53 protein-coding genes and 2 pseudogenes (2 of these 55 cut by a window edge) are annotated in these 57355 nt (G+C 54.4%); 29 read left to right on the forward strand and 26 right to left on the reverse strand.

All coding sequences use genetic code 11. The features are described from left to right. Positions 1-505 carry the final stretch of an MFS transporter gene (locus FCN45_RS19850; RefSeq protein ID WP_137386961.1) on the forward strand. The gene continues 713 nt to the left of window position 1, outside the view, so 505 of the gene's 1218 nt are visible here — the last part of the coding sequence; its start codon lies off the left edge, out of view; it ends in the stop codon at positions 503-505. A gap of 11 nt (positions 506-516) precedes the next feature. On the opposite strand, the gene FCN45_RS19855 is transcribed toward FCN45_RS19850, so the two are convergent. Further along, positions 517-2457, reverse strand: a complete 1941-nt coding sequence (locus FCN45_RS19855; RefSeq protein ID WP_110866973.1) for a methyl-accepting chemotaxis protein — start codon at positions 2455-2457, stop codon at positions 517-519. Between the two features lie 270 nt (positions 2458-2727). Between FCN45_RS19855 and FCN45_RS19860 the strand changes: the two genes are divergently transcribed. After that, positions 2728-3837: a Fic family protein gene (locus FCN45_RS19860; protein WP_137386962.1), complete on the forward strand. Its 1110-nt coding sequence runs from the start codon at positions 2728-2730 to the stop codon at positions 3835-3837. 42 nt (positions 3838-3879) lie between these two features. Here the strand turns inward: FCN45_RS19860 and FCN45_RS19865 are convergent, their stop codons facing one another. The 3 genes from FCN45_RS19865 to FCN45_RS19875 all read right to left on the reverse strand — a co-directional run bounded on the left by FCN45_RS19865 (position 3880) and on the right by FCN45_RS19875 (position 5652). Beyond that, positions 3880-4227, reverse strand: a complete 348-nt coding sequence (locus tag FCN45_RS19865) for a YebG family protein (protein WP_137386963.1) — start codon at positions 4225-4227, stop codon at positions 3880-3882. A gap of 73 nt (positions 4228-4300) precedes the next feature. After that, the gene (locus tag FCN45_RS19870) at positions 4301-5095 is read right to left on the reverse strand and encodes an SIR2 family protein (RefSeq protein ID WP_137386964.1); all 795 of its coding nucleotides are present in this window, start codon (positions 5093-5095) and stop codon (positions 4301-4303) included. Then, the gene (locus FCN45_RS19875) at positions 5092-5652 is read right to left on the reverse strand and encodes a non-canonical purine NTP pyrophosphatase (RefSeq protein ID WP_101761408.1); all 561 of its coding nucleotides are present in this window, start codon (positions 5650-5652) and stop codon (positions 5092-5094) included. Before FCN45_RS19875 ends, FCN45_RS19870 begins: the two co-directional genes overlap by 4 nt. A gap of 228 nt (positions 5653-5880) precedes the next feature. Here FCN45_RS19875 and FCN45_RS19880 point away from each other — a divergent pair, with 228 nt between their 5' ends. After that, on the forward strand, positions 5881-7230 hold the full coding sequence (locus FCN45_RS19880; RefSeq protein ID WP_246862580.1) for a bifunctional diguanylate cyclase/phosphodiesterase: 1350 nt from the start codon (positions 5881-5883) through the stop codon (positions 7228-7230). Positions 7231-7318: 88 nt separating this feature from the next. Here the strand turns inward: FCN45_RS19880 and FCN45_RS19885 are convergent, their stop codons facing one another. The 8 genes from FCN45_RS19885 to FCN45_RS19920 form a co-directional block, all read right to left on the reverse strand. Continuing rightward, entirely contained in the window at positions 7319-8224 is a 906-nt protein-coding gene (locus FCN45_RS19885; RefSeq protein ID WP_137386966.1) for an ABC transporter substrate-binding protein, read from the reverse strand. Then, on the reverse strand, positions 8224-9018 hold the full coding sequence (locus tag FCN45_RS19890) for an amino acid ABC transporter ATP-binding protein (RefSeq protein ID WP_110868468.1): 795 nt from the start codon (positions 9016-9018) through the stop codon (positions 8224-8226). The genes FCN45_RS19885 and FCN45_RS19890 overlap by 1 nt, the downstream gene beginning before the upstream one ends. Further along, positions 9002-9928, reverse strand: a complete 927-nt coding sequence (locus FCN45_RS19895; RefSeq protein WP_110868467.1) for an amino acid ABC transporter permease — start codon at positions 9926-9928, stop codon at positions 9002-9004. The genes FCN45_RS19890 and FCN45_RS19895 overlap by 17 nt, the downstream gene beginning before the upstream one ends. A 9-nt stretch (positions 9929-9937) precedes the next feature. Beyond that, complete coding sequence (locus tag FCN45_RS19900; RefSeq protein ID WP_137386967.1) at positions 9938-10450, reverse strand: GNAT family N-acetyltransferase; 513 nt, start codon at positions 10448-10450, stop codon at positions 9938-9940. A gap of 9 nt (positions 10451-10459) precedes the next feature. Further along, a complete protein-coding gene (locus tag FCN45_RS19905; RefSeq protein ID WP_137386968.1) occupies positions 10460-11392 on the reverse strand; it encodes an ABC transporter substrate-binding protein in 933 nt (310 codons plus the stop codon). Between the two features lie 18 nt (positions 11393-11410). Next, a complete protein-coding gene (locus tag FCN45_RS19910) occupies positions 11411-12724 on the reverse strand; it encodes an LLM class flavin-dependent oxidoreductase (RefSeq protein WP_137386969.1) in 1314 nt (437 codons plus the stop codon). Between the two features lie 83 nt (positions 12725-12807). Continuing rightward, a complete protein-coding gene (locus tag FCN45_RS19915) occupies positions 12808-13965 on the reverse strand; it encodes an amidohydrolase (protein WP_137386970.1) in 1158 nt (385 codons plus the stop codon). Positions 13966-13987: 22 nt separating this feature from the next. After that, positions 13988-14983: an MsnO8 family LLM class oxidoreductase gene (locus FCN45_RS19920; protein WP_137386971.1), complete on the reverse strand. Its 996-nt coding sequence runs from the start codon at positions 14981-14983 to the stop codon at positions 13988-13990. Between the two features lie 367 nt (positions 14984-15350). On the opposite strand from FCN45_RS19920, the gene FCN45_RS19925 reads away from it, so the two are divergent. The 14 genes and pseudogenes from FCN45_RS19925 to FCN45_RS19990 all read left to right on the forward strand — a co-directional run. Further along, complete coding sequence (locus FCN45_RS19925) at positions 15351-16328, forward strand: TRAP transporter substrate-binding protein (RefSeq protein ID WP_137386972.1); 978 nt, start codon at positions 15351-15353, stop codon at positions 16326-16328. Positions 16329-16376: 48 nt separating this feature from the next. Next, positions 16377-16883: a TRAP transporter small permease gene (locus FCN45_RS19930; RefSeq protein ID WP_137386973.1), complete on the forward strand. Its 507-nt coding sequence runs from the start codon at positions 16377-16379 to the stop codon at positions 16881-16883. Positions 16884-16895: 12 nt separating this feature from the next. Further along, a complete protein-coding gene (locus tag FCN45_RS19935) occupies positions 16896-18182 on the forward strand; it encodes a TRAP transporter large permease (protein WP_101761395.1) in 1287 nt (428 codons plus the stop codon). A 474-nt stretch (positions 18183-18656) separates the two neighbouring features. Next, on the forward strand, positions 18657-18836 hold the full coding sequence (locus tag FCN45_RS23645; protein WP_168197484.1) for a hypothetical protein: 180 nt from the start codon (positions 18657-18659) through the stop codon (positions 18834-18836). A gap of 13 nt (positions 18837-18849) precedes the next feature. Then, positions 18850-20472: a TIGR04028 family ABC transporter substrate-binding protein gene (locus FCN45_RS19945; protein ID WP_137386974.1), complete on the forward strand. Its 1623-nt coding sequence runs from the start codon at positions 18850-18852 to the stop codon at positions 20470-20472. 12 nt (positions 20473-20484) lie between these two features. Further along, entirely contained in the window at positions 20485-21429 is a 945-nt protein-coding gene (locus FCN45_RS19950) for an ABC transporter permease (protein WP_210421293.1), read from the forward strand. Next, positions 21426-22283 (forward strand): ABC transporter permease, encoded by an 858-nt coding sequence (locus FCN45_RS19955; RefSeq protein ID WP_137386976.1) that lies wholly within the window; start codon positions 21426-21428, stop codon positions 22281-22283. Before FCN45_RS19950 ends, FCN45_RS19955 begins: the two co-directional genes overlap by 4 nt. Then, complete coding sequence (locus tag FCN45_RS19960) at positions 22280-23890, forward strand: ABC transporter ATP-binding protein (RefSeq protein ID WP_137386977.1); 1611 nt, start codon at positions 22280-22282, stop codon at positions 23888-23890. The genes FCN45_RS19955 and FCN45_RS19960 overlap by 4 nt, the downstream gene beginning before the upstream one ends. Continuing rightward, positions 23887-24888 carry a putative FMN-dependent luciferase-like monooxygenase gene (locus FCN45_RS19965; RefSeq protein WP_137386978.1) on the forward strand — a complete coding sequence of 334 codons (1002 nt, stop codon included), beginning with the start codon at positions 23887-23889 and terminating at the stop codon, positions 24886-24888. Before FCN45_RS19960 ends, FCN45_RS19965 begins: the two co-directional genes overlap by 4 nt. 12 nt (positions 24889-24900) lie before the next feature. Beyond that, positions 24901-25998 (forward strand): alkylhydroperoxidase domain protein, encoded by a 1098-nt coding sequence (locus tag FCN45_RS19970; protein ID WP_137386979.1) that lies wholly within the window; start codon positions 24901-24903, stop codon positions 25996-25998. Positions 25999-26000: 2 nt separating this feature from the next. Beyond that, complete coding sequence (locus tag FCN45_RS19975) at positions 26001-27152, forward strand: amidohydrolase (protein ID WP_137386980.1); 1152 nt, start codon at positions 26001-26003, stop codon at positions 27150-27152. 23 nt (positions 27153-27175) lie between these two features. Next, the gene (locus FCN45_RS19980; RefSeq protein WP_137386981.1) at positions 27176-28024 is read left to right on the forward strand and encodes a VOC family protein; all 849 of its coding nucleotides are present in this window, start codon (positions 27176-27178) and stop codon (positions 28022-28024) included. Between the two features lie 152 nt (positions 28025-28176). Further along, positions 28177-28716 carry a GNAT family N-acetyltransferase gene (locus FCN45_RS19985; protein ID WP_137386982.1) on the forward strand — a complete coding sequence of 180 codons (540 nt, stop codon included), beginning with the start codon at positions 28177-28179 and terminating at the stop codon, positions 28714-28716. 70 nt (positions 28717-28786) lie between these two features. Next, positions 28787-29144 (forward strand): annotated as a pseudogene (locus FCN45_RS19990) (IS30 family transposase); the annotation flags it as partial. A gap of 176 nt (positions 29145-29320) precedes the next feature. On the opposite strand, the gene FCN45_RS19995 reads toward FCN45_RS19990, so the two are convergent. Continuing rightward, complete coding sequence (locus tag FCN45_RS19995) at positions 29321-29743, reverse strand: hypothetical protein (RefSeq protein ID WP_210421291.1); 423 nt, start codon at positions 29741-29743, stop codon at positions 29321-29323. A 541-nt stretch (positions 29744-30284) separates the two neighbouring features. After that, the gene (locus FCN45_RS20000; RefSeq protein WP_137386984.1) at positions 30285-31307 is read right to left on the reverse strand and encodes an AraC family transcriptional regulator; all 1023 of its coding nucleotides are present in this window, start codon (positions 31305-31307) and stop codon (positions 30285-30287) included. A gap of 65 nt (positions 31308-31372) precedes the next feature. Between FCN45_RS20000 and FCN45_RS20005 the strand changes: the two genes are divergently transcribed. Continuing rightward, complete coding sequence (locus tag FCN45_RS20005) at positions 31373-32575, forward strand: MFS transporter (RefSeq protein WP_137386985.1); 1203 nt, start codon at positions 31373-31375, stop codon at positions 32573-32575. 186 nt (positions 32576-32761) lie between these two features. On the opposite strand, the gene FCN45_RS20010 is transcribed toward FCN45_RS20005, so the two are convergent. After that, positions 32762-33286, reverse strand: a complete 525-nt coding sequence (locus FCN45_RS20010; RefSeq protein WP_110868449.1) for a phenolic acid decarboxylase — start codon at positions 33284-33286, stop codon at positions 32762-32764. 629 nt (positions 33287-33915) lie between these two features. On the opposite strand from FCN45_RS20010, the gene FCN45_RS23650 reads away from it, so the two are divergent. Beyond that, positions 33916-34092 (forward strand): hypothetical protein, encoded by a 177-nt coding sequence (locus FCN45_RS23650; RefSeq protein ID WP_168197485.1) that lies wholly within the window; start codon positions 33916-33918, stop codon positions 34090-34092. Between the two features lie 144 nt (positions 34093-34236). Here the strand turns inward: FCN45_RS23650 and FCN45_RS20015 are convergent, their stop codons facing one another. Beyond that, entirely contained in the window at positions 34237-34839 is a 603-nt protein-coding gene (locus FCN45_RS20015; RefSeq protein ID WP_137386986.1) for a LysE family translocator, read from the reverse strand. A gap of 299 nt (positions 34840-35138) precedes the next feature. Here FCN45_RS20015 and FCN45_RS20020 point away from each other — a divergent pair, with 299 nt between their 5' ends. Together FCN45_RS20020 and FCN45_RS20025 are read left to right on the forward strand one after the other, a co-directional pair. Then, a complete protein-coding gene (locus FCN45_RS20020) occupies positions 35139-35615 on the forward strand; it encodes an N-acetyltransferase (protein ID WP_137386987.1) in 477 nt (158 codons plus the stop codon). A 271-nt stretch (positions 35616-35886) separates the two neighbouring features. Next, positions 35887-36570: a hypothetical protein gene (locus FCN45_RS20025; RefSeq protein WP_137386988.1), complete on the forward strand. Its 684-nt coding sequence runs from the start codon at positions 35887-35889 to the stop codon at positions 36568-36570. A 262-nt stretch (positions 36571-36832) separates the two neighbouring features. On the opposite strand, the gene FCN45_RS20030 is transcribed toward FCN45_RS20025, so the two are convergent. From FCN45_RS20030 to FCN45_RS23775, 4 genes and pseudogenes are all read right to left on the reverse strand, one after another. Further along, positions 36833-37669, reverse strand: a complete 837-nt coding sequence (locus tag FCN45_RS20030; protein ID WP_137386989.1) for a hypothetical protein — start codon at positions 37667-37669, stop codon at positions 36833-36835. A gap of 4 nt (positions 37670-37673) precedes the next feature. Beyond that, complete coding sequence (locus FCN45_RS20035; RefSeq protein WP_137386990.1) at positions 37674-39248, reverse strand: hypothetical protein; 1575 nt, start codon at positions 39246-39248, stop codon at positions 37674-37676. 15 nt (positions 39249-39263) lie between these two features. Further along, positions 39264-40736 (reverse strand): OmpA family protein, encoded by a 1473-nt coding sequence (locus tag FCN45_RS20040; protein ID WP_137386991.1) that lies wholly within the window; start codon positions 40734-40736, stop codon positions 39264-39266. A 225-nt stretch (positions 40737-40961) separates the two neighbouring features. Further along, a pseudogene (locus FCN45_RS23775) lies at positions 40962-41183 on the reverse strand (SRPBCC domain-containing protein); the annotation flags it as partial. A gap of 45 nt (positions 41184-41228) precedes the next feature. Between FCN45_RS23775 and FCN45_RS20050 the strand changes: the two are divergent. Continuing rightward, positions 41229-41438: a hypothetical protein gene (locus FCN45_RS20050; RefSeq protein WP_371419611.1), complete on the forward strand. Its 210-nt coding sequence runs from the start codon at positions 41229-41231 to the stop codon at positions 41436-41438. 73 nt (positions 41439-41511) lie between these two features. Beyond that, complete coding sequence (eptA, locus tag FCN45_RS20055) at positions 41512-43155, forward strand: phosphoethanolamine transferase EptA (protein WP_137386992.1); 1644 nt, start codon at positions 41512-41514, stop codon at positions 43153-43155. A gap of 33 nt (positions 43156-43188) precedes the next feature. Here eptA and FCN45_RS20060 read toward each other — a convergent pair whose 3' ends face one another. Next, complete coding sequence (locus FCN45_RS20060) at positions 43189-43965, reverse strand: ABC transporter ATP-binding protein (RefSeq protein WP_137386993.1); 777 nt, start codon at positions 43963-43965, stop codon at positions 43189-43191. A gap of 194 nt (positions 43966-44159) precedes the next feature. On the opposite strand from FCN45_RS20060, the gene FCN45_RS20065 reads away from it, so the two are divergent. The 3 genes from FCN45_RS20065 to FCN45_RS20075 all read left to right on the forward strand — a co-directional run bounded on the left by FCN45_RS20065 (position 44160) and on the right by FCN45_RS20075 (position 47370). Then, the gene (locus FCN45_RS20065) at positions 44160-45233 is read left to right on the forward strand and encodes an ABC transporter substrate-binding protein (protein ID WP_137386994.1); all 1074 of its coding nucleotides are present in this window, start codon (positions 44160-44162) and stop codon (positions 45231-45233) included. Between the two features lie 10 nt (positions 45234-45243). Then, on the forward strand, positions 45244-46251 hold the full coding sequence (locus tag FCN45_RS20070) for an ABC transporter permease (RefSeq protein WP_137386995.1): 1008 nt from the start codon (positions 45244-45246) through the stop codon (positions 46249-46251). 111 nt (positions 46252-46362) lie between these two features. Continuing rightward, positions 46363-47370: a PLP-dependent cysteine synthase family protein gene (locus FCN45_RS20075; RefSeq protein ID WP_137386996.1), complete on the forward strand. Its 1008-nt coding sequence runs from the start codon at positions 46363-46365 to the stop codon at positions 47368-47370. A 107-nt stretch (positions 47371-47477) separates the two neighbouring features. Here the strand turns inward: FCN45_RS20075 and FCN45_RS20080 are convergent, their stop codons facing one another. Next, on the reverse strand, positions 47478-48536 hold the full coding sequence (locus FCN45_RS20080; RefSeq protein WP_137386997.1) for an ABC transporter substrate-binding protein: 1059 nt from the start codon (positions 48534-48536) through the stop codon (positions 47478-47480). Between the two features lie 200 nt (positions 48537-48736). Here FCN45_RS20080 and FCN45_RS20085 point away from each other — a divergent pair, with 200 nt between their 5' ends. Next, on the forward strand, positions 48737-49885 hold the full coding sequence (locus tag FCN45_RS20085) for an acyl-CoA dehydrogenase family protein (RefSeq protein WP_137386998.1): 1149 nt from the start codon (positions 48737-48739) through the stop codon (positions 49883-49885). Positions 49886-50005: 120 nt separating this feature from the next. Here the strand turns inward: FCN45_RS20085 and fhuE are convergent, their stop codons facing one another. Beyond that, complete coding sequence (gene fhuE, locus FCN45_RS20090) at positions 50006-52201, reverse strand: ferric-rhodotorulic acid/ferric-coprogen receptor FhuE (RefSeq protein ID WP_137386999.1); 2196 nt, start codon at positions 52199-52201, stop codon at positions 50006-50008. Between the two features lie 527 nt (positions 52202-52728). On the opposite strand from fhuE, the gene FCN45_RS20095 reads away from it, so the two are divergent. Then, positions 52729-53130 (forward strand): H-NS family nucleoid-associated regulatory protein, encoded by a 402-nt coding sequence (locus tag FCN45_RS20095; protein WP_101761355.1) that lies wholly within the window; start codon positions 52729-52731, stop codon positions 53128-53130. A gap of 208 nt (positions 53131-53338) precedes the next feature. On the opposite strand, the gene FCN45_RS20105 is transcribed toward FCN45_RS20095, so the two are convergent. Genes FCN45_RS20105 through FCN45_RS20115 form a run of 3 tightly spaced genes read right to left on the reverse strand, consistent with a single transcriptional unit; the run spans position 53339 to position 56962 of the window. After that, entirely contained in the window at positions 53339-54538 is a 1200-nt protein-coding gene (locus FCN45_RS20105) for an aminotransferase class I/II-fold pyridoxal phosphate-dependent enzyme (RefSeq protein WP_137387000.1), read from the reverse strand. A gap of 18 nt (positions 54539-54556) precedes the next feature. Next, the gene (locus FCN45_RS20110; protein WP_137387001.1) at positions 54557-55858 is read right to left on the reverse strand and encodes an LLM class flavin-dependent oxidoreductase; all 1302 of its coding nucleotides are present in this window, start codon (positions 55856-55858) and stop codon (positions 54557-54559) included. A gap of 33 nt (positions 55859-55891) precedes the next feature. Then, complete coding sequence (locus FCN45_RS20115) at positions 55892-56962, reverse strand: iron-containing alcohol dehydrogenase family protein (RefSeq protein WP_137387002.1); 1071 nt, start codon at positions 56960-56962, stop codon at positions 55892-55894. 334 nt (positions 56963-57296) lie between these two features. Between FCN45_RS20115 and FCN45_RS20120 the strand changes: the two genes are divergently transcribed. Continuing rightward, on the forward strand, positions 57297-57355 hold the 5' portion of the coding sequence (locus FCN45_RS20120) for a GNAT family N-acetyltransferase (RefSeq protein WP_101761773.1). Its footprint extends 487 nt past the window's final position; the window shows 59 of its 546 coding nt (coding positions 1-59); it begins with the start codon at positions 57297-57299; its stop codon lies beyond the right edge, outside the window.

A 57355-nucleotide genomic window follows, 5' to 3' on the forward strand; every position in this document is an offset into this window, starting at 1 on the left:
GGCGGCAGCGCACAATGCTGCCATCAGCCCCGGACTTTATGCTGCCGCCACGGTGGTTATTTCACAATGTGTGATGATTCCCATGGCGTTGTATGCTGCACGTCACGCACCGCGTTTTGGCTATCCCGTGCTGATCACGGCGGCGCTGCTGGTGCTGCCATTACGTGCGTTGATTGCCTCCGCTTTTGACGGCGCTTATTTTATGATTCCGGTACAGATTCTGGATGGCGTAGCGGCGGGTCTGCTGGGCGTGGCGGTGCCGGGTTATATCGTGAAGGTGCTTGAGGGCAGCGGACATACTAATGCGGGTCAGGGTTTTATCATGCTCATGCAGGGCGTCGGCGCGGCAATGAGTCCCGCGTTGGCGGGAAACATTGCCGCAGCCTATTCCTATCGCAGTGCGTTTGCCGTGCTAGGCGCAATTGCCCTGGCGGCGCTGATCACCTGGTGGATAGGCAGCCGTTATTCAGAGAAAAACGGCGTGCCACGCTCAGCGCGTTTTTAGCTGAGGCTCGATTAACTCAGCTGGAAACGCCCAACGGTGTTCGCCAGCTGCGAGGCCTGATCTTCCAGCGAACTGGCGGCGGCAGACATCTCCTGCACCAGCGCGGCGTTCTGCTGCGTGGTGCTGTCCATCTCGTTCACCGCGATGGTCACCTGACTAATGCCGCGCGCCTGCTCATCGGAAGCGATCACAATTTCACCGATAATGGTGCGCACCGAATTAACCGCCTGCGTCATCTCCTGCATGGTCTTGCCCGCATCCTGCACCAGCTGCACGCCGCTGCCGACGCGCTGCGTGGATTCTTCAATCAGCGCGCCGATATCTTTCACCGCATTGGCGCTGCGTTGGGCTAGATTACGGACTTCCGACGCCACCACGGCAAAGCCGCGTCCTTGTTCTCCGGCACGCGCCGCTTCTACTGCGGCGTTCAGCGCCAGAATATTGGTCTGGAAGGCGATGCTATTGATGATGGCGGTGATGTCGCCAATTTTCTTCGCGCTGTCGTCAATTTGCGCCATGGTTTGCACCACTTCGCCCACCAGCGTTTCACCACGACTGGCAATGTGCGTGGCGTTGTCGGTGAGCGTTGTCGCCTGATGCGCGTTGGTGGCGTTGTGTTTCACCGTAGCAGTGATCTGCTCCATGCTGGCGGCCGTTTGCTCCAGCGCGGCAGCTTGCTGCTCGGTACGCGAGGCGAGATTGAGGTTGCCGCTGGCGATTTCACCCGCGCCCTGACGCACCGACGAACTGGCATCCTGAATCTGTCCCACGATATCGCGCAGCTGATTTTGCATGGTATGCAGCGCATAGAACAAGCTGCTGTTATCGCGACCTTTCAACGTGATGACGTTATCGAGCTTGCCATCGGCGACGGCCAGCGCGATGGTCGCGGCTTCCAGCGGTTCGCCACCAATCGGCTTCAGCACTTTGCGGCTGAAAAGCATGCCAAGCAGCGTACACACCACCAGAATGCTGATGATCATCAGGATCACCGCGTTAATCAGTTGACGATGCGCCGCCGCCATCACCTGGCTGACCGGCGCAACCACGCCGAGATACCATTTCTGATCGCTGTTACCAATCACCACCGGCTGCCAGGTTACCAGCGCATCTTCACCCAGCAACGCATCATGATGCTCCATCACGCTGCTGCTGAAGTTGTGGGTATCACCTTTCCACGGCTTGCTGGTCTGGCTTTTATCCGGATAAGAGACCACATTACCCGCGCTGGAGAGCAACATCGCATAGCCGCTGCCATCCCACGGTTTGATTTTATTGACCTTCTCCTGCAGCGACGCCAGCGAAATATCGGACGTCACCACGCCCCACAGTTTGCCCTGGCTCACAATCGGCGCCGCTACCGAGGTCAGCAGCGTTGGCACGCCGTTGTAGGCGTAGCTGTAAGGTTCAATCAGCATATCTTTCTGACTTTTTTGCGGCAGCAGATAGTAATCGCCCTGACCCGGCGTGAAGATCGAGGTCAGCGGATGCAGGTTAAAATTGCCGGTTTGATCGCGATCGACGAAGAAGGCGTAGCGACCTTTCGGTGCCGCATTGGCTTGGGTGGCGAACTCCGCGTCACGTCCGTCGAAGGCATTCTCTTCGAAGATCACTGAGATCGACAGGTAATCGGGATTATCGCGCAGCGCCGATTCCATCAGCTTATCAGCAACTTTACGGTCCTGAATGCCCGCCGCTGGCAATGCGATCAAGCTGTGGCCGAGGTTATGCGCCACATCGCGCGCGTAGCTAAGTTCATGCTGAATTTGCAGCGCCTGGCTTTGTGCAATCTGCTGCAGATAGCTTTCGGCCAGTGACTTTTGTTCGTTACTGGATTGCCAGCTCAGCACGCCGATGGTTACGGCAAAGCCGAGTGTGATGGTTAAGGCGCCCGTCAGCAGCATCTGCGTGCGGGTGCTCATTGTTTTCTTGGGTGATGCGTGTTTGGCCATTATGGCGCTCCTGGAGTTGACACTTTTCGGTATTCAGAACCACTCCCTGTGCGCGTACATCCCTTTGAACACTCTATCGGCGCGCGGCGTTAGAACTTGATGGCAAGGTACCAAACTCCGGTGGATTGCCATTGATGGTCACCGACATTAGCTCAGCGCCAGATGCCTGCAAGCTCCGCTGGTCAATGAGCCGATTACAGACTATTATTCAGCTCACCATATGAGCCGAATATCCATTCTATTCAGCTCATGCGATTCAGGAGTGACTTTATGATGTGGATTTGGCAGCAGCACGATTGGCCGCAGTTTCGCTGGCAGGATGAGAAATTACTGCCGCGCCTGCGCCAGCTGCAGCAGCAGCGCGGCGTCTTGCTGGGCCGCGCCAGCGTGCAAGATAACAGCGATCAACAAACGCTGGATACGCTGCTCAGCAATATCCTCTCTTCCTCAGCAATTGAAGATGAGCGCGTCAACGCGCAGTCGGTACGATCGTCCCTTGCCCGCCGTTTAGGTGTTTCGCTCGATCAGCCTTACCCGGTTTCCGAACGTTCCGAAGGTTTGGCAACCATGATGATGGATGCCATCACGCAACGCGATCAGGAACTCACGTTGGCGCGTTTATGTCAGTGGCATCGCTGGTTATTCCCCGCAAGCGAATGGACCATCAAGCGACTCAATGTCGGCACGCTGCGCGGTGATGAACCGATGCAGGTCGTTTCGGGGCGTATCGATCGGCCAACAGTACATTTCGAAGCGCCGCCGCGCGCCGGGCTGGAGGCACAGCTTGAAGAATTTATCGCGTGGTTTAATCACAGCCGCGCGGATCCGCTGCTCGACCCGCTGTTGCGCGCCGCGCTGTGCCATCTGTGGTTCGTTACGCTGCACCCGTTTGATGACGGTAATGGACGCATCACCCGCGCCCTGACCGATTTGGCGCTGGCGCAGGCGGATAGCCAGAGCATCCGCTTGTATGCCATGTCCGCATCGATTCTGGCGCAACGTGCCGATTATTACCGCATCCTGCAGCAGACGCAGCGCGGTGCGCTGGACGTCACAGATTGGCTGCTGTGGTTTTGTAATGTGCTGAATGACAGCCTTGAGCGCGCGCTGGAAACCGTCACGCGCACGCAAAACAAAGCGCGCTTCTGGTTAATGCACAATGCTGCTGAGCTAAGTGCGGAGCAAACCCGCGTGCTGAATCGCTTACTGGATGGCGGTGAACAGGGATTTAACGCAGGTATCAGCGCAGGCCAGTATCAGAAGGTGGCGAAAGTGAGTAAAGCCACGGCGACGCGACATCTGACAGAACTGCTGGCGAAAGGTTGTCTGGAGAAATTACCCGGCGGCGGGCGCAGCACGCGCTACCAGATTAAACATTGATGAGTAACCAGGTGCGCATCAATGCGCACCTGACAAAACGGCTTACGCCGCTTTAACCGCGCGGACTTTCTTTTCCGGCGCTACCGCTTCCGCTTCGCTCTTGGTTTCCGCTTCGGCTTCAGGCGCTTGCGCAACCTCTTCTGCCTTTACAATATCCGGCAGCTTGCTGGTGCGCAGGATATGCTGCACCGCGTCTTTCTGTTCAGCCAACAGCAAACCCAATGCTTCGGCCTGCGCTTCACCCAACTCTGGCTGATGTTGCTGTAGCCAATCGGTAAAGGCGTCTGCCATATCGAGCATTTTGTCCCAGGCATCCGCGTCTTTTTTATTGGCAAACGTCATCTTTTCTTCACCCTTTCTGACTACAACATATTTGGTTTCGACTGCCATGATGCACCTCGATTAACTGTATTTATATACAGTATATTCTGATCAAACTTTTCCAGGCAATCACTTTCTGCTGTTAAGTCAGTAATTCTTCCAGGAACAGCGCCAACGCTTTGCGCGGATCGTCCTCTTCCGAAACGATCATCTCAATGCCCCACTGCCCTAATACCTCTTTTGCCACCGGGTTATTGCGGTTGGTGAACAGGTACGATTTAGGACGCGCGGTGGCCAAGCCGGTTCGGCCCCACATTTTTGTCAGGCGGTAGAATAACAGACGAATATTGAAATCGCTGATGCTGTAGCCCACAAACAATACCGAGTTGCCCATGACGTCGTGCGTGAGTTTGATATCCAGCGGCGAATCAAAATAGAGGCGTTCAAAGTAGCTGCTTTCATCCAGCACAATTGACGTATCGTCGTCGAAATCACCATGCAGTTTGATGATGTGGCGCTTATCTTCAGTCAACGACACCAAATCTGCCGCGTTCGCTACTTTACTGTAAGGCACGTTGTGCGCCTCATGCGCCATTTCAAGCCAGCGATCGTAATTGGTGGTGTAGATGCGTGAGAAATTGCCTTGGGTGATCATGGTATGGATTTCAGAACTGCGCACATCAATATCCGGGCGATGCCATTCGCGATCCATCCAGCTGCGCAGCGGTCCCAGCGAGCCTTTACGCTGCTTGTAATACTCCGCCAGCGACAGATGCGTGCCGTAGGTATTGAAGATTTTTGGGTCGTAGCCCAGCTCTTTAGCCAGATGCGCAATCAGCTCATGCCATTCCGGCAGGCCAAGATTACGTGAAATGCCTGCACCGGCGAACAGGATCAGTTTACCGGCGTCATAGGCGCGTTTTAGCTCGGGTTTCATGCCAATCCCCGCGATGTTTTCAAAAAGGTTGCGAAGCGATCCAGCGCCAGGCGACGCATCGAAATCTCATTTTTCAGCTCGCCCATTTCGGCGAAAGTTTGCGTGTGTCCTTCCGGGATAAACACGCAGTCCCATTGAAATTCGCGTGGACCAGCAGGCTCGGTGGCGATGGTGCCGCGCAGTTCGCCTTCGAACTGATACATTTTTTGCCCATCGCAATAGCCAAGCACGGTTTTTGCCGTGACGCAGGCGCTATCTAAACCGTTCACCAGTTTGGTGAAGCGCTCGGCATTCAGGCGGCTCCAGAAGATGCGCGTCAATCCGGCCGGTAAGCCGTTCAGGCCATCCAGATAGAGCCCGGTGTGTTCGACAAACAGCGGACGACCAATAATAGAGAACGCTTTGGTGAGCTTGTCGCGCACCAGTTCAACCTCATTTTCAGTCTGAATCTCTTCAATACGGCGTGCGATGGGCAGCACTTCGACACCGACCGGCTCAAGGATGGTACGCACCTCGGCCAGCTTTAGTTCATTGGCAGACAGGAATCGTATTTTCATTGCAATCAGTATGTTGAAGGTGAGTTTAAGCTCTGTAAAAGCCTTTCCGTTGGTCGTTGATTCTAGCGCGCCTACCGGGCACTGGGTAGGAACAATCTCTGATAGGAGAAAACAAAATTATGACTTTATCGATGCAAGAATCTAGAATAATTATGCGATTCAATTTAATAAATATGACAGTAAAAATGAGAACCTCAGATGATTTCTTATTTTAGCTCCAGATATTCCATGCTAAAAGATTTACCCTTCATTTTGCAGGGTGATAACCCAGAAAAAAAATTGCGCTTAACTCTGCTCATTGCTGGATTTTCCAGCATCCTGGCGGGTTTTTATATGGTAGCGACGAATTTCATTAAGGGAGAAAATGGTGTTTCCGCCTTATATTGCCTGAGCACCGCGATGGGATTTTATATTGTCATTGCGGCATTCCGTGACAAGCTGAACAAACATCTCTACATCATCGTGCATGCTTTGTTACTGATCATAATGCTGTTGTTTCTGCTGGATAATGACCACAGAGTAGAAAAACACTCAGAGTACAATTATCTGGTGGCGTTAACCGTCGGCTCAGCATTGGTATTACGCCAGCAAACACCTTACTTAAGTAAAATATTCCCGTTAATCTGCCTGGTGGTTTATCTGTTTTTTATCTCGACCGGATTAACCTGGCAACATAGCGCGTTTCAGCTCAATATTCCGCATGAATCCGGCTTTTATATCGTCAACTGTGCAGTGCCAATGATCGCGCTGTTGTTGACGGCATTCACGCTGCGCGGCAACTACTCCGAAACCGATTTGATCAAACGTGAACTTTCACAAGCCATCGAAAAGAATCAGCTGGAGCTCTATTACCAGCCACAAGTCGACAGCAATAAAAAGCTGATTGGATTTGAAGCCCTGCTGCGCTGGAAGCATCCTGTTAAAGGCTTTATTTCACCCGAAGTGTTTATTCCAGTGGCCGAAAAAAGTGGCTTGATTATCGACATTGGCAAGTGGGTGATGGAACACACCTTACAGCAAATCGCCGAATGGGATCGCGGTCAGCACCTTAGTGATTTGGTTTTTTCTGTTAACATCAGTCCGCTGCAGTTAATACACCGCGATTTCACCCAGGATACCTTGTTATCGCTGTCACATTATAAAATCCGCCCCGAACGCCTCAAGTTTGAAATTACTGAAACCACCTTTATCTACGACCAGAAGCGTATTGGCGACGTAATCAACCATTTTAGCCAATTAGGTGTTAAATGGGCGATTGATGACTTTGGCGTCGGCTATTCATCGCTTAAATCGATCAGTGATTTTGCCATTGATGATATTAAGATTGATAAATCATTAATCATGCAGATTTTTAAAAATGAGTCATCGGCGATTGTGGTGCAGAAAACCATCGAGTTATCGCGTGAAATGGGTCTGAATGTGCTGGCTGAAGGCATCGAGAGTGAGGAGTACTTCACCTACCTTCGCGATAAAGGCTGCCATCTGTTTCAGGGCTACCATTTCGCCCGCCCGCTGCCGCCCGCAGATGCGCAGGTATGGATCAAAAAAGCCAAAATAGAACCCCCGCATATATCGTAGCGGCGCGATTTATCGCGCAGTAAATTGCGCCGCTACACTGCCTAGGGTCTGGAATTCATGGGGGCGAAATAATGACGACTGGAAAAAATCACTGATAAACAATCCCCGGCGGATTTACCTGCGAGGTTTCCACCGCCTCTTCCTGTTCGCCCCAGCGTGCCAATACTTGTTTGTACTCGCCGCTGGCAATTGCGCCATTGATCGCCTGCTGGAGTGCCACATCCAATCCATTACCTTTTTTAGTGGTCACAGCCACCCAAGCGCGGAACGGGCCGTGACCGACGATTTTGGTCTGCCCGCGCGAAGCGACTTTCCATGCTGCCAATGATTGAGGGCCAAACGTTGCATCCGCACGTCCCGAAAGCAGCGCCAGCGTGGCCGCCGCATCATCGTTGAGATAGATCGGCTGCACCGGCGCTAAGCCCTGCGCGCGGTTCTTCTCATCCCAGCTGAGTAAAATCCGCTCCTGATTGGTGCCCGAACCCACAATGATGCGCTTACCCGCCACATCTTCGCGGCCCTTAATCGCGGTTATCGCGCTGTTGGTTTTCACCGCAAAGGCGTGGTTATCCGCGCGATAAGTGGCGAAATCGAACTTCTTTTTGCGCTCTTCGGTGACGGCAATATTGAACATCGCCACGTCATACCGTCCAGCGGTAATACCCAGCGGCCAATCTTCCCAGGCGGCTGGCACCAGCTTCAGCTTTAAACCCAAACTGTCCGCCAGCAGACGCGCAATATCCGGATCGCTGCCGATTAGCGTTTTATTATCCGACGCCCATAAACCGATCGGCGGCGAGTTCATCGCCGTGGTGGCGACGGTCAAATAACCCGGATTCACAAAGTGAAAACCCGCCGGAATCTTCGCGATAGCCTGGGGATTCGCGGCTATATTGATCGGCGTTTCGTTGTTTTTGGCATCCAGCGTGTCTGCTGCGATGGCTGGCGCGCCTGACATCACTGTCAGCAACGCCGCAATAATCACTCGTTCCATTAAAGTACCCGCGCCAGAAAACGTTTGGTGCGCTCGTGGCGCGGCTGATTCAGCACCTGATTACTGCTGCCCTGCTCAACAATGCGTCCATCGACCATAAACACCACGTTGTCCGCCACTTCACGCGCAAAACCGACTTCGTGCGTGACAATCACCAGCGTGGTGCCGGAACGCGCCAGCTTTTTGATCACATCCAGCACTTCACCCACCAACTCGGGATCGAGCGCTGACGTCGGTTCATCAAACAGCATCACGCGCGGATTGAGCATCAAGGCACGCGCAATCGCGATACGCTGCTGCTGGCCGCCCGACAAATGGCGCGGCCAGGCATCGGCTTTGTGACGCAGGCCAACCACATCCAGCAGCTCACCGGCACGATCAATCGCTTCACGGCGAGACAGTTGACGATGCGCAATCGGCGCTTCAATCAGATTCTCCAGCACCGTCAGATGCGGGAACAGATTGAAGTTCTGAAACACGTAGCCAACGTTGATGCGCTGACGCAGAATTGCCTGCTCTTTCAGCTCATACAGCTTGTCGCCGCGACGCTGATAACCGATGTAATCGCCATCGATCTGGATATAGCCTTCATCAACGCGCTCCAGATGGTTAATGGTGCGCAGCAGCGTCGATTTGCCCGAGCCGGATGGCCCAAGAATCACCGTCACCGATCCCGGTTCCAGCTCCAGTGACACATCATCCAGCGCTTTCAGTTTGCCGAACGACTTGCTCACGCCGGTAATGCTAATGGCGCCAGCGGTATGCAGATTGCGGTAATCAATGGCTTCGGACATGGGAAAGCTCCTCGGTTGCAGGTTTGGCGCTGCGGTTACGCCATTGACGCCAGCGCGACGGCTGCGGTTCACGGGTGACACTGCGCGCCAGCCAGCGCTCAACGCTGTGCTGCAGCAGTGACAGAACGGTGGTGATGATCAGATACCAGGCCGCGCCGACCATCAGCAGCGGAATCACCTGCTGTGTGCGGTTGTAGATCATCTGAATGGTGTAGAACAGTTCTGGCATCGCCAGCACGTAAACCATTGAGGTGCCTTTGGCGAGGCTAATGATTTCATTAAAAGTGGTAGGAATAATCGCGCGCAGCGCCTGGGGCAGAATGATGCGGAAGGTACGGCGCGTGGAGGATAATCCCAGCGCCGAAGCCGCTTCAAACTGGCCGTGATCGACACCCAAAAAGCCGCCGCGAATGATCTCAGCACTATAGGCGCTCTGCACCAGCGTCAAACCAATCACCGCCGCCGGGAACTGGCCGAGCACGTTGATGGTCTGGAAATGGCCCCACGACAGCGCGGTAAACGGAATGCCGAGCGACAACGTGTCGTACAGATAGGAGAAGTTGTAGAGGATGATCAGCACCACGATCAGCGGCAGCGAGCGGAACAGCCAGATATAGCCAAACGCCAGCGTACTCAGCAGCCATGATGACGAGAGGCGCGCCAGCGCCAGCAAACCGCCAAAAATCAGGCTGAGTATGGTGCCAAACAGCGTCAGCAGCAGCGTTTGCCCCAAACCGCTGAGGATCACCGGATCAAAAAACCATTTGGCGAACACGCCCCATTCCCAGCGCGGATTGAACGCAACCGAATCAATCACGCTGGCCAGAATAAACAGCGCGACAATCGCGCCGACGGTACGTGCCGGATATCGCGCCGGCACCACGGTTAAACGTTGTGGTTCATTACGCATTACAACTCCTTAGCTGGCCTGCGCCACGCTATGTACATCAATCACTTTCAGGAAGCGCAAGCGTCCATCGTGTGGCGGCTGGCTGTAGACTTCCATATCCTCCAGCAGCTCAAACTGCGGCTGATAACCGTGGCCGATATACAACTTCAACGCTTCTGGCTGGCGGAAACCGGTGGTGAGAAACACGCGCTGATAGCCCGCACGCAGCGCACGGCGCTCCAGTTCCTGCAGGATCAGCAGCGCCAATCCCTGACGACGCAGATCGCTGCGCGTCCAGATGCGTTTAAACTCAGCGGTCACCTCGTCGTAGGGTTTATATGCGCCCATCGCGATGATCTCGCCGTCACGCTCCAGCACAATAAACAGCCCGCGCGGCGGTAAATACCATTCGGTCAGCTCCACCTCTTTTTGGCTGGTGAAGAACGCGCCGTAGCGCGCGGTATATTCACCAAACAGTCCGGTCAAAATCGGTTGCAGCTCAGGCGCTTCCGGTGATACTTCGCGGAACAGTTGCTCGCTCATGCGGCCTCCTTAATCGCCCAATCCGGCCGGATTGATCTCTGAACTGTCGATACGCTCCACGCCTTCACCCCAGCGCTTCAGCACCTTGTCGTAATCGCCGTTCTTGATCACGCCATTCAGCGCGGTGTTGATGGGCTGCACTAAACCGCCATCTTTCTTCACCGTCACCGCGATGTGCGCCGCTTTCGGCCAGCCGCCATCGACGCTGCCAACCAAACGCGTCTGCTTAGTCAGCGCCGCTTTCCAGGCGCCAATCACGTTCGGACCAAAGTAGGCATCGGCGCGGCCTGACTGCAGCGCCAGCGTTTGGGCCGCATCGTCTTTGGTATACACCGGCGTAAACGGCTTCAATCCTTTAGCCTGATTCTCTTTATCCCAGGCCAGCAGGATCGATTCCTGATTGGTGCCAGAGCCGACGATAATACGCAGTCCGGCAATATCTTCGGCTTTGGTCAGCGACGTAATTGGACTGCTGGATTTGACGTAAAAACCGAGTGAATCTTTGCGATAGGTAGCGAAATCGAAGCGCTCTTTGCGCTCTTTGGTGACGGTTACGTTACTGATCGCCGCATCGTATTTGCCCGATGCCACGCCCAGCGGCCAGTCTTCCCATGACGTTGGCACCACGTTGAGTTTCAGACCCAGGCTGTCGGCGACTAAGCGGGCGATATCCACTTCGCTGCCGAGCAGGGTTTTGTTGTCATCACTGAATACAGTTAATGGCGGCGAATTCAGCGCGGCGACCGCCACGGTGAACGAACCCGGCACGGCGAAGCGATGTCCAGCCGGGATCTGCGCCACTGCGGCGTCATTTTTCGCGGTATTGATCGGCGTTTTGTTGGCTTCAACACTGATGTTCTGACCGTTAACCGCCACACCTTCGGCGAATACGGCGCTGCTCATGCCCAGCAACAACAGCGCAATAAGGGATTTTTTCTGCATAGCGTCTATTCTCAAGTTTTATTTTTGTGTGTATTGGTTAACCGGATCTTTCAGACCAAAGCTGGCGCGCAGCGTGGTTCCGGGGTATTCGCTGCGGGTTAAACCGCGCGCTTGCAGAATCGGTACCACGCGATCGACAAAGCGTTCGAATGTATCTGGTGTGCCGCCCTGAATGATGAAGCCATCGGTCGCTTCGCTCTCAAACCACAGCTGCAAACCGTCGGCTACCTGCTCTGGCGTGCCGTGGAACAGCGGACGCGGCGTCGCGGCTTCCAGCGCCGCCTGGCGCAGCGTGTGGCCATGCTCGCGCGCCTTGCGTTTGATTTCGTCGGTGGTGCTGCGGAAGCTGTTTTGCCCGATATCGCCGAGTTCCGGGAACGGCTCATCCAGCGAATATTGTGAGAAGTCGTGATGATCGAAGAAGCGACCGAGATAGTTGAGCGCATCTTTGATGGAAACCAGCGCGGCGGTGGTTTGATATTGCTGCTCCACATCTTCCGCACTGTCGCCAACAATCACGCCAACGCCCTGGAAAATGTGCAGATCGCCCGGTTCGCGGCCGTTCGCCACCAGCTGTTTTTTCACATCGCGGTAGAACGCCTGCGCCTCTTCGCGCGTCGGCTGATGGGTAAAGATGGCGTCGGCGTGTTTAGCGGCCAGCTTGCGGCCATCTTCCGATGCGCCCGCCTGGAACACCACCGGACGTCCTTGCGGCGTGCGTTCGATATTCAGCGGCCCTTGCACCTGGAAGAAATCACCGTGGTGATTCAGCGTGTGCAGCTTCTCAGGATCAAAGAACTGGCCGCTCTCTTTATTACGCACGAAAGCGTCGCCTTCCCACGAATCCCACAGCCCTTTCACCACTTGCAGATACTCATCAGCGATGCGGTAGCGCAGCGCGTGTTCCGGATGCTGCTGGCGCGAGAAGTTCTTCGCCGAACCTTCCAGCGGCGAGGTCACCACGTTCCAGCCCGCACGACCGCCGCTCAGATGATCGAGGCTGGCAAACTGCCGCGCCACGGTGAACGGCTCACTGTATGAGGTGGAAACCGTGCCGACCAAACCAAGATGTTCGGTGACGCCCGCCAGCGCCGACAGCAAGGTCAGCGGCTCGAAGCGATTGAGGAAGTGGGGAATCGATTTTTCGTTAATAAACAGGCCATCGGCAACAAACAGGAAATCCAGCTTGCCCGCTTCCGCCTTGCGCGCAATGTGTTTGGCGTAATCAAAATTGATGCTGGCATCGGCCAGCGCCGCCGGATGACGCCACGCGGACATATTGCCGGACGCGCCATGCAGAATGGTGCCCAATCGCAGTTGTCTTGCAGTCATAATGTTCTCTCTTTTGCCAAGGCGCAGCCTGACGGCGACATGCCTGTCGCCGTGCAGAACCGGAATTAAAAGGGTGAATCGCGTTAGTTCAGAATGGCGTCACGACATCGCGCGTTGAGGTGCTGCAACGCTTGCTGAGCCAGTTGCGTAAAATAGTGAGCAGCGGGGGCAATCAGCGCTTCATCAGGATTGAAGCCGCCATGATGCAGACCAAATTCGCTCGCGCTGCCAATGCTGACAAACGCGCCGGGGATCTGCTGTAAGTAGTAAGCGAAATCTTCGCCGCCGAGATGTAACTCAGCGGTCTGCACATGGTAGCCCGCCTGCTGCGCCACGTTGCTGGCAAACTGCGCCCAGCGCGCATCGTTCTCCAGCACCGGCGGCCCCGGATGCCAGCTAAAGGTGGCGCTGGCTCCGTTGGCGGCGGCGATATTCTCCACCAGCGTGCGGGCGCGCTGCTCCAGCTCCGCGCGCACCTGTTTGTCATGGGTGCGCACCGTGCCGCCAAATTCGGCCTCGCCGGGCAGTACGTTCCAGGTTTTGCCAGCGTCGATACGCGTCACGCTGAGCACTAAGCTGTCCAGCGTATTGAAGCTGCGGCTGGTGAGCGATTGCAGCGCCTGAATAATCTGGCTGGCGACCACAATGCTGTCCACGCCCTCTTCCGGATGCGCGGCATGCGCGCCTTTGCCGGAAACGCGCACGATAAATTTATCCGCATTGGCGTAAAACGCGCCGCCGCGTGTGGCGAAGGTGCCGGTCGGCAAACCGGGTTCATTGTGCATGCCGAAAATCGCCTGCACACCGTCCAGCACGCCCGCATTGATCAACTGGCGTGCGCCGGTGGCGTTCTCTTCTGCCGGTTGGAACAGAATACGGATGCGGCCCGGCAAGTGATCTTCAACGGCTTTCAGCTGCAAGGCCGCGCCCAGCATCACCGCGCTGTGAACATCGTGGCCGCAGGCGTGCATTACGCCGCTGTTGCGCGAGCGGTAAGTGAGTCCGGTGGCTTCGTGAATTGGTAACGCATCGATATCGGCGCGCAGCGCAATCAGCGTGTCGCCGTGCCCCACTTCCACGATTACGCCGGTTTCCAGCGGATAATCCAGCAGACGCAAACCGGCGTCCTGTAACCAGCGGCGCAGGCGCGCGGTGGTTTCGACTTCGCGGCCGGATAATTCCGGCCAGCTGTGCAGCTCACGTCGCCAGTCAATCAGCTGATGTTCGCTAAATTGCGTCATACCTGCCTCCGGAAGCAGCGAATCATGCGGTGACTAAACGGTGAGTGGCCAACAGTTCGAGTGATTTCACGCGCGCCTGCTCTTCAGCCACCGGCGTATCAATCACGAACTCTTCAATGCCGAAATTCTGATGCAGCGCATCCAGCTTGGCATGCACCTGCGCGGCGGTGCCTTTCAGCAGCGATGGCGTGCGCGGTTCAATTACGTAATCGGTATAACCGCCCTGACGCACATAGCGTTCGGCCTGCTCGACGCTGCCGACGTTAACGCTGGGGCCATCTTTCACGCTGACGTGGTAAACGCGCAGGTTATCCACCAGCAGATCGGCTTCCGCCGGCGAGTCCGCCACCACCACTTGCACCGCCACCAGCGCGCGCTGGCCGTTGCTGTGCTGGCGATAGCTGTTGAGGACTTTTTCCATCAGTTGCGGATCGCCGTTATGATGCGCCGCAAACACCAGCTGCCAGCCGAGTTCCGCCGCCAGTTTGGCGCTCTCTTCGCTGGCACCCAGCAGGAAGCGATTGGCCGGACGCGGCGGCTGCGGCGTGGCGCGCAGAATCTCTTCATCGCCCACTGGCGGCACTTGCAACCAGCTATCCAGCAGCGTCAATTGCTCGGCGAAGCTGCCTTTCTCCTGCAGATGCACGCCGAGCTGCAAAGCACGCGTTGAGAGTGGCAAACCGCCCGGCGCTTTGCCGACCCCAACGTCAATGCGGCCCGGCGCTAAGGACGCCAGCAAGTTGAAGTTTTCCGCCACTTTGTACGGGCTGTAGTGTTGCAGCATCACGCCGCCGGAGCCGACGCGAATATGTTGCGTCTGGCCGATGATCCAGGCGATCAGCAGTTCCGGCGACGGACTCGCCAGACGATCGGTATTGTGGTGTTCCGCTAACCAGAAACGGTGATAGCCCCAGGCTTCCGCCTGCTGCGCCAGCTGTAACGTGCGGTGTAGCGCGTGGCTGGCTGTCTCTCCGTCGGCAATCGGCGATTTATCCAGCAAACTCAGTCGGTATGACATGCGCCTTATCCTTTTCGTCATGAATATGGCGAGTAGTTTGTGGCGGAGAAGGCGGATTCGTAAAACATGATATTGTCGTATCTATATTTACTTTATGCATATCAGGGAGATAGATTGGACCATGTGGTTTAAAATCCTTTGAAAACACATAATTATCCCGCAGGATATGGATTGTTGTGGTGATGTTTTGAAAATGTGACACTCAATATAAAATTATTAAAACATCGTTTCAAAATGTGACGTAATTCATCCAATCGCCATTCCCTTATTTTTCCAGCCACTATTTTCTCTATGCTGACACCACGCGGCATCCTTCGACAAATTAATGCGCCGCACCTTCCTGCCTCCCCTTAGCTGGAGAAAAAGCATGACGTTTAAAAAATTACTTCTGGTCGTTTCGTTATCCTCTGCAGCAGCGTTTTGCCCGGCAGTGGCTTCCGCCAAGGTCATTAAAGTGGCCGAAGTTCAACCGGCGGGTTATCCCACCGTGGTGGCGCTTGAACACATGGGCGAGAAGCTAAAAAAAGCCACTGATGGCCGATTAGAAATGAAGGTTTACGCCGGTGGCGTACTAGGCGATGAAGACCAAACGCTGCAGCAGGTGCAACTGGGCGCCATTGACATGATCCGTGTTTCGCTGGCACCGGTCACCACCATCGCGCCAGAAACCAGCGTATTAACCTTGCCGTATGTTTTTCGCGATGAGGATCACATGCACAAGGTGCTTGATGGTGATATCGGGAAAAATATCGTCGAGAAATTCGATAACGATCCTAACGCCCGCATGATATTCCTCGGCTGGACCGACGCCGGTGTGCGCAACATGATCACTAAAAAGCCAATCGCCAAACCCGACGATCTTAAGGGTATGAAAATCCGCGTGCAAAACAGTGCGATTTCGTTGGCGACCTTAAAAGCCATGGGCGCAAACCCGGTGGCAATGGGCGTGAGCGAAGTGTTTAGCGCCATGCAAACCGGCGTGGTGGATGGCACAGAAAACAACCCGCCAACCTTTGTTGCCCACAACTATATGCCCGTCGCTAAGTACTACACCCTCACCGGCCACTTCATTCAGCCTGAAATGATTCTCTACTCTAAACCGTTGTGGAATCGCCTCTCGGCTGACGACCAGGCGTTGCTGAAGAAATTAGGCAAAGAGGCACAGGAGGAAGAACGTCAGCTCTGGGCAACTTACACCCAACAATCCATTGAGAAGATGAAAGCTGGTGGCGTGACCTTTCAGGAAACCGATCGTGAAACCTTCATGAAAGCCACCCAGCCAGTGCGCGATCAGTTTGGCGGGAAATATCAGGATTTGATGAAACAAATTGCTGATGTGAAGTAATCCTCCCCACGCCACGTGCCTGCGTGGCGTTTTAATCAGGTAAACATTATGACTGCATACTCTCGTCTGATGGATGGGCTTTATTTGCTGTGCATGGCGATCGCCGCCGTTGCCTTGTTGATCATGGTGACGGTGATTCCCATCGGGATTTTCACCCGCTATGTGCTGAACGACGCGTTATCCTGGCCAGAACCGGTCGCCATCATTTGCATGGTCATCTTTACCTTTATTGGTGCGCCAGTCGGGTTCCGCGCCGGTACGCATATTTGCGTCTCGATGATGACCGACCGGCTCTCGCCGGTGAATCAGCGCTGGCTGCTGAAGTTGTCTGACGCGCTGATGATCATCACCTGTCTGGTGATTTTCCGCGCCAGTTACAACCTGTGCGAAGCGATGTGGGTGCAAACGCTGGCCTCACTACCGGTGGTGACCTACGGCGAAATGTATCTGCCGATCCCAATCGGCGCGATTTTCACCCTGCTGTTTGTCATTGAAAGATTGGTTAATGGCGATCAAAGCCAACGCGCCATCGTGACTCTTGGCGGCACCCACTAAGCGGAGAAGAAAATGGACGCACTGATTTTGATAGGCAGTTTGGTGGTATTACTGCTGGTGGGTTTCCCGGTGGCATTTGCCGTTGGATTGAGCGCGTTTATCGGGGCATGGTGGATCGATTTACCACTGGAAGCGGTGGTGATTCAGATTACCAACGGCATTAATAAGTTTTCACTGTTAACCATTCCGTTCTTCATTTTGGCTGGTGCGATTATGGCGGAAGGCGGCATTGCCCGACGGCTGGTCAACTTTGCCTATATTTTCGTTGGTTTTATTCGCGGCGGTTTGTCGCTGGTGAATATTGTCGCCTCAACCTTTTTTGGCGCGATTTCGGGCTCTTCGGTGGCGGATACCGCCTCGATTGGTTCCGTGATGATTCCGCAGATGGAGGAGAAAGGCTATCCGCGTGATTTCGCAGCGGCGGTAACGGCCAGCGGCTCGGTACAAGCGGTGTTAACCCCGCCCAGCCACAATTCGGTGATTTATTCGCTCGCCACCGGCGGTGTTGTCACCATCTCATCGCTGTTTGTCGCCGGCATCATTCCTGGCCTGTTACTGGGTTTTTGCTTAATGGTAATGTGCCTGGGATTTGCGCGTAAACGCGGCTATCCCAAAGGTGAGCGCATCCCTTACAAGCAGGCGTTGAAAATCTTCTTCGATGCGTTTTGGGGATTGTTCACCATTTTCATCATTCTCGGCGGAATTCTGTCCGGCGTTTTCACCGCCTCGGAATCGGCAGCCATTGCCTGCATCTGGGCGTTCTTTGTCACCATGTTTATTTATCGTGATTTCAAATGGACGCAATTGCATATTCTGGTGTTTCGTACCATCAAAACGGTAACCATTGTGATGGTGTTGATCGCCTTCGCCGCCGGTTTTGGTGCGGTAATGACCTTTATGCAATTACCCACCATTATTACCGAAGCCTTTACCCAATTCTCCAGTAACAAGTATGTGATTTTGATGTGCATTAATCTGCTGCTACTGGTGGTGGGGACGCTAATGGATATGGCACCGCTGATCCTGATTCTGACGCCGGTACTATTACCGGTAGCCACCGCACTCGGCGTCGATCCGGTGCATTTCGGCATGATAATGCTAACCAACTTAGGCATCGGATTAATTACGCCACCGGTCGGCACGGTATTATTTGTCGCCAGCGCCGTGAGTAAGCAAAAGATTGAGCAAGTGGTCACCGCCATGCTGCCTTTCTATGGCGTGTTGTTTATTGTGCTGATGTTGATTACCTATATTCCGGCGTTATCGCTATGGCTACCGCGTTTAATGGGCGTGATGTAACAACCGGTCAAATCATTGTGCTTTAAATCTGCTGCGGGCTCTGACACATCTACTGCGTCACGGGCCGTCCTCGCACCGCTAGCGCGGTACCTTCGGCTTTCACGTCGTGCCGACGGATCATTCGGGGATCGGCCGTCCTGGCCGGCCCCGAACTGCCTCACGCATCCCTGCGTGAGGCTCCTGGCCCAACGTAAAAGCCTCAGCGCTGCGGATAGCCCTTTTGCCGCAGCAGACGCGTCAGCGCCTCTGGCAAATGTGCCCTTTTCAACAACATGCACTGAAGGTTTGGAGCAGGCCGGGGCCGCTTTTGGGCCGGCAATCCGCAGCGCTGAACGAAGCGAGGAAGCCAGGAGAGCCCGCAGGACGCGGGCGAAAGGCGGAGCCGGGACAGGACGTCCCGTCTCCGCCGGTCCGTCAGGCAGACGAGCGAAGTGAAGGTACCGCGTAAGCGGCGCGAGGACCGCCGGACCAAAAGTGGCACCGGTCAGCGCCATCGCCAATGGCTTAGCTAAAAAGCATTACGCCATTTATGGCGCCCCATCGTATGAACAGAACGCCTATTTATTTTTTTTAGCAAAGCTTAGTGCAATTCCTTGGTTCAACTCCCGTGTGCGGCATTCAATGATGAAAACCGCCCGTCGGGCTATTGATTAAAAAGGGAAACACCATGACTAAGCATTTTCACTTGCAGGCGTTGAGTTTGGCCCTGCTATCAGGGATTTTTAGCGCCCACGCGGCAGACACGCCCGTCAAAGGCGGCACGCTGGTTTACCTCGAACAACAGGCACATACCAACCTTTATCCACCCGCCGGTGGCTTTTATCCCAATGGCGGTATTCTGAATCAAATTACCGATAAGCTGACGTGGCAGAATCCTGAAACCTTAAAAGTGGAACCGTGGATTGCCGAAAGCTGGAGCAGTAACGCCGATAAAACCGAATATACCTTTAAAATTCGTCCCGGCGTCACCTTCTCCGATGGCACGCCCTTAGATGCCAATGCGGTAGCCAAAAACTTTGATACTTACGGTCTGGGAAATAAAGCCCAGCGCCTGCCGGTTTCCGAAGTGATCAATAATTACGACCGCAGTGAAGTTATTGATCCTCAGACGGTGAAATTCTATTTCAAAAGGCCATCTCCCGGTTTTTTACAGGGCACCGCTACCATCGGTTCAGGCCTGGTTTCCCTCAGTACGCTGCAGCGTAGCTTCGACCAACTCGGCGATGCGCGTCATATTATTGGTTCCGGTCCATTTGTGGTCAGCGATGAGAAACTCGGCCGCGAGGTCGATTTAACCGCGCGCAAAGATTATCAATGGGGCCCGAAAAACCTCGCCCAGCAAGGTCCCGCCAATCTCGACGGCATTAAATTCATCGTCACGCCGGAAGACAGCGTGCGTATTGGCGCGCTGCTGGCCGGCCAGGCCGACTTCATTCGTCAGGTGCAAGCCTACGACGAGAAGCAGGCGCAGCAGCAAAACTTCCCGATTTACGCTGCACCCACGCGTGGCGTCAACGACAGCATCAGCTTCCGCCCGGATAACCCGCTGGTCAGCGATGTGAAAGTGCGTCAGGCGCTGCTGCACGCCACCAACGCGCAGCAAGTGGTGCAAACCCTGTTCTCACCGAACTATCCGCAGGCCACGTCGGTGATCGCCACCTCGGCGGCCGGTTACGTCAATCTGGCCGACAAGCTGAAATTCGATCCGGCGTTATCGAAAAAGCTACTGGATGAAGCGGGCTGGAAACCGGGCAGCGACGGCATCCGCGAGAAGGATGGCAAGAAACTGGCGCTGACCATTTATGAATCGCTGCCGCAGCCGCAGAACAAAGAGGTGCTGCAGCTGGTGGCACAGCAGTGGCGTCAGGTTGGCGTCGCGCTGGCGGTGAAAGCCGGTGATGCCGGCAGCCGCGTGCTGGATAACCTCGATCCGCTGAAAACCCCGCTGGTGGTGTCGGAAGTGGGCCGCGCCGATCCTGACGTGGTGAAGAGCCAGTTCTATCCGACTAACCGTGATGCGCTGCTGCAAAAAGGCGGCTCCAGCGACAAGGTGCAGAACTTCCGCGACGACAAGCTGAACACGCTGTTGCTGGGGATCTCCTCGGAAGTCGATCCGGCGAAACGCCTGGCGGTGACCGGCGAGGCGCAGCGCTATCTGCTCGATCAGGCCTATGTGATTCCGATTTTTGAAGAACCGCAGGTGTTTGCCGGTGCGCCGTGGCTGAAAGGCGTGAATTTTGAAGCCGTCGGTCGTCCGTCGTTCTACGGCGCGTGGCTGGAAAAACACTAAGGCAGGTTAATGATGCAACGTTCACTGCTGCGAAGAGTGGGTCAAAGCGTTTTGGTGCTGTGGGCCGCGTTTACCCTGTCGTTCTTTCTGCTGCAGGTGCTGCCCGGCGATGCGGTGCTGATCAAGTTTCAGAACCCGGATCTGGGCCTTAGCCCGGATCAAATCGCCGAAATGCGACTGGCTTACGGCGCGGATAATCCGCTCTGGCAGCAGTACGTGCACACGCTGCTGGCGATGGTGCGCGGCGATTTTGGTTACTCGGTGCAGGCGGGCGTGCCGGTCAGCGAACAGCTGATCAGCAACCTGCCCGCCACGCTGCAACTGGCGCTGCTCGGCTTTGCGCTGGCAACCCTTATCGCGTTCGCGCTGGCGGCGTTATCGCGCTTGCCAGCGCTGCGCTTCCTGCGTTCGGTGCTGCAATCAATTCCGGCGCTGTTTATCTCGCTGCCGACCTTCTGGCTCGGCATCGCGCTGATTCAGCTGTTCTCCTTCCAGCTGCGCTGGATCCCGGTGATCAATCCGTCGGCGCTACAGGGTTTGATTCTGCCGGTGATTACCGTGGCGATCCCAATCTCCGCGCCGCTGGCGCAGATTCTGTTGCGCAGCATCGATCAGGTTTCTACCCAGCCGTTCGTGGCGGTCGCGCGCGCTAAAGGCGCCAGCGAAAGCCATGTGCTGTGGCATCACGTGTTGCGCAATGCGCTGCTGCCGGTGCTGAACGTTGCCGGTTTGCTGCTCGGGGAACTGATCGCCGGTGCGCTGATTACCGAAACCGTGTTTGGCCTAAGCGGCGTCGGTCAGCTGACGCAGCAGGCGGTGAATAATCAGGACGTCGCGGTGTTACAGGCGGTGGTGATGATCTCGGCGCTGGCGTTTGTGCTGATTAACCTGCTGGTCGATGCGCTGATGCCGCTGTTCGATCCGCGTCTGCAATCCATTGCCGGAGGCAACCGATGAGTCTGGTCGATTACTCAACTGCGCGTCAAAGCAACGGCAACGCACGTGCGTCCCGCGTGCTCAACATCCAGCCAGGTTTGTGGCTGGCGTGGGGCGTGATGCTGTTGGCGCTACTGGCGGCATTTGCGCCGGGTCTGTTTACCCATTTCAGCCCAACGGAAGGCGTGCCTGGCGCGCAACGTCTGCCGCCGCAGGCCGCTTACTGGCTCGGCACCGATCAGCTGGGCCGCGATCTCTACGCGCGCATTATTTATGGTGCGTTACAGTCGCTGTCGGCGGCGGTCGCAGCGGTGGCGATGGGGCTGATTGGCGGCACCATGATCGGCGTGCTGGCAGGCGCGACGGGCGGTCGTACTGAGAACTGGCTGATGCGCTTAGTGGATGTGCTGCTGTCGATTCCCTCGCTGCTGCTGTCGCTCAGCATTCTGATTCTGCTGGGTTTTGGCACCGTGCACGCCGCGCTGGCGGTGGGCATCGCCTCGATTGCCAGCTTTGCCCGCCTGGCGCGTGGCGAAGTGGTCCGCGTACGCCACAGCGAGTTCGTCGAAGCGGCTTACGGCAGCGGCGGCAGTTTCTGGCGCGTGTTGTGGCGTCACATTTTACCCAACTCGCTGACGGCGGTGATCGCCTTCGCCGCCTTGCAGTTTGGCCAGGCGATTCTGGCGTTATCCACGCTCAGCTTCCTCGGTTACGGCACGCCGCCGCCGACGCCCGAATGGGGATTATTGATCGCCGAAGGACGTAACTATCTGGCGACCGCGTGGTGGCTCACCACCTTCCCCGGCATTGTGGTGGTCGCCGTGGTGCTGGCCGCCAACCGCATCAGTCGTCAACTGGCCGGAGGTGACGCATGAGCGCGTTATTAGCCATTGAAAATTTAACCCTCAGCTATCGCCAGCGCGGCGAGTGGCGCGCGGTGGTTCACAACGTCAGCTTTGAGTTGCAGCCCGGTGAAATGGTGGCGCTGGTCGGTGAATCCGGATCCGGCAAAACCACCACCGCGCAGGCGATTATTGGTTTGATGGCAGAAAACGGCCGCCGGGACAGCGGCAAAATTGTGCTGAACGGCACCGATATCGCCGGTTGGTCTTCTAAACGTCTTGATAGCCTGCGCGGCGTCAGCATCAGCTTAGTGCCGCAGGATCCGGGCAACTCGCTCAATCCGGTGAAAACCATTGGCGATCAGGTCGGTGAAATGCTGCAGCTGCACCTGAAAATCAGTAAAGCCGAACGCCAGCAGCGCGTACTGGAGCTGTTGCAAAAAGTGGGGCTGAGCCATCCGGAACAGCGTCTGACGCAGTATCCGCATCAGCTTTCCGGCGGCATGAAACAGCGCGTGCTGATTGCTATCGCCCTTGCCCTGCGTCCGCAGATTATCATTGCCGATGAACCCACCAGCGCGCTGGATGTCACGGTGCAAAAACGCATTCTCGATCTGCTGGATGTGCTGCGCCGCGAATCCGGTACGGCGGTGCTGTTTGTCACGCACGATTTGGCATTGGCGGCAGAACGCGCCGATCGCCTGCTGGTATTTCGTCATGGCGAAGTTCAGGAACAAGGCCCGGCGGCGCAGGTGATCAACGCGCCTAAGCATGCTTACACGCGGCAGCTGTTGCAGGACGCCGATCCGGGCGACAGCGCGCTGTCCGTGCCGACACAGGCCAACTTCTCGTCGCCAGCGATTCAGCTCTCCGGCATCAATAAACAGTTTTCCCTTGGTCGCCAGCAGCAGCTGCAGGTAGCGAAAGAGGTGTGTGTCACGGTGGCGCGCGGCACCACGCACGCGCTGGTCGGCGAATCCGGCTCGGGGAAAACCACGCTGGCGCGCATTCTTTTAGGCTTTGAGCAGGCCGATAGCGGCCGCGTGGTGATCGATGGCATCGATGCCACCGCGCTGCGCGGCGAAGCGCAACGTCAGCTGCGCCGCAAGATTCAGTTTGTGTATCAGAACCCGTTTGCCTCGCTGGATCCGCGCCAAACGCTGTTCGCCATCATTGAAGAGCCGCTGCGTAACTTTGAGAAACTCAGCAGCGACGAGCGCCGGCAACGCGTCGCAGCCGTGGCGCAGCGCGTGGCGTTACCGCTGGAGCTGCTGACGCGTAAACCGCGCGAGTTGTCTGGCGGCCAGCGTCAGCGCGTAGCCATCGCCCGCGCCCTGATTCTGCAACCGGCGATTCTGGTGCTGGATGAAGCGACCTCAGCGCTGGATGTCACGGTGCAGGCGCAGATTCTGCAACTGCTGCAACAGCTGCAACGCGAGCTCGGCCTTACTTATCTGTTTATCACCCACGACCTCGCCACCGTGCGCCGCATTGCGCACAGCGTCACCGTGCTGCGCGCCGGTGAAGTGGTGGAGCAAGGTGACACTGTCACGCTATTTAACGCGCCGCAGCATCCATATACCCGATCGCTGATTGACGCGATACCCGCTTTCCGTCCGCTGATTAAGGAGTCTGCATGACGCGCAAACGCATTGGTTTTTTCACTCGCCTGCTGGATGACACTTCCGCACAGCAGCGCTATCGCCTGGCAACGGAACAGATTCAGCACGCCGAGCGCACCGGTTTTGACAGCGCGTGGATTGCTCAGCACCACTTTCACGAGAAAGAAGGCGGCTTGCCGTCGCCGCTGCTGTTTCTGGCCCACGTTGCTGCGCACACCCGCACTATTCGGCTTGGCACCGGCATCATCACGCTGGCGATGGAGAACGCGCTGCGCGTCGCCGAAGATGCAGCGGTGCTGGATTTGCTGAGCAACGGTCGCCTCGAAGTCGGTTTAGGATCGGGCGGTACCGCGACCTCGTTTCTGCCGTTCGGTATCACCATCGACCAGCGCGCCAGCGTGTTTGCCGATCATCTGCATCAGCTGCTGAGCGCCTGGCGCGGCGATACGCTGGGCCATCCGGATAATCACCTCTATCCCGCAGCGCCGACGCTGGCGCAGCGCGTGTGGATCGCCACCTTCTCGGTGGAAGGCGCGGCGCGCGCGGGACAAGCCGGGCACGGTTTGATGCTGTCGCGCACCCAGCCGCGTCCGGCGGGCCAGCCTGATTTGCCGCTCCACCAGATACAAAACCCGATGATTGATGCCTATCTGGCGGCTTTACCAGCAGGCATTGCGCCGCGCATTCTGGCATCGCGCACCGCTTTTGTGGCCGATTCCAACGACTACGCACGCCGTCTTGCCGAGCCGGGCTTACAGCGCCAGGCGCAGCATTTCCGTGAATCGGGACACGTGATTGGCAACACGCTGGACGAACAGGCGCGTCAGTTGGATGCGCACTTCGGCGATGCCGACACGGTGCGGCAATCGCTGCTGGCCGATACGTCGCTGCAACGCGTCACCGATATCAGCTTCCAGGTGCACTCCATCGATCCGCCACACGCCGACATTCTGCGTTCTATCGAATTGATTGCCGAGCATATTGCGCCCGCGCTGCGTGCGCTAAGCCACGCTTAACAGGAGAATTTCATGTCTCAACCGTTTGATTTACTGGCCGCGCTGGCGGATATCGATCCCGCGTCTGAACTGGCGCAAGCCCGCGCCGAACGTCACGCCGCCACCCAGCACACGCAAGGCAGCTACGACGTGCTGTTTTCGCAGGATGATGACGATTTGCCGTTAGCAGAACGTTTCGCCCTCGCCGCGCAGGTCGCGGCCTGGCATGGCGCGTCGAGTCTCGAAGCGCATTACCGCCAGCCGGATCAGCCTAACAACGCACGCTTCGCTGCGGGTCTGGCGTTTGCGGAACTGCTGAGCCTGCATCCGGTCGATGCTGCGCCGCAGCACATCGAGACGCTGCAAACTGCCGGATGGTCGCCACGTGGCATCGTCACGCTGGCGCAGCTGATTGCCTTTGTCAGCTTCCAGAGCCGCTTGCTTGCGGGTTTGCGTTTGCTCAACGGCGAAGAGACGGCGTCGCAGCGGCATGCGGTGGCCGGTAAATGGCACGATGCGCCGCTCACCGTCAGCGGGAAAACCGCCCTCACCGCCTTTACCCAGCAGGAACTCGGCTGGGAACCGTGGCTAGCGGCAAAACCGCTGCAGGAATTTAGCGCTGAAGAGCAGGCAACGCTGGCGAAATTCGGCCACAGCGACTCTGATTACTTCCGCCTGCTGGGCCGCAATCAGCCGCTGCTTGAGCAGCGCACGCTAACCGATAAAGGCATCTTCTACACCGCAGGCGGACTTTCACGCGCCGAGCGAGAACTCGCCGCCACGGTGGTGAGCAAGGTCAACGGCTGCATCTACTGCGCCTCGGTGCATGCGCGCAAAGCCAGCCAGCTGTCGAAAGATGAACCGGCGGTGCAGAAGCTGCTGAATGTCGCGCCGGGCGCTGAACTGTCGCACGGACAATCGGCGCGCTGGGCGGCGCAGATCGATCTGGTTGCTACCTTATCGATTACGCCTGCCGCCACCAGCCTGAAACAGCTGCACGCGCTGCGCGATCAGGGATTCAGCACGCTGGAGCTGCTGGACCTGATTCAATCCGCCGCCTTCTTTGCCTGGGCAAATCGCCTGATGCTGACGCTCGGCGAACCTTTCTTACCTGAACACTCACAAGGATGACCATGACGGATCTTTCCCATCAACAGCTAGTGCGCTGGCGACGCGAGCTGCATCAGCATCCTGAACTGTCGGATCAGGAATTTGCCACCACCGAGCGCCTTACCCGCTGGCTGCAGGAACTCAACGTCAAGCTGCTGCCGCTGGATTTGAAAACCGGTGTCGTGGCAGAAATCGGGCACGGTGAACCGCTGATTGCGCTGCGTGCCGACATCGACGCCCTGCCCATCGACGAACAAACCGATCAAGCATGGCGATCCCAGCAGCCGGGCGTGATGCACGCCTGCGGCCACGATCTGCATAGCAGCGTGATGCTGGGCGTCGCGCAGCAGTTGAAACGCATCGAATCCCAGCTGCCTGGCCGCGTGCGCATTCTGTTCCAGCCTGCCGAAGAGATTTTTACCGGCGCGAAACTGCTGCTGGCGGCGGGCGCGCTGAAAGAGGTGCAGGCGATTTTCGGCCTGCATAACGCGCCGGATCTGCCAACCGGCACGCTGCGGACGCGCGGCGGCGCCTATTATGCCAACGTTGATCGTTTCCAGATCACTATCAACGGCAAAGGTGCGCACGCCGCGCGTCCGCATGAAGGCATTGATAGCATCGTGATTGGCAGCCACATCGTCACCGCGCTGCAAACGCTGCCGAGCCGCGTGTTCAGTTCGCTGGAATCGGTGGTGGTCAGCGTGACGCGCTTTACCGCAGGCAACAGCTGGAACGTGCTGCCACAAACGGTGGAACTGGAAGGCACGGTGCGCACCCACAATGCGGCGATTCGCGCGCAGATCCCGCAGAAAATGAGAGCGCTGATAAACGGGATCGCCGCCGGATTTGGCGCACAGGCGGAGCTGGTGTGGCAGGAAGGTCCGCCTTCGCTGTTCAACACCCCGCAATGGGCCGATTTCGCGCTGGATCTGGCCGCAGAGCAAGGCTATCAAACACAGGTCGGCACGCCGCAGATGGGTGGCGAAGACTTCGCCTTCTACCTGCAGCAGCTGCCGGGCGCGTTCGTCAGCATCGGCAGCGCCAGTGAATTTGGCCTGCATCACGCCGGATTCGATCCGGATGAAGCGATGCTGGAACCGGCGGTGCATTACTTTACCGAGCTGGCCCAGCGCGCGCTGATGACGCTGCGCCAACAACAGGCGCTGGCATCGTGACCATGAGAGCAAGGAGAAAAGCGATGGCGATTTCTGTACCTGTTCCACGTCTCGACCATGTGGTGATCAACGTTGCCAGCCAGTTGGATGACGCCAGCGCGCTGTTTCGTCGCCTGGGATTTCAGCTGACCGAGCGCGGCCATCATTCGCTCGGCTCCAGTAATCATCTGGCGATTTTTGGTGATAACTATCTGGAGCTGTTGGGGTTTGAGCCTGGGCGCGGCAATCTGCGCCAGGATTTGTGGCAGTCGCCGATTGGCCTCAGCGGATTAGTATGGAAAACCGAGGATGCCGATGCGGTGTGGCGCTATCTGGAGAGCCAGGACATCGACGGCGATCTGCCGGCGAGCTTTTTCCGTCCCGTTACTTTGCCGGACGGCACCGAACAGGAAGCACGCTTCCGCACCGTGCGGTTGCGCCCGTCGCTGGTGGCGAACGGCCGCAGCTTCTTTTGTCAGCACGACACGCCGGATTCGGTGTGGCAGGACGCGTGGCGCGTCCATCCGAATGGCGTGAGCGATATCGTCGAGTTCGTGGTGGTAGCGCAGGATCCCGCCGCCGCTGCGCAGCCCTACAGCCGTTTATTCGGTGCCGATAAACTCACCGCCTGTCAGGAAGGCGCGTTTGTGCTCAAAGCGGGCGTGGCAACGGTACGCTTTGCCGCCGCGGAATACGTTACGCAGCGCTTCGCCGGATTGCCGATTGATTACGACGGCAGCGCGCGCATGGCCGGATTGAGTTTGCGCACCTCGGATCTGCGCAAAGTGAAAGCCAGCCTGCTGCTCGGTGATGTGCCGTTCCGCGAAGAAGAGTCGGCGATTATTGTTGGTGCCGAGCAGGCGTTTGGTGTGGCGTTGCGGTTCCAGCAATAATCACGTTTTGCATGTATCCGTAGCGGCGCGATTTATCGCGCACTGTGATGGCGATTGCGCACCCACCCTGATAATGCGCAATAAATTGCGCCGCTACGTTATGAGCGTTGTAAAATATCGTCATGGAGTAATCTGAATTCTAAAGGTGAAAAGTGACCGCTAACCTGCATCTCGACACGCCCAGACTCACTTGCTCGCAGATCGCGGAAGACGACTGGGACTTCTTCCGTCAGCTCCAGCTCTCGCCTCACGTCATGCATTACGTCGCCGATGCAAAATCTGATGAAAAAATTCACGCCGATTTTACAGCAAGATTGCCGCGCTGGTCGCCATTCAGCGCGCATTGGCTGTGTCTGGTGGTGCGGGAAAAACAGTCAGGCAATCGCCTCGGCGTTAGCGGTTATATTCATCGGGAAAAGGACTGCGCCGAAGTCGGCTTTCTGTTCGCACCTGAAGCGCAAGGCAAAGGCTATGCGCACGAGTCGCTCCGCGCGATTTGTGACTATGCATTTAGCGACGGCGGCATTCGACGCCTAAGCGCTACCGTCACCGCAGGCAATACGCCCTCACGGCGACTGCTGGAAAAAGTCGGTTTTGTATTAGAAGGTGAACTGCGAGAAAGTTACTGGCTGAGAAATGCGTGGCATAACGATTGGCTGTTTGGGTTGTTGCGCGAGGAATATGGGTTGTAGTGCAGGTGTGATCAACTCAGCTCGGGATCAAGGTTATTTAACGAATTAGCCATATTTAACCCGACCAAACATAGAGATGTCTACTAACTCCTATATCGTCACCCACGTTGAACGCCATTCCCGCTTTGTTATGCTGTCCAAAATCAGCGACAACAAAACCATAACTGTTGTATCTGCACTCATCAAACAAGCGCGGAATTACCAGCTGAGCTTTTATAAAACACTAACATGGGATCGAGGCGCCAAACGACCAGCCACGCTCGATTTACGGTAGCGACAGACATTTGGATTTATTTCTGTGGTCCTCAATCTCCCTGACAGCGTGGCTCAAATGAAAATACGAACAAGCTGGTCAGACAATATTCCCAAAAGGAACTGACTTTGGACGCTCAAGTTATTCTGTCCAATCCATAATATTTCGCGAATTAGTAAATGAAGTCGAGGCGGTTTGGTGCGATTTTTAGATGCATTCTAAATAAGCTGCAAAAAATTCTCAAGAAATGAATCGTCAAATATTATCAGCCTAACTATTAAGAACGTTCCTAGCCAGGCGTAATATCCCACTATGGAAAACTGAATATGAGCTTTTGAACGATCACTTATGTTAATTATAAAGCCTTTTTTGTTGGGAACGCTGCCTCCGCTCGTCATACTCCTTAGCTTTTTCCTTATGCCACATATTGCTGCATCCTGGATCGCTAGGGGTAAGACAATAGTGAGCTTTATCATCTTGAGACTCACTTTTCTCCCAAGATAGTTTTGGCGTTACCTCTGTGGACCAGGAATAATCCTTCGCTTTTTCCTCATGCCACATTTTGCCGCATCCTGGATCGCGAGGAGTAAGACAATATTGGGTTTTATCACCTTGAGACTCACTTTTATCCCAGGAAAATTGTGGCGTCACCTCTGTTGACACCGAATAGTCCTTCTTATCAATGTCATACATCAAATCTGGTGAGGCCGTTGCTGAAACACCATAAAGTAGTGATATAAATGGTGCATATGCATATTTTTTTAAGCATGACATATTCGTTATTCCTTTAAACGTAAATTCGTTTAACTTCAATTTAGAAGCCCAGGTTCCTGACACGACTAGAAGCATGAGTAAAGTAACGTAAAATGTAGAACATTCGATTATATCTCCATTACTGGGAAAGACCCACTATACATATTTTTTTAAGCATGACATATTCGTTATTCCTTTAAACGTCAATTCGTTTGACTTCAATTTAGAATCCCAGACTCCTGATTTTAAGATTCGATATCGCATCGTACAAATCGTGCTTTCCTACATGGACGAAAAAGCATATTCGTAAAGAATGTCTAGTGACAGAGTCAGTCAGATCAGAATTAATCATCTTGCTTGATTGCGTAATTTCAAAACTACAAGCATCTGTAAATGAGATCTCAGTTCTTTGCTCATTACAGACAGCCGCTTCTTACAACCAGCAACTTTGTACCAGCAGCGGAAACCGGAGAAATTTGCGATACGTAGAATGATGAAAAGTCGTTTCCGCTCAGTTTTTAAGGTCTTCTACATTCAATCCAGCAAATGACAATAATAGCATTCACTCACTTACTGTATTAACGCCTCTCGCTGTTCGCTGACGCATAGCGCCCGGTGGATACCCATTAATGCGCTTGAACGCTCTGCTAAAGGCTGCCTGCGAGGCATAGCCGAGGCGAAGCGCTACGGTGTCAATTGAGATCTTATCGTGAGTAATCCAGTGACCCGCGATGCGCATTCGCACTTCCCTTGCATAGCGCTGCGGAGGTATGCCGATAATTGATTTGAAGCGTTCAGCAAAAACAGAACGGGATACATGCGACTGGGCAGCAAGCTCGGCAACAGACCACTCCCGGCTTGTATCACGATGAATGGTCAGAATGGCACGGGCAAGTCGTGGATCACGTAACGCAGCGATCAGACCAGCGGCGTTCTCGCTGCCGTTTTCGATCCATCCACGCACAATCATGGCCGCCGCCACTTCTGCGAGGCGTGCCAGAATGCCCGCGAAGCCCGCGCGTCCGGAACAGATTTCAGATTTCATCGCACCCAGAACGGGAACCAGCCCCGGATAAATCTGTTCATTTGCCTCAACCACGATGGCTTGCGGCATCATTTTACCCAGGCCCTGCATTCCACCAAGATCGAACTCCATACAGCCATAAAACAGAACTGTGCTGGGTGTCGGATGCGAACTCGGGCAGGTATTAATTCCGCTGACTGCCTCGCCTAAAGGAGCAGAGCCGAACGTGTCGATATGTTGAAATGAACAGCTGACATCCGATAAAAGCTGATGCTCCTCGCCCTGCGGCATGAATACCATGCTCCCGGCTTTCAGTTCGTGCAACGTACCATCATGTGTGCGCAGCAGAGCAGTACCCACTGCGATGTAATGAAAATAGGCATGTCCGGGTCTGCTGCTGAAACCGACGCCAAACTCAGAGCCCGTCTGTAAACGGCGATACTGCACGCCACGCAGACGCATTTCCAGCAGCAATTCACTGATGAGTTCGGATGACAGGGCAAAGTGTTTATTCACATGCATAACCGGAGTTTCGGGTAAAAAATCAGGATGTGGCATCATAGATCGTCCAGCGGCTCAACTCTAGACTTGGAGTTATCATTTTTTCTCCAAAAAAAGAGTGTGTTATGAGAAACGAAGCAACTGAAGCTGCATCCGTTAGTTTGAACAGTGCGGAACCCAAAGAATCCGCATGGATGGCCGTTATTTCACTGACGATGGGCGTGTTTGGCTTGCTGACTGCAGAATATCTTCCTGCCAGCCTGTTAACACGCATGGCCGCGGATCTTGGTGTTACTGAAGCGCTTGCTGGTCAGGCTGTGACGGTGACAGCTGTGGTGGCCCTGTTTGCGGGTCTGATGGTTCCCCGCCTGACGCGTAATTATGATCGCCGAGCTGTTTTGCTTGGTTTTACCGTGCTGATGATCGCCTCCAACCTGCTTGTCGCACTCTCCTCCAGTCTGGCTGTTCTGCTGGTCATGCGCATTCTGCTGGGCATCGCGCTGGGAGGCTTCTGGAGTATGGCTGCTGCCGTAGCTATGCGGCTGGTCCCTGCAAAAAGCGTCCCGCGTGCTCTCTCCATTATTTTTAGCGGTATTGCTGTCGGTACCGTGGTTTCGATCCCGCTGGGAAGCTATTTAGGTGGGCTTTATGGCTGGCGTAGTGCTTTTATCGCTGCAACCGCAGTTGGCCTGCTGACACTGCTTTTCCAGCTGTTTACGCTTCCTGGGATGGCTCCGCGTAAAATGATGATTACGGCATCTGTCATGGATTTACTCCGCCGCCCAGGCATTGCGGTGGGAATGACGGGTTGTGTGATTGCCCATACGGGTCAATATGCGCTGTTTACCTATATTCGTCCGGCTCTTGAAAATATCGTTCAACTTGATGTGGATCGTTTGTCTTTGATACTGCTTGGATTTGGCGTCGCTAATTTTATCGGTACGCTGCTGGCCGGGTGGCTGATGGAGAAAAGCCTGCGTCTTACCCTGATACTGATGCCAGCACTTGTTGGTTTAGCGGCATTAAGCATGATTTTGCTGCCACTTGAGGAAGCAGGATTGATGTTGTTCGTCGCGTTGTGGGGGATGGCATTTGGTGGCGTACCCGTTGCGTGGTCAAACTGGGTAGCGCGTTCCGTTCCCGATCAGGCTGAAACCGCTGGCGGCATGGTAGTCGCAGCAGTTCAATCCTCAATTGCTGCGGGTGCTGCGTTGGGAGGATTACTTTTTGGTCTCAGCGGCGTAACCGGTGTTTTCATTACCGCGGGTTGCATAATGTGTTTTGCCGCGCTGGTGATTGCACTAAAAGTGAGGGTCGCGCTGAGCTGACCACACCCCTTATTAAAGACGTTTAAATAAAGGCCAGCTGAACCATTTGGCTGGCCTGAAAAAAGTAGCGAGGTTTCCTGGCTCTTCCGCTCACTTAAAATCTCTACTACTTTGTTCGGCACCTCAGCGTCCAAATGAATTGGCTTTGAGGTGTCAGTGTAATGAAGCAGTAATGTCCGGAATTAATTATTTCCCATCGAAGAAATTGTCCGGAAGTTGACCTGGGGGCATATTAATAACAGCATCATTATCAGGCCCTTCATTTTTCATATAAGTGACCCTGGCAAATTCGGGTATCACAACATAGGGATATGCCGGTCCTTCATCGCGGAAGCGATGCATATCCTCAATGAACTCATTTTGATAACAAATTGTTTTTTCAGGATGTTGATTTTCACCTGCAATCCACTGAGGAAAGAAGATGGTGCCATGAATGATCTTTCTTTCAATATCAAATAACAGGCTCACACAGGTTCCTGTCGGCTCGTGCCAGTCGACTTTATAAATGCCAGGTGCGAACTGCACGGCATTCATTTTTTGATTTGTCACCCAACGACCACCTACCAACCCCTGATGAATCCTGTAATCACACGTATTGTCATTACGCGCATACCATTCATATTTCCATCCATTATCATAGGTATAGACAAAATGCGTCCCTACAAAGGCGGATAAGTCTTTTGATATATCATTAACTGATTCACTTGACATAACGACCTCATATTTTCCGATAGAGTGGCGAAGTGTGGAATGTTACTTGCTGCACCCGCGTAATCTAAATACTGTAGTATTACGAAGTGAGCATGTTATGAAACAATGCGCAAGCATTTGCATATCAATTATTTACATAATATTAGCATTTAGATGACAGATACAAGTCATTTGCTTAGGAATAATATAGCCACTTTGCATGAGTTTTCCATAATGATTAACCATTTTATAATGCTTAATAGTTTGACTCAGTCGAAAAATGAATAAAAAGGTTAACCGTATGTAATAAATTGCCGGCTCGCCTTCAAAATTTAACGATTAAAATTAGACTATTTATCAGTACTTTGCACTACCTTAAACCTGTTCTTAGGGTTTAAATTTGCGAAAGTAAATTATAAAGCTACCCTGAGATAAGCATCAAACGCTGACGTTTCTTCTAACTGAATAATCACTCTTCAGGCAGAAAAATATGCCTGAGTCCTAAGAATTTTCTCTGCGGGATATATTTCTATGGATTTGATTCATGAAGTTTTTCGATTATCACCGGAGCTGGCGCTTTTTCTTTCTCTCGCTGTAGGCACGTGGAGTGGTAAATTTAAACTGGGCGCTTTCCAGCTTGGTGGCAACGCATGAAACGCGGCGATAAAGTCATCGCCGTTACGCCTGACATGCCGCTTAATGATAACGACATCCTTTTACTTGTTGGCCGCCGCAAAGGCATTGTTGCCCTCGCCTCCTCGCTGGGAAAAGAGCTGGATGCAGAGGATGGGCCGGAAATGACCAAGAAGACATCTGAAGTCTTTTAGAGGAAGCCCCTGACAGGGAATATGCCTTTGCCGGCCTCTGGCCTGCTGCGCGTTCTAGGCCTGGCAGGATTCGTTGCCATGGTTGGTTTACAGTGTAGCCTGCAGGCCGTAGAGACCGTCAGGAACAACGGTATTTCTAAGGAGTTAATAGATAAGGCCGTGCATAGAAAAAGCAATGAGCATTATCCCGCCGACAATGTTGACGTACTTTTTCAGCATTCGCGGGTTAGTTTTTTTGGCTGAGAATACGAGCGTTTGAGTGATTGCAAAAAGCCAGATACTCATAACCGCTATATGAACTGATGCCAGTATAAGGTAGTTGTAAACGCCACCCTTCGCGCCTGCGAACTGTGAAACGACCGTCAAATAAAAAAAGATGGCTTTAGGGTTCAAAACATTAGCCAGCCATGCCTCTTTTAAAGTCACGGAATGCTTTGCGCCAGTAAACCCGCCTGAATTTACCGTTATCCCACTCCGGATAAGCATCGCGCCTAACCAAAGCAGATAGACAGTTCCGGTGACTTTAAGCACAGCAAACGCTGCTGACGACGAGATGAGCACTGCCGTGATACCAAACCCTATAAAAAATGCATGGGTATATATGCCCAGAGCGGTTCCGGCGCGGGTTCTTAATAAACCTTTGTTACCTCCTGTCAGAGCACTGTTCATAACTAGAGTGAAGCTCGCTCCGGGAGACAGTGCAACAGGGAGTAAGGCTGGCATAAAGCCAAAAATGTTCATATCCATAGATTCTGGATAGTAATTGGCACTCTCTGAATTGCCAGTGCAAGCGTTTCGCATATAGGCAATGTTCAGCTAAGCAAAAACGGGGAATCTTTTTGACTAAAAGTCCGCTCTTCGCTCATAGCGACCTCAACTCAGTTAGCTTGTCCGCTTCGTGCCATTAGCGGACATTGAGTATCACTTTCATGTAATCGATCGGAAGTGTTGTTATTCCATAAACGAATAATTTGACGTTACACTGGTATTGGCGCTATTAGTATGGTCCTTTCTGTCTGTATGACTCCCTCAATAAGGATTAAAAGATGGTTTCGTTTCGCTCAATGACAGAAGAAGAGTACTCTGCTTATCTGGAATATTTTATTCCTGATTATGCAATTGAGATAGCGTCAAATTATAGAATGTCTAAAAGTGATTCTCTCACGATGGCCAGGCAGGAAATATCGAAGTTGCTTGCGGAAGGAGTGAATACGCACGGGCAAATTTTACTGTCCATTTTCGCGAAATTAGATTTATTTGAGAGGCACGTAGGCTATCTCTGGTACAAACCAGACGCGGCAATGCGCACAGTATTTATCAATGATTTTCATATTTTTAATTCACTTCAGGGAGGGGGGTTGGGTAAACAGGCTCTTCGCGCTTTTGAAGAGGATCTTCAGGATAAGGGCTTTAAAGAGATTAGACTACGCGTAGCTGGAGATAATGCTCGTGCTTTCCATGTATACGAGAGCAGCGGTTTTGGAGTAACGGGTATCAATATGAGCAAGGCAATCGTGCGTTAGGATACTAAATAACAGAATCAGTAATTGAAAACTACGCCTGCTTTCGCTCGCAGCGGACCTTCAGTTCAGTCCGAGGGTCAGCTACGTGCCACATGCGGACGTTGAGCAGATTAAGACGTATTCAACTTCCGCCCCGTAAAGATATTTCTTATCAGCCATGCATCTCATATCTTCAGTCCAGATTAAACTGGACAATTAAACGCATAGTCTGAGATGCCTGAAAGAAATATAATCAATCATATGGTCGCACACTTCTGTCAGAAGGTCTGTCATGAACTCAGAACACCTGCAAAAGATGTATCTTTCTGCAAATGAGAACACCATCGCAATGTGGCTCAAAAATGCAGGTATTGGCAAGGCCAGAGAAGAAAACTACTACGATCCGCTTAAACTCGCTCTTGCAGCAGGCATTAAGCCCCCTGTGTCCGGTTCTGTCTTACATCTTATTGAGGAATTGAAAAGGCTCACACAGGATGATCCGCTTGCCGATACGCTGCCAACACAGGGTTTCCATTTCACTTTCTTACCGCTGACACTACCACTATATAATGTCAACGAACCATTGCCAGAGAAAATGGAGCAATTGACAAATATTTGGACAGAATTTCATGCGAAAAAAATTGTTCTCAAAGATCTCCGGTTAGTTGCGTTGCCCAGTCAGTTATTGCTTGCTGGGATCCCTGAACCTGCTGCGATAGATCTGCGCCAGTCGTTCTGCGAAAAGGTTCTGGATTCACACTGGAAAAAAGAGTTGCTAATGCGACATACCGGCAGCCCTTTACCAGCACCATTCTGGCACAGCACACTTCTGCGCTACAGCGCTGCTTTTTTACCCGTAACCGTGCGTCAATTTTTTATTGAACGTCAGGGTCTTAATTTCGGCAATGTTGCCGGAGAATTAATATTAGCGAAGGTCAATTACAACTGGACAAAATGTTATCCATTAAAGAGTTAACTGAGACGTTGTAGTCGTATGCCTAAAAGGCTTCCGCTAAATATACTAGCGTAATAGCCGGAAGCCGAATGAGTTTAAGTCCGCTCCTTGCTCATAGCGGACCTTGCCAGATGCGGGAGATGTTAAAGCGCTTTACCCAGATCAACGGTGAGCAGATGAACATGGGTAATCCACCCTAAAACCATTATGGTGAGGAAGTCGCGACTCATATTCACTGCCCTAACCTGACGTTGAGGCAGTGAATACATCGTTTATGAGCAACTTATTGCAAATCTACATTCAACGCCGGTGCACCAAAACTAACTAACTCTGCATTCGACGCAGTAAAATAGTCGCGCCAGAATATCTCCAGTTGCTGAATGATTTTCCCTGAGCGATAGTTGTTTTTCGCATCGGTATCAATCAATCCTGCACCTGCGACAAATACCTTAGCGCCGGCAAAATCCGCTAACAAATTCTGCTGTTTAACCTGCTGCAACGCTTTCTCAGGCGAAAGCAAACGCAGCGCGTTATTGCGATAGAAGCTATCGAAAGCGCTGTTTTCCAGCATATCGGAGATCAGAAACAGGGTACGTGAGGCGTTTTCATCCTGCTCAAGATCGTGACTAATGCGTTTCAGGCTATCGAGGATCTCACTTTTAGCGATGTTATCGCCCTTCTCAGCGAAACTTTTTGCCATCAACCCACCCAACGCGCTCGCGAAATATTGCTTCTGCTCACTCAGGCATTTGTCGAGGTTCTTCAAACTCTCCATGCCTTGATTGTCGCGGATTTTCTTGTCCGTGAGTAACGGTTCCAGATGCCCGTCAAATAAGCGCTGCATGAAATTGTTCTGCAACAACGCCGAGAACTGATACAGCACCACATGATCGCCGGGCTGGCTAAAACGCATAATCTGCTGCCAACTGGCATTTTTGATCTGCAGCGGCACTTTAACCGTTTGGTCTATAATCACCACCAGCTCACGGCCGCTGTTGGCAGGGCGATATTGACTGAGTTTGGCATAGTCATAACAGCTCGGGATATCGTTGCGATCCGCAGCCTGCGCCAGGGCACTCATCCCAGCTAACAGCAGCAAACACCATTTGCTGATCTTCACCTGATTATCCTCTGGCCTTATTAAGCACGCGCTGCACTTTACGACGACTGAGCAGTGCTTCCATTGACAGATCCAAATCCTCAGCCACCAAACGCAATTCTTCATCATCTAAGGCTGTCAAATCGCCCAACTCCGCAATGCGCGCCTTTTCATCGGCGATAGCAGCAGGTGCCGTTTCCAGTGCCACCGGTGCAGGTGTTGGCGTTGTAGGTTCAAATACCAAAGCCGGTTCTGGCTGATGTACCGGGCGCTCTGGATCAACGGTTGCGCGTGTGGCGTTAAATTGCTGATGCTGATCGTCAGCCAGTGCTTTATCGCGCTGCTTACCGCGCACGTAATCGTCGAAGGTCCGAACATCAGTTTGTGCAATGCTGGCGCTACTGGCGCGTTGCATCGCCATACGATTCTGCAAGCTTGCCAGTTTATCCTGCGCATCACGCTCTACGCGCTCACGGCGCATGGCGTACCACGCGGCAAACTCTTCAGAGCTACTGAAATTACCAATATATTTCGCCGCCAGGCGCGATTCGATGCCGACCAGAGAACGGTAATAACCAATCAAAATACCGATAATCTGCACGCCAATGAAAATCACCGACAAAATAATGAAGGTCAATTTGGAGGCGAACACGCGGTTGTCACTGACCTCTTGCGCCGCTTGCTTATCAGCCTGCTGATTATCTTCCACCGCTTGCTGTGGCAACTCAAAAGGAGAAGCGTTGCTCGCCGCGCTGGTTTGGCTGAACGGGGTGCCATTGACGGCCTGGGTTTCGGCGGCATTAATGGTTGCCGCGCGAATGAAATAGGCACCTACCGCAAAGGTGACGATCAACAGCAGCGTCACAACCGTTTGTACATATTGCGGTTTTGCGCCAATACCGTGGTTCACTCGGTTAAGCATTTGCAAATAGCTGGGCGCATCATCGTCAATGCGGCTGTTTTCCAGTGAGACGCGGTTGTCTTTAACCAACGCCTGCGCATGGCCTTCCAGACGCGCTTCTTTATGCCAGTAGCGGATTTTACTCAGCAGCGTATTTTTGTGTAACTGCGTGCCCATTAAATGCGTTGCGGGCACCAAAATCACACCAATCAGCACCGAAACCACAATCGCCGACAGCTCCGCCTGGTTCGCAGAGATGTTGTTGGCAATGAATGGCGAAAGTACCAGCGCAAAGATAAAGGCTTCCAGAATGACGAGGGCTATACTGCATAACCACAACACCACGCTGGTCGGTTTGCGGCCCCGCTCATCGACTTTGTTCAGATAGTTAACGCAGCGCAGATAAAAATCGGCATCGCGGTTGGAGATGCTATGAAACTGATAGAACTTGCCACACAACGCTTCTTCAGCCGGATGCCAGATGCGTCCGCCGGTGCCCGCACGGCGAGATTCATGGCTACGCGACAAACGGGTGATGTGGCCAAACAGCGGTAGGGAACAAAACAGGTTGAGGAAGAAGTAACGAACTTGATCCCACCATTTGATCACGCCAAGTGTTAGCGCCAATAGCCCGAAAAGCGGCCAGAAGATGTAGCGATAGGTGGCGATCGCCTGCGTTAAGGTTTCTAAAATTTCCATAAGAGAGTTATCCGTTTATCCACGCTGAGGTGCGTAATTGGCCAGCCACGGCTGACGATGATTGCTATAAAAGAGCTGTCCTTGTTGCGCAGGCTTGCCCGATTTCGGCAGCAAGAGGTCGACGCACGAGATCGGTTGTTGCTGGGCATCGGCGATATAGACGCGGTAAAGAATGCTGTCTTCCCCTTCCCAACTGTTAGCGACACTTGCCATGCCTTGTAGCGCCTTGCGGTTGCCCTGCGCATAGTTTGGCGTGATGAGCACTTGAGGGTTTTGCGTCACCACGGCACCCTCCTTGAGAACAAACACTGGCGTCAATGTCACCAGGTTGCCATTCACCAATCCAGCCCACGCGCGGCCGTTCATATTGGGTAGATATTTCCGCGTATCATGCTGATCGATCGCCTTACCGCTGGCTAAATTCTTAGCCAGCCCACTGACGCGGGGAAGATCGGTGAGACAGCTACCGCTGACACTGCTGGCCTGGGCCTGACTAATCAGGCTGAAACCTTGCGACAGCGGCTTCAAGTTGCTGGCGAGACCCGTAACCTGTGCGCTGGTGGGCTTGCCACCAAAATCGACAAAGTTAACGGGATTGCTCTCAGCAATGGCTTGAGTGGGTTGGGTCACCACTTCCGGCGCTTTTACTTCAGCGCTTTTTGTCGCAGCCTTCTTGCTGGCTATACGTGGTGCCGCCCTGGTGGTTGAAGTACGCGCCAACGTATTTTCAGCAGCAGAGCTGTGGCGCAAATACAGTGGGTTATTGCTTTCCAGCGCCAGGCGTTGGCGTAACAGTGTTTCATTCGCCAACGCCACGATTTCAACCCGGCGGTTTTGTGCCCGACCCGAAAGGGAATCGTTATCCGCCAGTGGACGTGAGGAACCCACGCCCTGGAAATAGAGTTGGCTGGCTTTAATGCCACTTTGCTCCAGTACTAGCCCAACGTTGCGGGCACGCGCTTCAGAAAGTTGCTGATTGTGTTCGGCGTTGCCCGTGGCGTCCGTATGTCCCACCACCAGCAAAACATCGCTGGAGGATTGCTGGCCGCCTTTCATCGCTGTGGCAATTTTTTGCACCTGACGCATGCCGCTGTTGGTCAGTTCTGCACTGTCGATGGCGAACATGGTACCGTCCTCAACTTGTGCAACAATCCCAACCGGCTCCTGCTTGCTGTTCTCCTGCGCCTTAAGCGCCTGAGTGCTGATGCGAATTTTTTCTTCCTGGGCGACTTTAGCCAGCGCCTGTTCACGATTCTGCCAAACGTTCCCGACCACGCATCCCGCTACGCCGCCCGCTAGTCCACCTACCAGGGCTTTCTTTGCGTCATGAGTGACAAGGTAGGTAATGCCGCCACCCAGTGCGGCACCGCCGATACAACCGGCAGCGGTACCGTAATCACGAGCAAAGTCATTCATTGAGGCACAACTGGAAGTCAGAGAAGCGGCGATCAGCACGGATGCAGCTTTTTTAGAAAAGGGTAAATTCACATCAAATCCTTGATTGAAAAATCCTCTGTCGTGCGGAGGAAACAATGATTAATGGTTGAGGCTGATTGATAAAAAAAATTCACAGGTTTGTATCGGCAGCAATGCCGATGACTTTAGGCCTCAGTGGCGAATTTCTTCTATTCAAGGAGATAGGGGATTAAAACGGATTGATGCAGGAGGAAATGATGAAATTACGTTAGTAATACTATCCAATCACCGCGCGATTTATCGCGCAATACGTGTTTGATGAATATGGGCACGCGTGGCAAGTTTGACCAAACGCCAATCCTGATGGCCGTTAATCATCGGGTTCGCCTGCGCTTTTGCCAGTTCAACCGCCGGTTTGCCGTTTTACCTTTCCTGCGTCAGGATGCGCACGCGATTATCGGAAAGATCTTCGATCAACCATGCATGCAGCACGTCCAGACGATCATCACTGCCCCACCCTGGAAATCTCACGTTAAGGACTTCTGCGCACAGGATCACGCGCTGGTGTCTTATCTCGGCGGGAATTTTCACGGCGTCACCGATGCGGCTTTGAATGCGATGGGACGCTCGCGCCGCCGCTGGAGATTCAGGGCTTCACCAAAACCGTGGCGTGGCATGAAAGAACGCACCGCGATGCCGGGCATCGCTGGTTGCGCGAATTATCGTTCACCACGGTCAGCCGCAATGATGCTGTCTAAAGATAAATCTGCCTGACAGAATCCAGCCTAAGGTTCACTTAACATTTATTTCTTAATCTGGCGCCATCTTCTCTATTATGGATGGACCAATGACGTTTTCGCTGCGCAAAAGACCGACGCTAAGTCGGCTGACGTTTATTTCGCTATTTTCAATTTATATTGCGGTGTTCCTGAATATTGCCTTTTATCGTCAGGTGATTGCAGCAATGCCACTCGATACGCTGCGCACGATATTCGTCTTCGTCTCAATGCCGCTGGTGGCATTTAGCGTGATCAATATTATCGCCACGCTCGCCTCTTTTGTTTGGCTTGACCGGCTTATTCTTGCGCTGTTCGTATTAGTGGCGGCGGCTGCGCAATATTTCATCTGGACATTCGGCATTGTTATTGATCGCTCGATGATCGTGAATATTCTGGATACCACACCGTCCGAGTCCTTTGCTTTATTGTCGCCTAAGTTAATTATTACGCTGGGTTGTAGCGGCCTGCTCGCTGCCCTTTTGGCATTCTGGATTCGGATTAAACATAACGAACCTCTGTGGAAAAACATCGCCAAACGCGCCGCGTCAATTGTGGTGTCGGTCATCTGCATCGCCCTGGTGGCGACATTTTTCTATAAGGATTACGCCTCGCTGTTTCGTAACCAAAAAGAGCTGATCAAATCGCTTAGCCCGTCGAACTCCATTGTGGCGACACTTTCCTGGTATCATCACAGCCGCACCGCCAATTTGCCGCTGGTGAAAATTGGCTTAGATGCCAAACAAAAGCCGCAGATGCTGGCGGGTGCAAAGCGCAATCTGACGATTTTGGTGGTGGGTGAAACCACGCGCGCGGTGAATTTCCAGCTTAATGGTTATGGCCGCGAAACCACGCCGTTGCTGGCGAAAGATGACGTCTCTTATTTCCCCAATACGCAATCCTGCGGTACCGCTACTGCGGTCTCTTTGCCATGCATGTTCTCGAATATGCCGCGCGCGCATTATGACGATCAGCTCGCTGAACATCAGGAAGGTATGCTCGATATTATCCAGCGCGCCGGCGTGCAGGTTTTATGGAATGATAATGACGGCGGCTGTAAAGGTGCCTGCGATCGCGTCCCGCATCAGGATATGACCAGCCTGAATCTGCCTAATATGTGTCACGATGGGGAGTGTTATGACGAGGTATTATTTCACGGTATCGAGGACTATATTAAAAACCTCAAAGGCAACGGCGTGATCGTATTGCATACCATTGGCAGTCACGGCCCAACCTATTACAACCGTTATCCGCCGCAGTTTAAAAAATTCACGCCGACCTGCGATACCAATCAAATTCAGGATTGTTCGCAACAGCAGCTGGTGAATACCTACGACAACACCATTCTGTATATCGATTACATTGTCGATAAGGCGATCAAGGTATTGAAGGCGCATCAGGATCAATACACCACCAGCCTGGTATATTTATCGGATCACGGTGAGTCGTTGGGCGAAAATGGCGCTTATTTGCACGGTATGCCGTATGCGATTGCACCAGATGTGCAGAAACATGTGCCGATGCTGATTTGGCTGTCACCAGATTACCAGCAGCGTTATGGCGTGAATAAACGCTGTGTCGATAAACAAGCGGCGCATCAGGGTTATTCGCAGGATAATCTGTTCTCCACCATGTTGGGATTGACGGGGATTCAGACCAGCGAGTATCAACCTGCGGATGATATTTTGGCCGGTTGCCGGATCGTGCAGGGTTAAATGCCAGAAGGTCGCCATGAATGGCGACCCACATCACGCAGCTACCCGATCCGCCCCCAACAAATCCAATATCCTGCTGCGCAGCGCCACCAGCTGCGGATCGTCGCGACGACGCGGCCACGGCAGATCCACCTCGATCACATCCACCACTTTCGCCGGTCTTGGGCTGAAAACCACCACGCGATTCGCCATCACCAACGCTTCTTCAACATCGTGCGTCACCATCAACGTGGTGAACTGCTGCTCCTGCCACAGGTCGACAATCTCTTGCTGCATCCGCAACCGCGTCAGGGAATCGAGCTTGCCGAGCGGTTCATCGAGGATCAGCAAACGCGGCACGTTAACCAGCGCGCGAGCCAGCGCTGCACGCTGCGCCATACCGCCCGAAAGCTGATGTGGCCACGCGCGAGCAAACTGCCTGAGGCCGACGCGATCCAGCATCGCGTTAATGCGCTGTTCGCGCACCGGCCGGCTCTCCCCACGAATCTGCAAACCGAGACCGACGTTGTCATAGACGGTGCGCCACGGATAAAGCGTGGGATCCTGAAACACCACCACGCGTGACGGATCGGGCGCGGTTATCGCTTTGCCCTCCTCCGCCAGTAACCCGCTGGCGGGCGGTTCGAGGCCGGCCAGCAAACGCAGCAGCGTCGATTTGCCGCAGCCGGACGGCCCCAGCAGCGCGACAAATTCACCGGCTTCTACCTGCAAATTAATATTCTCCAGCACCGGTAAATCTTCGCCTTCTAAGGTGAAGTGATGATTCACCTTCTCAATCGCAATATTAACGCCCGCCGAAGTGGTAGCCATATTTTCGCTCCTGCTTTATTTGCTAAGAAATAAAGCATAAGCCTCGCCTTTCCCACATCGAAATAGCCATTTCGGCAAACCTATCCGCAAATATTCATAATGAAAAACTGCATGATGTCATGCGGGATTGTTATTTTGTCGCGCTAATTGCCTTTGCCATAGTGCCTGTGAACTTTATCTACAAGGAAGACAGGATGGCATTGCAACAATTCTCTCTGAGCCGCCGCGCGTTATTACGCGGGCTGGGTCTCTTTAGTGCCGGCGTGGCGGTAAATCCGTTGCTGAGCAGCAACGTGTTTGCCGACGAAAAATCCCTCAAAACCATCAAGCTGGCCTGGGGGCAAACCGCAGTGTGTCAGTCACCGATATCTGTGGCGCTTAAACAAGGCTTCTTTAAAAAGTACGGCTTGAATGTTGAGCCGGTGAACTTCAGCGGCCCCACCGATGCGCTGTTACAGGCAATTGCCACCGGCCAGGCCGATGGCGGCATCGGCATGGCGCTGCGCTGGCTGAAGCCGCTAGAGCAGGGTTTTGATGTGGATCTCACCGTCGGCACGCACGGCGGCTGCATGCGTTTACTCGCGCCGCAAAATAGCGGCATCCGCGATGTGAAAGATTTGGTGGGCAAATCGGTGGCGGTCAGCGATCAAGCCAGCCCGATTCGCAACTTCTTCGCCATTCAGCTGGCGAAACAGGGCATCGATCCCGATAAGCAGGTCAACTGGCTGCAATATCCGCCCGACCTGTTTGGCGAAGCGCTGCGCAAAGGCGAAGTGCAGGCGCTGGCTACCGACGATCCACAGGGCTGGCTGCTGAAGAAGCAGCACAACCTGGTGGAAGTCGATAACAACCTGAAAGGCGAATACGCCAACCTCACCTGCTGCGTGCTGGGCCTGCGCGGCTCGCTGGTACGTGACGATCCCGCCACCGCGCGTGCTATCACTCAGGCGATTGTCGATGCGCAGCAGTGGACCGCCGAACATCCGGACGAGACGGCGAAAATCTTCCAGCCGTTTGTGCCCGGCTCCATCGCGGTGGAGGATATCGCCGCGATGCTGAAAGAGCACACTCATAGTCATCACTCCACCGGCGTGCAGCTGCGCAAAGAGGTGGCGGTTTATATCGATGAGCTAAAAAAAATCAACGTGATCCGCCCGGATACCGATGCGCAGCGCTTCGCCGAACACTATGTGCCAGAGCTGCTGCCGGCGGAATCCGCCCATCAGCACGCCAACAACATGGCGCACATGAGCAACATGTCGAGCTAAGGAGACGAGAATGGCCAGTGAAACCCTGACGATTGCCCGCAACCGTGATGTGCCGCGCCGCCTTCAACCGGCGGTTTGGGGTGCGCTCCTGCTGTGGTGGGCGCTGGTCGCGCTGATGGTGGCGGTTCCAGATAAGCCGCAGGGATTTGCCGCCCCGCGCTTTGTCAATGAAACGCACGAGCTGTTTGCCGCCATCGCGCTGCTTCTCACCGGGCTGGCGATTGCCTCGGGCCTGTTCCCACGGCTGACACTACTCGCGCCGCTCAAACGCAGCGGTCCGTGGCTGATTGTGCTGGCGCTGCTGATCGGCTTGTGGGAAACCGTCACCGGCAAACTGGCGCTGCTGCCCGCGCCGTTTTTCGCCCCGCCGCGTGCGCTGGTCGAAGCCTATGCCACCGATTGGCCGCGCCTGCTGGATAGCGTGCTCAATTCGCTGCGTCTGCTGGCCTTCGGCTTTATCTACGGCAGCGTGGTCGGCTTTATTACCGGCGTAGCGATTGGCTGGTCGCGCGGCTTGGGTTATTGGGTGCATCCGATTCTGCGCTTCCTTGGCCCGGTGCCTTCTACCGCGCTGCTGCCGCTGTCGCTCTACTTCTTCCCGTCAAGCTTCTCGGCGGCGGTATTTCTGATTGCGCTGGCGACCTGGTTCCCGGTGACGGTGCTAACCTGGTCGGGCGTTTCCAGCGTTGATACGCGTTATTACGATGTGGCGCGCACGCTCGGTGCCAATTCGCTGTTCCTCGTGTTGCGCGTGGCGGTGCCGGCAGCGCTGCCGCACTTGTTTGTTGGCCTGTTTATGGGTTTGGGCGCCTCGTTCTCGGTGCTGGTAGCGGCGGAGATGATGGGGGTGAAGTCCGGGCTCGGCTGGTATCTGCAGTGGGCGCAAGGCTGGGCGGCTTACGCCAATATGTACGCCGCGCTGATTGTGATGGCGCTGCTGTTTTCTTCGTTGATCTCTCTGCTGTTCCTGGTGCGCGATCGCCTGTTGTCATGGCAGCGCAGCGCGGTGAAATGGTAACGACATACATTGCGTAATAAATTGCGCCGCCACGGTATGTGCACCCATCCGTAGCGGCGCGACTTATCGCGCAATTGTTCAGGCTCATCTCATCTATTTATGAGGTCGATTATGGCTGCAAAAATTTCTGCTTCTATCACTGAACTGATTGGCAACACGCCGCTGCTGCGCCTGTCTCGCTACGCACAGCAACACGATATTCAGGCCGATTTGGTCGCCAAACTCGAACTGTTTAATCCCAATCACAGCGTGAAAGATCGCATCGCCCTCAGCATGATTGAAGCCGCCGAACGCAACGGCATTATTCAGCCCGGCGATACGCTGGTTGAAACCACCAGCGGCAACACCGGCATTGGGTTAGCGGCGATTGCGGCGGCGAAAGGCTACAAGTTCCGCGTCTATATCAATGATTTCGTTAGCATCGAACGCAGCCAGATTATTCAGGCGTACGGTGCCGAAGTGGTGCCGTTCAGCACCATTGAAGGCTTTAAAGCATTTTACGATGCCAGCAACGGCGATTTCGTCGCCGCCACCAAATGGCTGGCCGAGCAGGTCACCGCAGCGGAACCGGAAGTGCACTTCCTGCTGCAGCTGGATAATCCGGCCAATCCGGCGGTGCATGAGCGCACCACCGGGCCGGAGATCTGGCGCGACAGCGGCGGCGAGCTGGATATCTTTATCGCCGCCGTCGGCACCGGCGGCACGCTCTCCGGCACCGGACGCTATCTCAAACAGCAGCATCCGGGATTACAGGTGATCGCCGTCGAGCCGGGCGTGGGTTCACAGCCGAGCGAACTGCGTCCGGATCCACTGGACATTACCGGCGTGCATGCGTTCAGCAACCAGACGCCTGAGCGTATTCCTGCCAATCTCGATCACCGCGTTTACGATGAAGTGATCGCGGTGGAAACCTGGCAGGCGTACACAGCGGCGCGGCAGCTGGCGCTGAGCGAAGGTGTGCTGGTGGGGGATTCCTCCGGGGCAGTGTTGTGGGCGGCACAACAGGTTGCAGCGCGACCGGAGAACCGTGGCAAGCGCATTGTGGTGTTGCTGGCCGATGGCGGCAGCAGCTATTTAACCACCCAGCTGTTCGCGCATCAGGTACCAGCCGAATCGTGAAGCTGGCGAGCGCCGTGCAAACCTCCAGGAAAATCGCCTGAAAATAATGCGCGATAAATCGAGCCGCTACAGAATCCTGCATGTATTCGTAGCGGCGCGATTTCAATTTAAACCAGCACGTTGCTGGTAATCCCCTTAGCAAACAATAGCGGATCGGTTTCCGGTCGTAACACGTTGATCGCCTTTAAATCACGCGCATACACGTCGATCTCATTCACAAACGCGTTCCCCACCGAATAGTGTCCGTGCGTATGGGTTTTCAGCACGCTGGCGATCTCCTGCGGCGTGGTGTTGAGTGCCTGGCCGTTAAACTCGCTGCCAATTGCTTCCGGGTGTTTGGCCGCATAAGCATGCGCCTGCAGAATCGCGTGGGTGATCGCCGCCGCCACTTCCGGCTGTTCGCGAATCAAACTGCCGCGCGTGCCCACCACACAGCAACTCAGTCTGGCGTACTCGTCCATTAAGTTGGTGCCAATTTCGCGGTAGCCCGGCTTCTGGGTTAAGCGCCACATCACCGGATCGGAACCGCTGGCGGCCTGAATCTCGCCCTTCTCCAGCACCATCGGCAGCAAATCCTGCGGGAACACGCGCCAGTCGACATCGGTATTGGGATCGACGCCGTGCTTTTTCAGCATCAGCGAGAAGAAGTTTTTATCCGCGCCCGCCACGTCGGTGACGCCAATGGTTTTGCCTTTCAGTTGCTCCAGCGTGGTCGGCCCGCCATCGCGCGCCAGCAGGCGCATACAGCCGCCGTGCGTGCCGGCGGTGAGTTTGACGTCAAAGCCCTGCTCCAGCGCTTTCAGCCAGCGCAGCGCCATGCCGATGGCAGCTTCGGCTTTGCCGGTGGCGATGGATTCCAGCAGCAGTTCGGTGGAGTTGCCGAAGTTAACGAACTCCACTTCCAGGTTGTGCGCTTTAAAGAAGTTATGCTGATCGGCCACCACCACCGGCGCGAGGCAGATGGCGTTGAGATTCACCGCCAGACGCACATGCGTCGGCTTTGCCAGCGCCCATTTTCCGGGGCCATCTTGCAGTAAATCGCCGGGCATCTGCATGCCCGCCATATGATCGTCGGCAAACACGCGGCCCGGTAACGTTGCCGCCATCGCCGCGGCGGCGGAATATCCCAGAAAATGCCGACGGGAAACTAAATAATTATTTGGCATTAAATGACTCCCAAAAATAAATGCAGGTGAAGGTGTTGACCCTAATTAATGGCTCGCGCAGAAACAGCCATTGCAAATTAACACTTCCACCGGCGGCAGAATTATGCCGATTCCGCATGTATATAGCCGGTTTATTGCTTTTACAGCGGTGGCAGAACAGGAAACAATTAAGCCTGATTTAATAAGGGGATAAATAACGCATGGCAAATAACCCGCCCTTTCTGGCTGAAATATTGCCGGTGATTATTCAGGCCTTAGAAAAAGACGCTGAAGAAGTTGATCGCAGCGGCGAATTTCCCAAAACCGCTTTTAGCGTGTTGCGGCAGCATGGCTTGCTGCACTTTGTATTACCGACGGCGTCGGGCGGCAGCGGCGGCGATCTGCTGGCAAGCCAGGCGATTATCCAGGCCGTGGCGCGCGGCGAACCTTCTGCAGCGCTGATTCTCATCATGCAGTATCTCAACACGCGTCGCCTCGACGACAGTTCAAACTGGCCAGACGCGGTGCGCCGCAAGGTGGCGGAGAGCGTGATTCGCGACGGTGCGCTGATTAACGCATTACGTGTCGAACCCGAATTAGGCACGCCCGCGCGCGGCGGATTGCCCGCCACCCGCGCACGCCGCACCGCTGAAGGCTGGCGCATCAGCGGCGAGAAGATTTACTCCACCGGCAGCTATGGGCTGAGCTGGTTTCTGGTGTGGGCCAGCAGCGACGATGCCGATCCGCTGGTCGGCGGCTATCTGGTGCCAGCCAACGCGCCCGGCATCCACATCATTGATGAGTGGGATCACCTCGGCATGCGCGGCACCTGTAGCCATCGCGTGGTGCTGGACGAGGTGCTGATCCCGCTCGATCACGCAGTCAACGTCGCGCCGTGGAGCACGCCGCGAGCGGGCCTCAACGAAGAAGAATCAGTTTGGATGGCGGTGCTGCTCGGTTCGCTGTACGACGCCATTGCGCACAGCGCGCGCGACTGGTTTATCGGCTTTTTGCAGCAGCGCGTGCCGGCCAATCTTGGCGCACCGCTGGCATCATTGCCGCGCTTTCAGGAGCTGGTTGGCCGCATCGATACGCTGCTGTTTACCAGTCAAACCCTGCTGAGCAGCGCTGCCCAAGGCCACGTCGCCAGCGGACATGCCGCGCAAATCAAACAGGTGGTGACCGAAAACGCCATTCGCAGCGTGCAGCTGATGGTGGAAGGCATTGGCAACCACGCGCTGACGCGCCACCATCCGTTACAACGTCACCTGCGTAACGTGCTTTGCGGCCGCATACATACGCCGCAGGACGACGCCATTTTCACTTCCGTGGGCAAATCCGCCCTTTCTGCTGAGAGGAGTACATCATGACGCTGGAATTTATTGGTCTGGAGGGCAATCAGAAGAAATGCGGGCAGCTATAAAAAGCCAGCTAAAGGTGATTTGACGGGGTTATTATTGGGTGCGCATGACACGCACCCTAAATTTTGATTAAAAACGATACGTCGCCGAGACAGAGAAATTACGCGGATCGCCGTACACGATGCCGCCGTTGCTGACGTTGGTGTCGTACTCTTTGTCGAACAGGTTGTTGATGTTTGCCTGCAGCGAGACGTTTTTGGTGACGTCGTAGCGTGCGAACAAATCCACCACCGAGTAGCTGCCCTGACGTGCGCGCCAGGTGCCTTCGCCATCTGGACCGCCAATGTCGCCGTAGGTTTTCGACTGCCATGTCACGCCACCACCCAGGGTCAACTGATCCAGCATCGGCAAGCGATAGCTGGTGAAGAGGTTGAATGAGGTGCGTGGCAGCTGAGAATTGTAATTCTCGCCTTCGCGATCTTCCGCCACATAGCTGGTACCGCCGAAGGTCATCTGCCAGTTATCGGTTACCGCACCGTTGACTTCAAACTCCACGCCACGGCTCACTACGCCACTTTTACCCACATAAATGGCATTGCCCGTTTCCGGGTTGGTTTGTCCGGTCGCTTCGCCAACATTATCCAGCTCGGTGCGGAATATGGAGATCGAGGTAGTCAGGCGGCTGTTAAACCAGTCTGATTTCACACCCGCTTCGTAGTTTTTGCCAATCACCGGCGCCAGGAATCCGCCCGAGGCATCCTGATAATCCTGCGGCTGGAATACCGAGGTGTAGCTGGCATATGCCGACCAGTTGTCGTAGAAGTCCCAAATCACACCACCGTACGGCGTGATGTTGTTCTTCTCCATCTCTTCGCTCAGCGTCTGACGATTCCAGTTAGTGTAGCGCGCGCCGAGAATCACATGCAGCGGATCGGCCAGCGAGATGCGGGTTGCCAGATAAGCAGATTTCTGACGTACCAGCTGTGTATCTGAAGCCGGTTCGCGCGGATCCCAGTTAGATTCCGGGAAATCGCCGTTGTAGTTATTGAAGTTACCCAGCTCTGCTGATGAGATGTTCTCCCACGAGCTGTAGTACTTGTTGTCCTGACGACTGTAGTTAACGCCGATCATCAGCTCATGCTGACGTCCCAACAATTCGTATGGGCCGCTGGCGAAGGCATCCACCGCATCCACTTTACGTTTGCCGGTGTTATAGCCGGTGCCGCCGATAACCGGATAGCCGGCGTAAGAGGAAGAGCCCGCGCCGGTGGTTTTATCGAAGAAGCCATCGATATACAGCTGTTTGCTGTCGAGGAACATTTCGTTGTGCGTGCCGTTAAGCGTGATGTTCCAGCCGTTATCGAAGTTTTGCTGCAGGTTAACAAAGACCTTTTTGTTTTCTTTGTTGTTGTAAGCCCAGTCTGGCGCGGTGTTGTAACCACGACGCGCTTTGATCTGCGAACCGTCGGTATACCAGCGCGGGGAACCGCTCCACATTGGCGAGTCGGTGTTTACCTGGGTGAATTCGTAACCAACCGACAATTTGGTGGAGTCGGTCAGATCAGCGTCAACCACGCCATAAACGAACTTTTTGTCTGCGCCGTAGCGTTCGATAAAGCTGTTTTTGTCTTCATAGCCCGCTACTAGTCGACCACGCACGTTCCCTTCAGGCGACAGCGGTGCAGAGAGATCGGCAACGTAACGCTGCTTGTTCCAGCTGCCGTAGCTGGCGGAAACATCACCGGTGAACTCTTTGCTATCGGCGTGCTTGCGCACCATGTTGATGGAGGCGGAAGGATTGCCTGGGCCAGTCAGCAAGCCGGTGGCACCGCGCACCACTTCGACGCGCTCATACAGCGCCATGTCGCTCTGCGCGTCGCCAAGGTTCCAGCGTGAGGCGAAGGCGGTGGGAATACCGTCGACCATATAGTTGTCGATCAGGAAACCGCGCGAATAGTAGTTGGTGCGATCCATATCGGAAGAGACACCGTGGATACCGGTGGTGTTCTTCAGCACATCGTTCAGCGATTGCAGTTGTTGGTCTTGCATACGCTGCTTGCTGACGATCGAAACCGATTGCGGAATATCGCGCGCGGTGAGCGCCATTTTGGTACCGGCACGCGTCACCGGTACACTGTAATCCTGTGCCGCCTGCTGTTGCTGCTCGGCGTTGGCGCTGGCATCCACGTTCAGCGTCTGTTCGGTGTTGGTGGTCTCTGCTGCCTGCGCGATACACGACGCAACCATCACAGCCAGTAAAGAGAGACGTAACGCACGCTGAGGCGCACTGCCGGGTTTCCTGACGCGCAAATCACTGAAAGACATACGATTCCTCAATCAACTTATCGTTATTTTTTTCGGCACCGCTGCTGACGTCGGAAAGAGGAACGACAGTAAGGAAGCCGTTAAGAAAGCAAATGAGAAATATACGCATTAAGATTTCCAATGCAAGAAATTGTTACCAGTTTACTGACACTTTTACACTTGGTGAAAAGCCTTATTCTTCAACGAGTAATAGTTGACTTACGTTATTTTCAGGAAGGTTCATGGCGGGGCTTTCGGCAACTATGTGAAATTGAACAGATTCTTATGTGTACGGTAACCATTTATGGCGACCTTCACACGCACTGCATACACACGCATATTAAATCACCCACTATTATTCTCCTTACTCTCCCGCGTCACGTGAATAAGCCAAATAGCTCGATAAAGCGTCACGGAATATAAAGGAATCTCTGATCACCCGGATATTTTACAGACAATTCTGCCCACGTTTGATTATTTTAATTTGGCAAAAAATCTCGTAGAATGCTTCCCTTTACACCAGTCAAATAAGTAATAAGGATTAATACATGAGCGATGCACTTAAAGCATTGAACAATCTTCGTACGCTGCGTGCCGAGGCGCGTAATATTGACGTCGCAGCATTAGAAGAGATGCTGGAAAAATTCGCCGTGGTCGTCGCAGAGCGCCGTGAAGAAGCGGAAGCAGAAACTGCAGCTCAGCGCGAAAAAGAAGAAAAGCTGGCGCTGTATAAAGAGATGTTGTTGAAAGATGGCATTGATATTAGTGACCTGGCGCAATTAACTACCCAGGAAAGCAAGCCTAAGTCGAAACGTGCTCCGCGCCCCGCGAAGTATAAGTTCATCGACGAACAGGGTAACGAGAAATTGTGGACCGGCCAGGGCCGTACGCCGTCACCGATTAAAGCCGCACTGGAAGCTGGCGGTTCAATGGATGATTTCCTGATTTAATCGGTGACTTGCTGTACAGCGCATGAACAGTAAAAACGCAGCGTAAGTGCTGCGTTTTTTCGTTATTACTTCTGCGCGTTAATCTGTTTGATATACGCTTTTAAAACGTCGTAAACATAATCCTGGCAAGCGATACCGGATTGCGCATCATACTTGCCTTTAAGTCAGATAATCCCCCGGAAATATCTGACGTCTTATACTAATAAGCTTATTTCAGAACCGCGCAGGCCTGCGCAATTCTGCGGCCCGCTTCACGCACCGTTTCAATGTCGGTGGCAATCGACAAACGGAAATAAGGTGATAATCCGTACGCGCTGCCCGCCACGCCAGAGACACCGCTTTCCAGCAGATAATTCATCACATCCTGCTCGCTTTCGATCTTCTGACCATCGGGACGCGTTTTGCCTAATAAACCGGCGCAGCGACAGAAAATAAAGAACGCGCCATCAGGATTAAGCACGTCAATTTCCTGCACCGGCTTTAACAGCGCCATAATCGCATCGCGGCGATCCTGATAAGCCGTGCGTTGCGGCGGCAGGAAGTCGAGTCCACCGTTATACGCCGCCACCGCCGCAGCCTGGCTGATCGCGCTGGCACCGGAGCTGTTTTGCGACTGCACCACCACCATCGCGTCGATCAACGCTTTAGGCCCGGCACCGAAACCGATGCGCCAGCCGGTCATGGCATAGGTTTTCGACACGCCGCCCACCAGCAGAATACGGTCGGCTAAATCCGGCGCAACGTGCAGCAGGCTAATATGTTCACGACCATCAAACAGAATATGCTCGTAGAGTTCATCCAGCATGATCAGCACATCAGGATGATCGCGCAGCACCGTCGCCAGCGCGGTCAGCTCATCTGCGCTGTACACCATGCCAGAAGGATTGCCGGGATTGTTCAGCACCAGCCAGCGGGTTTTAGCAGTGATCGTCTGCGCCAGCTGCTGCGGCTGCAACTTGTATTCCTGCTCCAGCGGACACGCCAGCAGCACCGCCTCACCGCCGTTAAAACGCACGCTATCCGGGAACGTCGGCCAATACGGCACCGGCACAATCACCTCATCGCCTTCATTCAGCGTGGCGGCAAAGGCGTTGAAGATAATCTGTTTGGCACCGTTGGCGATGCAAATTTGCGCCAGCTCATAATCGAGCTGATTTTCATTTTTCAGCTTAGCCAGCACCGCTTTGCGCAGCGGCGTGGTGCCATTGGTCGGCGTGTAGCGCGTCTCACCGGCTTCCATTGCCGCCACCGCCGCCTGACGAATATGCGCGGGCGTATCAAAATCTGGCTCACCGGTGGTGAGATCGAGAATATCCACGCCATGCTCTTTCAGCTGGCGCGTCAGTTGACGCGCCGCCGCATTGGCAGAGAGCGACACGGACTGCACACGCTTTGATAAGGTGACCATGTTGAGCTCCTGAATGGGTTAGACCACCGGCAAACCGAGGTTTTCACGCAGCGTGGCGAACTCGTAATCGTCACGGAACAGGCCGCGACGGCGCAGTTCAGGGATCACCAGCTCAACAAACAGATCCAGCTGCTCGGACATGATCGCCGGCATAATATTGAAACCATCCGCGCCGCCCTCGTTCATCCACAGCTCGAAATCGTCAGCGATATCTTCGGCGGTACCGACAATCACGCGATGTCCGCGTGAACCAGCAGCCACCGCCGCCAGCTCGCGCAGCGTCAGATTTTCGCGTTTCGCCATATCGGTCATCAGTTTAACGCGGCTCTGGTTGCCCTCGCCCAGAGGCACTTCTGGCACCGGACCATCCAGCGGGAACTGGCTGAGATCCATGCTGAAACGCAGCGACAGCTGACGCAGACCGTTTTCGATGTCCACCAGCGTGTTGAGCTCTTTCCACAGTGCTTTGGCCTCTTCACGCGTGCGGCCCACAATCGGCATCACGCCCGGCATAATCACCACATGATCCGGATTACGACCAGCGGCAATGACCTGATCTTTCTGCGAACGGTAGAAGGTTTGTGCTTCTTCGAGGCTGGCAGCCGCGGTGAAGATCACTTCCGCGGTTTCCGCCGCCAGTTTCTGACCATCGGCGGAGGAACCGGCTTCGATGATCACCGGACGACCCTGCGGCGAACGGGTGATATTCAGCGGCCCCTGCACCTGGAAGTGCTCGCCTTCATGGTTAATCGGCTGGATTTTTTCATCAACAAAGTACGCACCGGTCTCTTTGTTCGGCTGTACCGCGCCCTCTTCCCAACCGGCCCACAGCTTGTCAGCCACTTCGAGGAATTCGCGCGCACGCGCATAACGCTCGGCATGGTTTGGCATATCGTTGCGGCTAAAGTTACGCGCTACATCGGTTGAGAATGAGGTCACCACGTTCCATGCCGCGCGACCACGGCTGATATGATCCAGCGAGGAGAAGCTGCGCGCCATGGTGAACGGATCGCTAAAGGTGGTGGACGCCGTCGCCGCCAGACCGATGCGTTTGGTATTCACCGCCAGCGCCGACAGCATGGTCAGCGGCTCAAGGCGCGCCATGGTCGAGGGCAGACGATACATGCTGGTGGCCAGCGCATCGCCTACGAAGAACAGATCGAATTTACCGGCTTCGGCTTTTTTGGCGATGGTGATCAGCCAATCGATGTCAGTTGGATCGCCGAGCTTTTCCGTCAGACGCCAGCCGCTGACGTGTTGTCCTACCGGCTGCACGAAAAGGCCTAAACGGATGCGGCGTGGTTGTTGTGAGTTAGCCATTAATTTGTCCTGGTCAATAAAAAGTGGTGCGAATTAAAACGTGTTCTCGGTCGCCAGCAGCGCCTGTTCCAGCGCATCGGCAGAGATGCGGAATGGCAGACGTTCGGCGCTGGCCGCCGGAAATTTAATCTGTTCTGCGATGGTGCGAATCGTCGCCGCGCGGTCACCGGTTAACGGCGCTAAGGTCTGCGGCATGTCGTACGCACGCAGCAGCGTCAGCAGATCGGCATCCGGCACGCCGTCATGCTCAATCAGCGATTGCACCAGCAGGCTGTAACCCACTTTTTCACCGTGCAGCCATTGATGCAGTTCCGGCTGATGCGTCAGACGATTGTGAATGGCGTGAGCAAAACCTGGCGTCGGCAGCACATCGCGCACGCTGTTGGCTAATCCGGCCAACACGATATTGGCATCGATGATTTTCACCAGCTCCGGCGTGACCTGCTGTTGCTGGTTAGCGGCTACCGCCGCCGGGCCCAGCTCGCGATAAAGATCCAGCGCGCGTTTGGCGGTCATCACTTTGAGATCCAGCGCCAGATCGTTGGGATTGTTACGCTGATACGGATAGAACTCATAATATTTTGCCAGCGCATCAACGATGCCGGCCTTCAGGTAACGCACGTCGCTGCGCGCGATAATCTCGCTATCGACCAGTACCAAATCCGGCATTTTGCCCAGCGGCTGGCTGCGCACATGGCCGCCCTGCTCGTTGTAAAAAATCGCCACCGGCGACCAGGCAGCGCAAGTCGCGGCAACCGTGGCGAAGTTGATCACCTTGAGATCGGGCAGCTGGCTACCCACCGCTTTTGCCGCATCAAGCACGCGCCCGCCGCCGATCGCAAACAGCAGTTCAGCGCCCTGCCGCTCGACATTGTGCTTCAGGGTTTCAATCGCGGCATCGGTGCATTCACCGGTCAGATACTCTATTTCCCAGCGAATATCATTGGCTTCAAGGCTCTGGGTTAATTCCGGATTAACGGCCTGCCAGGCGCGGGGGGAAGTAAAGACGCGAATATGGGAAGCGTAAGGTTTGATAAATTCACCGGCGCGCGCACGCAAACCGGATTCATGTGCATATGCACGCGGAGATTTGATCGCTAACACGGCGTCACCCTGATTAAGAATAAGGCTATAACGGATTAAATTAAGATAATTCAGAGGGTTAATACAGAATAGTTATAGCGCTATGTATTTTCTGCATACTACGGTAAATAACGATTTAAGCAATGCAAAAGGGGCGATTTCATTTTCACAAATTCGCATTAGCTTAGTTATTTTTCACATATAGCGGGGAATGGCTTTGCTGGTAATCTGAACCCTTATAACAGACGAGCACCTTGCGTAGCGGCGCAATTTATTGCGCGATGAATCGCGCCGCTATGGAAGGTGCCTGTTTTTTGATTCTCCGCCTGATGGCGGTTTTTTCCCGGGGATGTCTATGTCACTTGAATTTCGTCAGGTTAGAGAAGACGAGGTGGAAACCTATCAGGCGCTGAT

Origin of the sequence: Pantoea sp. SO10, assembly GCF_005281435.1 — a bacterium.
GTDB lineage: Bacteria > Pseudomonadota > Gammaproteobacteria > Enterobacterales > Enterobacteriaceae > Pantoea > Pantoea leporis.

Excerpts from the sequence above, each read along its gene's own strand:
- FCN45_RS19855 (WP_110866973.1), bottom strand. The coding sequence starts at position 2,457 with ATGGCCAAACACGCATCACCCAAGAAAACAATGAGCACCCGCACGCAG.
- FCN45_RS19860 (WP_137386962.1), top strand. The coding sequence starts at position 2,728 with ATGATGTGGATTTGGCAGCAGCACGATTGGCCGCAGTTTCGCTGGCAG.
- FCN45_RS19865 (WP_137386963.1), bottom strand. The coding sequence starts at position 4,227 with ATGGCAGTCGAAACCAAATATGTTGTAGTCAGAAAGGGTGAAGAAAAG.
- FCN45_RS19870 (WP_137386964.1), bottom strand. The coding sequence starts at position 5,095 with ATGAAACCCGAGCTAAAACGCGCCTATGACGCCGGTAAACTGATCCTG.
- FCN45_RS19875 (WP_101761408.1), bottom strand. The coding sequence starts at position 5,652 with ATGAAAATACGATTCCTGTCTGCCAATGAACTAAAGCTGGCCGAGGTG.
- FCN45_RS19880 (WP_246862580.1), top strand. The coding sequence starts at position 5,881 with ATGCTAAAAGATTTACCCTTCATTTTGCAGGGTGATAACCCAGAAAAA.
- FCN45_RS19885 (WP_137386966.1), bottom strand. The coding sequence starts at position 8,224 with ATGGAACGAGTGATTATTGCGGCGTTGCTGACAGTGATGTCAGGCGCG.
- FCN45_RS19890 (WP_110868468.1), bottom strand. The coding sequence starts at position 9,018 with ATGTCCGAAGCCATTGATTACCGCAATCTGCATACCGCTGGCGCCATT.
- FCN45_RS19895 (WP_110868467.1), bottom strand. The coding sequence starts at position 9,928 with ATGCGTAATGAACCACAACGTTTAACCGTGGTGCCGGCGCGATATCCG.
- FCN45_RS19900 (WP_137386967.1), bottom strand. The coding sequence starts at position 10,450 with ATGAGCGAGCAACTGTTCCGCGAAGTATCACCGGAAGCGCCTGAGCTG.
- FCN45_RS19905 (WP_137386968.1), bottom strand. The coding sequence starts at position 11,392 with ATGCAGAAAAAATCCCTTATTGCGCTGTTGTTGCTGGGCATGAGCAGC.
- FCN45_RS19910 (WP_137386969.1), bottom strand. The coding sequence starts at position 12,724 with ATGACTGCAAGACAACTGCGATTGGGCACCATTCTGCATGGCGCGTCC.
- FCN45_RS19915 (WP_137386970.1), bottom strand. The coding sequence starts at position 13,965 with ATGACGCAATTTAGCGAACATCAGCTGATTGACTGGCGACGTGAGCTG.
- FCN45_RS19920 (WP_137386971.1), bottom strand. The coding sequence starts at position 14,983 with ATGTCATACCGACTGAGTTTGCTGGATAAATCGCCGATTGCCGACGGA.
- FCN45_RS19925 (WP_137386972.1), top strand. The coding sequence starts at position 15,351 with ATGACGTTTAAAAAATTACTTCTGGTCGTTTCGTTATCCTCTGCAGCA.
- FCN45_RS19930 (WP_137386973.1), top strand. The coding sequence starts at position 16,377 with ATGACTGCATACTCTCGTCTGATGGATGGGCTTTATTTGCTGTGCATG.
- FCN45_RS19935 (WP_101761395.1), top strand. The coding sequence starts at position 16,896 with ATGGACGCACTGATTTTGATAGGCAGTTTGGTGGTATTACTGCTGGTG.
- FCN45_RS19945 (WP_137386974.1), top strand. The coding sequence starts at position 18,850 with ATGACTAAGCATTTTCACTTGCAGGCGTTGAGTTTGGCCCTGCTATCA.
- FCN45_RS19950 (WP_210421293.1), top strand. The coding sequence starts at position 20,485 with ATGCAACGTTCACTGCTGCGAAGAGTGGGTCAAAGCGTTTTGGTGCTG.
- FCN45_RS19955 (WP_137386976.1), top strand. The coding sequence starts at position 21,426 with ATGAGTCTGGTCGATTACTCAACTGCGCGTCAAAGCAACGGCAACGCA.
- FCN45_RS19960 (WP_137386977.1), top strand. The coding sequence starts at position 22,280 with ATGAGCGCGTTATTAGCCATTGAAAATTTAACCCTCAGCTATCGCCAG.
- FCN45_RS19965 (WP_137386978.1), top strand. The coding sequence starts at position 23,887 with ATGACGCGCAAACGCATTGGTTTTTTCACTCGCCTGCTGGATGACACT.
- FCN45_RS19970 (WP_137386979.1), top strand. The coding sequence starts at position 24,901 with ATGTCTCAACCGTTTGATTTACTGGCCGCGCTGGCGGATATCGATCCC.
- FCN45_RS19975 (WP_137386980.1), top strand. The coding sequence starts at position 26,001 with ATGACGGATCTTTCCCATCAACAGCTAGTGCGCTGGCGACGCGAGCTG.
- FCN45_RS19980 (WP_137386981.1), top strand. The coding sequence starts at position 27,176 with ATGGCGATTTCTGTACCTGTTCCACGTCTCGACCATGTGGTGATCAAC.
- FCN45_RS19995 (WP_210421291.1), bottom strand. The coding sequence starts at position 29,743 with ATGTCATGCTTAAAAAAATATGCATATGCACCATTTATATCACTACTT.
- FCN45_RS20000 (WP_137386984.1), bottom strand. The coding sequence starts at position 31,307 with ATGATGCCACATCCTGATTTTTTACCCGAAACTCCGGTTATGCATGTG.
- FCN45_RS20005 (WP_137386985.1), top strand. The coding sequence starts at position 31,373 with ATGAGAAACGAAGCAACTGAAGCTGCATCCGTTAGTTTGAACAGTGCG.
- FCN45_RS20010 (WP_110868449.1), bottom strand. The coding sequence starts at position 33,286 with ATGTCAAGTGAATCAGTTAATGATATATCAAAAGACTTATCCGCCTTT.
- FCN45_RS23650 (WP_168197485.1), top strand. The coding sequence starts at position 33,916 with ATGAAACGCGGCGATAAAGTCATCGCCGTTACGCCTGACATGCCGCTT.
- FCN45_RS20015 (WP_137386986.1), bottom strand. The coding sequence starts at position 34,839 with ATGGATATGAACATTTTTGGCTTTATGCCAGCCTTACTCCCTGTTGCA.
- FCN45_RS20020 (WP_137386987.1), top strand. The coding sequence starts at position 35,139 with ATGGTTTCGTTTCGCTCAATGACAGAAGAAGAGTACTCTGCTTATCTG.
- FCN45_RS20025 (WP_137386988.1), top strand. The coding sequence starts at position 35,887 with ATGAACTCAGAACACCTGCAAAAGATGTATCTTTCTGCAAATGAGAAC.
- FCN45_RS20035 (WP_137386990.1), bottom strand. The coding sequence starts at position 39,248 with ATGGAAATTTTAGAAACCTTAACGCAGGCGATCGCCACCTATCGCTAC.
- eptA (WP_137386992.1), top strand. The coding sequence starts at position 41,512 with ATGACGTTTTCGCTGCGCAAAAGACCGACGCTAAGTCGGCTGACGTTT.
- FCN45_RS20060 (WP_137386993.1), bottom strand. The coding sequence starts at position 43,965 with ATGGCTACCACTTCGGCGGGCGTTAATATTGCGATTGAGAAGGTGAAT.
- FCN45_RS20065 (WP_137386994.1), top strand. The coding sequence starts at position 44,160 with ATGGCATTGCAACAATTCTCTCTGAGCCGCCGCGCGTTATTACGCGGG.
- FCN45_RS20070 (WP_137386995.1), top strand. The coding sequence starts at position 45,244 with ATGGCCAGTGAAACCCTGACGATTGCCCGCAACCGTGATGTGCCGCGC.
- FCN45_RS20075 (WP_137386996.1), top strand. The coding sequence starts at position 46,363 with ATGGCTGCAAAAATTTCTGCTTCTATCACTGAACTGATTGGCAACACG.
- FCN45_RS20080 (WP_137386997.1), bottom strand. The coding sequence starts at position 48,536 with ATGCCAAATAATTATTTAGTTTCCCGTCGGCATTTTCTGGGATATTCC.
- FCN45_RS20085 (WP_137386998.1), top strand. The coding sequence starts at position 48,737 with ATGGCAAATAACCCGCCCTTTCTGGCTGAAATATTGCCGGTGATTATT.
- fhuE (WP_137386999.1), bottom strand. The coding sequence starts at position 52,201 with ATGTCTTTCAGTGATTTGCGCGTCAGGAAACCCGGCAGTGCGCCTCAG.
- FCN45_RS20095 (WP_101761355.1), top strand. The coding sequence starts at position 52,729 with ATGAGCGATGCACTTAAAGCATTGAACAATCTTCGTACGCTGCGTGCC.
- FCN45_RS20105 (WP_137387000.1), bottom strand. The coding sequence starts at position 54,538 with ATGGTCACCTTATCAAAGCGTGTGCAGTCCGTGTCGCTCTCTGCCAAT.
- FCN45_RS20110 (WP_137387001.1), bottom strand. The coding sequence starts at position 55,858 with ATGGCTAACTCACAACAACCACGCCGCATCCGTTTAGGCCTTTTCGTG.